The sequence below is a fragment of the Shewanella marina JCM 15074 genome, from assembly GCF_000614975.1.
Classification (GTDB): domain Bacteria; phylum Pseudomonadota; class Gammaproteobacteria; order Enterobacterales; family Shewanellaceae; genus Shewanella; species Shewanella marina.
On the sequence record NZ_BALM01000032.1, the window covers coordinates 1 to 43,897 of the forward strand.

The following is a 43,897-nucleotide window of genomic DNA, read 5'->3' on the forward strand; positions in this document are numbered from 1 at the left end:
GCCTTATCGAAAGATAAGGGCTTTTTTGTATATAAAATTTGCAGGCAGAAAGGGTTATTCAGTTGGTTACTTTTCATTAGAGATGCCGACTTGTCACGCCGGGGGCGGGTTCGGCTTATTCAAGATCATGTCCTGCGCCAATTACATCGAAGCCTCATCAGCAATGACGAGGCTTTTTTGTATGTGTGAAATATAAAGCGCGGTAGTTCAGTTGGTTATTTTTCATTATAGATGCCAGCCTGTCATTGCTGGGGGCAGTTTCGGCTTATTAGAGATCATGTCCGCTGCGCCAATTACATTGAAGCCTTGTCAGCACTGAGAGGCTTTTATGTATACGTATATTTCGTGGTGACCCTTTATTAACGTTGAAAGACTACATATATCAGAGTGATTAACTTACAGTAGATAATTAATGATTAGACTACAGTTTAGCCTCAAGGTTAAATATAGTGGGTCTTAATATGTCAGGAAAGGGTAACTTTTGCGCTGTTGGGAGTTTTGAACCATCTTATAGAACAAAACTAGCAATTAAAGAGATGAATCATGTGGTGGATATGTCTGGATATTTAGCTACGCTTATCTCAATGGTGCCCATATTCCAAGTATTTGCTGGCCACTCGACTTATGCGAGTGCAGACTTTTTAAACAAGGGATATCAAGTATCATCTCAAGATTGGAACTTGTTTTCGGATGCTTTAAAAAGTATTGGATTGGTCAAACGAGAAAAGCTAGCTCAGATTGCGAACCTTGCTGAAACGTATACAACGGGCGAAGAGTCGAAGTTTTGGAGATGTGTTTATAATGCGTTATAAATTATTAAAGGCGAATATATTAATGATAGCGGCTTGTTATTCAAGTTTTTCGCTTTCAAGTCCCTATCCTTATGATGATGAATCTTTGCTGCAAGCCGTTAAATCAGCCTACTCTAAATATGAAACTAAAACTGGTTTTTGCCGAGAGATGAGAAAACGGGATGTTTCTGAAGTTAATAGCAAGTGGCTAGCAGAACAACCTATAAAAATACAAAAACTCGCATTAGTGATTGTGGGACGTATTGTATTTGACCGTTGTGTTACCCCTGAGAAGCAAAACTATTTACTTGTTGTTATGGATTATACATCTCAAACTGGGGATATGACGTATATGAATGAAAGCCTGACATTAAATAAGTCATTTTATTTCCCCCAAACAACAGATGATCTAAAAAATATCCCTGAACATGAAATTAAAGTGCTTACCGAATTACCTGAGTTGTATTACCCATTTGATCACTTTCAAGTGGTCGATATTGTTACGAAGGATCCTTCCGTTAAATAAATTCAATTCCCCTGATATGTATAGACTTCCCATCAACTTGAACGACTTTATCTCAGAGGCACATATCATCATGGTTAAGTTAACTGGTATGCAGGACGATAAGGCCATTAACTAGCTTAACCATCGGAGCAGATTAAGCTGGCTAGGTAGGTGAGTTATGTACGGCGCCGCATGCAGGATGGGCTAGCTGATTATATGTGATTACCACTCAATGTTTATTTTTGTGCCTACTTTAACTCGCTCCATGAACTCATCCATTTCTGAATTTGTTAAAGCTATACACCCATCTGTCCAGTTAAAATTCTGCATTATTGGTCCCAACCATCCTAACCAATTTCTTTGACCGTGAATCATTATGAAACCTCCCGGCGATACACCTTTTTTCCTTGCATTTTCTTTATCTATCTCGTTAGGGTAATTTACATGTATAGACCTGTAGAATGATGAATCCTCTTTTTTATAATCTAACGTGTATGTACCCTCAGGTGTTTTTTCATCACCTTCTTGTTGTTTATGACCTTTTGGATTAGCACCAAATACAACATGATACTCTTTTACGATTTTATCACCGTCGTACAAATACATTTTATTTTTAGATTTGTCGACTTTAACTAAATCGACTTCAGCATGAGAAAAGCTGCTAAACAAGATAATAAATAGTGCTATATATTTCATGGTTTCCTTTTGCATGTAATATTTATTGTGCGCATTTACCTCATTAGAGCTGTAAACGCGCATAGTTAACTGATTGGATTAGATAGAACCTATCAGCTTTATTTCTAATTTTCCAACTGGGAAATGGTGCATGTAGTCGGGGCACAGATTAAGTGGCAAGGCCAATAACCAGCTTAACCATACAATCAAATTAGGCTGACTAGGTGTAATCCTAAAGATGGCAGGCGATGATGAGCTGCATGCAGAGTGATGCGGGGATGGGGCTAGAAGCCTCTGGCTAGCAGATTAAGCATTAATTCTGCGTCCATTTTTTAATTCCACTTCATCTGGAGCCTCAAATCTTGGTTCCATAAAGTTAAACATCATGTCAGTCACTTCAAAAGCGTAGACTGCTGGATCTTTTTCTTTATTTCGTTTCTCTACACGCTGTTTACGAGTAACGGTAGGAGCGTCCAAATAATGAATTTCTGCTTCTAGACCAAGTTTTCGAGCTCGATTAGCGAAAATATCCCTTTGCTCTTTAGTCGTGAAACCAAGATCCAATATCACGTTTCCATTAATAGCCAAAATTTGATCACTAACTTGCCAAATTTGTTCTGAGCACCTATTAACTCTTTCCATCATCCACTCGAAATCTAGGGTGGTCATGTCTTTTGAAAATAGTGTTTGCATCCATGGGTCAATAGAAAATTTTATTGCATCTATTTCTTTAGCTAGTGATATCGAATAAGTAGTTTTACCAACGCCTGTAGGGCCACAAATCAAAATTAATCTTGCCATATAATTCTCAACCTCTAAATAAAACATAGCAGTGCAGTAGCGTGAACTGGCTTTATAACAACTTAGCAACAACGGGGTGAGGTGGCAAGGCCAATAACCAGTTAAACCATGGATTCAGATTACGATGATATAAAAAGAAAAGGCACAGATTATTCTTTCGAGGAAATAAATAGAATACATGTCAATGAGAATAATTACATTGAAGCCTTGTCAGCAATGATGGTTTTAGTTTCTAAAGTATATAAAACTCAAGAGTTATTAAATTAGTTACAGATTACTGAATACCAGGTTCATCAATCAAAGCTATGTATGTAAATGAGTCATAAATATAGTTCTGTATATTTACGACTATTAATTATCAATCAATAAATTAAATATTTGTATTTTAAATATAAGTATAATTTGTTTATTTAATGTAATGATCAAGTTGTGATAGGTTTCATAGAATGGTTAATTAACGATAGTAATCATTATTAAACATGACATATTAAATTTAGGAATTTAATTAATAAGGAATTTATATGTCTGATTATGAACATACAAGTGTGCCTGAAAATGAACGAAGAAGTTTATGGTCAGTCACATCTGTTTGGGTTGGCTATGTTTTTCTATTAGCCAGTATGATTGCTGGTGCAGGGTTAGCGGCAAAAATGCCCTTGTCGACGGTGATATTAGTCACGCTTGTTGCGAATACTTTTCTTGCTATTTTAGCTTCAATTATGTCGATGATTTCTTATAAAACGGGTTATACCTTCGCTTTATTAAGCCGTTTTAGTTTTGGTTTATATGGATCGAAAATTCCGAGTATTTTATATGCATTAATTCAAATGGGGTGGTATACCATTCAAAGTGCTTTATATGGTCATTTAATCGCGGTAGCTTTTGATTTAGACCCCATGGGCGAAGGCATTGCGATGTTTAGTTCTGCAATTATTATGGGCATTTTCGGCATCGTAGGAATCAAAGCGTTAGAAATATTAAGTTTTGTTTCTATTCCTGCAATGGTATTTATCTGTATTGGAACGGTAATGAGATCTGCCGACGATGCTGGTGGTTGGAGTGTATTATTTAATATGGTACCTGAATCATCGATCGGTTTTTTCCCCGCCGTTTCTATTGTCATTGGCACTTGGGTTTTTGGCGCTGCTACCACGGTATCTGACTTTAATCGTTATGCCAGTTCTCGTGGTGACGCGATTAAAGGCTCTATTCTCGGCTTACTTGTGGTTAATACATTTGTGGTTTTGTGTGGTGCGGTTGTAGGTACTGCTGCAGGCGATCCAGATATGGTTAATGTGCTGATGGGAATGGGATTAATTGTACCTGCATTTGTGCTATTAACGACCAATTTATGGACGACCAATGGTGCTAATATTTATTCAGTTGGATTGACATTATCAAATGTATTTAACTCTGTAAGTAGAAAAAAGATAATGATTGTTATTGTAGCGATTACCGCATTCTTTACTTTATTTAAACCTTATGAGTTAGGCGCTATTTTTGGCATATTAATTACGGCTGGGATTATTGTACCGCCATTAGCAGGCATAATTATTAGCGATTACTATATTATTCATCATGGTAACTACCCAGATATTAATAAGTATCAATTTAAAAATATAAATTATAACGCGATTATCTCTTGGGTTTGTGCGTCTGTGACTGTCTATGTTATCGATTGGGGAATACAAGCACTTAATGCGCTGGTGGTTTCATTTTTGGTGTATACCTTCTTAATGAAAATTTCTCGATATCAAGTTATTACTACGGTTGAGGAACATGTATGAGTACGGTGAATTATAAGTATCTTGCAAATACGGGCATGGTATTCATGGCTGTCGGATCGCTAATGGCATGTTTGGCACAACAACCTATTAGTCTTATTGGTGATGGTATATTGATTATTGGTTTGATTATCTCAACGTGGGGATTTTCTGGCTGGCGGCCGTAAATAAGTATCACAACAACTCAGTGATTGATATCAAACATAAAGCCCTACTGACGCCAGCAGGGCTTTAACTCTTTAAGATGGTTCTATAATTGCCAGTTTAAACCAACAAATACTTGACGACCCACTTGTGGCATAAAGTCACTTTGGTAATAAAGCTCATCAAATAAATTGGTTGCACGGACGTATAGCTCTAGGTTCTCGTGCCAAACTTGTTGGTTAAGGCTAAAGTCTACAAGCGAATAATTGTTCATTTTGACGCCTTTGCCATTCACTTGATCGATCACGCGTTCAGCATTTAAACGTGTGGTTAAACCAAATGAAAAATCGTAACTGGCTTGTAAGCGTAACTTATGCGCAGGACGATATTGTAAGCGCTTATCTGTTAGGCGGTCTTCGGTATCAACATAACTATAATTGAAGATAAGGTTTAAATTATCAAAGTAATTATTTTGTAGTTGAAGATCTACCCCCATAAAGCGGTAATCACCAATGTTCTGCTCTTGGCCATTATCATCTTTGGCAATGTAATCATCAGCATCAGTGACATAACCACTGATGTCTAATTGAGTTGCCAATGGTAGGTCTTGGTTTAATCCCAACTCGAATTGATGCGCAACTTCAGCTTTTAATTGTAAGTTACCTGCGTTCGCTGCATATAAATCACTGATTGATGGGTAGCGAACTTTTTGAGCAATGCCGGTATGAATACGGCTACCTTCAGCGAGTTGATAGAAAGCAGTCGCTTGTCCTGAAAAGTCTGTTTCGCTATTTTGGCTACGGTCAAAATTATGCACAGCAACACCTAGGCTGTAACCATAAATACCATCAGCTTGATATTGATACTCTGCTGCACCGGTGTACACCATAATGCTTTCATCAATATCACCCGAACCACCTTGCCGCCGCCAGAACCTGTACCACCACCTGAACCTTTAATTGAACGCATCTTTTGGGTATGAGAGAACCAATCTTGTTGTTCAATAATCACAGAGGTCGTTAAAATGGCGCCATAATCAAATTCACTAATAAACTGTAGGTTGGTGCCGGTCACTTTAGAGGTGCTTTCTACAATACTATTCAAGTTATTCATCTTGTGATTATAGAAGTTTTCTGTCATATCCGTTTGATTGTAATAGACAAAACCACGTAGTGCATATTGTTCGTTTAGCTCGTGAGCTGCACCGAATTGGATACTCTGTTCGTTATAATCTTCAACGCGAGAAGGGGCTTTTTTACGATCAACGGTTGGTGACTTGCCCCAATGCCCATCACGTTGGCTATAGTTAGCCATTAATTTTGTTGAGTCATTAACAAAATAACTGCCTTGAGCATAATAGTTTGTTAATTCTCTATCTGAATTGAAGCGTACATCGCCAATTTGATTGCGGGTATCTTCAAAGTCTGCAGGCATAGGTGTGCCATCAGTTTTTTGATGAGTCACACTCATTATACCTTGCCAATTATCGCCAGAACCTGCTGCGCTAATATCTGCATTTAATGTGCTATTGGGTGCTGATTCAATTTTACCTGACAGTAATGAGGCTGCATCACCTTGTTTAGTAATGATATTAATCACACCAGCACTACCACCAGGCCCATATAATACTGAGCTTGGGCCAACAGAAACTTCTACTTGAGCAATTTGATTTGTAGGAATAACACTTGGGTCAAACTGACCATCTTCAGTGCTGCTTGCAGGTACACCGTTAATGAGGAAGGTAATATGACGAGTTTTTAAGCCTCGAATATCGACTCTAGGTGTTGAATCTGCGCCAACTCGAACATAAACACCCGGTACATTTTCAATGACTTGATCAAAGGTTTGCGCACCAGATGCTGCAATTTCTTCTGCATCAATGACCCACTTAGTGGTCGACATATCGTTAACTTGAGGATGATCGCCTTTGACCACAATAACCTCAGCAATATTGAACAATTTATCTCGTTCAATTTCGTTTGCGGACACGGAAGTCACAAGTCCCATTGCAAGCGTTAAACTACTTAATGCAAATATTTTGCGCTGTATATTCATTAGCGTTCACTCAATTAGGTTGTTGTTTTTTATATGATATTTTGTGGCGATTATTAACATCATCCTAATTTTGGTCAAGCTGATGTTATGAATATGGGATCTAAGTGGCCTATTGTGGTGTTAGGTTGCGTTATGTCACGGTAAATTGGTGTGTATGGGGTGTTATAGGTGATCTGCTGGCATTTATTTTAATTAAGTGGTTGCTTAATGAGCTTGTATTAATAAGGGAGTGTCGAGCTTGTGTTGTTTTTATGAGTCAAAAAGTCACATCATTTGATGGGGTGTAACATTGTGTCTACCTATAGTAGTAAAACAACAGATAATAATTTAAAAATTTGATGTTTCTCTGTTTCTTCATTTAATTCGCTTGTGATGTGGGGCAGAGATAAACAAAATGCCGATTAATTCGTTTTAATCCATCATTCTCATGTCGGTGTTACTCACTTCTTTTCTATGCTTATTGAATTACATAATGTTGACATTGGTTACGATGATAATTATTTACTTCGTAACGTTAATTTACAAATAGAGACTGGGCATTGCCATTGTATTTCGGGAGCTACTGGCTGTGGTAAATCGAGTTTATTACAGTTACTTGCTGGCACATTCGAACATAGTTACCAAGGTCAAGTTAAGGTTAAACCCAATTGTATCGTGGGCCTTGTTTGCCAAGATCCTAATGTCCAAATTATCAGACAAACCATTGGCGCAGAAGTCGCATTTGCCTTAGAAAACCTTGCCGTTCCATTAGTCGAAATGCAGCAACAAGTACGTCATTCTTTGCAGCTGGTGGGATTAGATTTAGCGCTCAACACCCCAATTAGCCATTTATCATTAGGACAAAAATATCGATTGATGATTGCAGCTCAATTGGTGTGTCATCCCAGTGTATTATTACTTGATGAACCTTGGGCACAATTGGATGACCAAGGTGTGACTGAATTACTCGGGTTACTTTCGGGTTTACTGCAACGCAATATTGCTGTTGTTATTGTTGAACATAATTATCAAGCATTCTCATCTCTTATAACCCATGCGTGGCATATTGATCAGGCTCAATTGTTTTGTGGCGATTACCTCGTCAAGCAAAGCAAAGGTGTGGCTCGACAACGACCTTGCTATCAAGATAGCGCTGCCATTTATATAGAAACGGCAGCATTTGAGCTTGGATTTGAATCAAGCATATTATTTGCTTGTCAGCAGCCTTTAACATTACAAGCAGGTCAAGTTATTGCCGTTGTTGGGAGTAATGGCTGCGGTAAAACCAGTTTACTCAAGTTATTAGCAGGATTTGATCCTCAAGTAAAAAAGTTATCGGTACAAGTATTACAAAAACTGCCAGAGCTGGGCGTGTATGGCGCCAATCTAGGTTTTTTAACGCAACGCCCGAGCCGACAATTGTTTGAAACCACAGTGTTAAAAGAACTGCAATTTAGTTTAAGTCGATTCGATTTACCTTTGAGCTATGCAAGTAATATTTTGATAGAGCTTGATTTAGTCGCATTAAGTGAACTTTCACCTCATAAATTATCTTACGGACAACAACATCTTATTGCGTTGGCATGTTTGGCTTGTATTAACCCCAAAGTGCTTTTACTTGATGATCCCTTTGCTGGATTAGATGATTATTATTCAAATAAAGTCATTAAATTAATCGAACGGCTGGTGCAACAAGGGTGTGGGGTTATTTTCAGTAGTCATAGAGATGATGATATGAATTTGGCTGATACGGTTTGGCGAATAGAACAAGGGTTGTTAACGGTTGAATCGCAATCTTTTACATCTGCAAATGATTGGGATCATGGTTATGATGACATTGCATAAAAAATTAAAACATCACTATAAAAATCTTCTTATTGCTTTGGCATTAGTGTTCGTGACCGTGCTTTCTGGCTTGGCTTTTATGGCCGCAGATGATTCATTGATGTGTTTAGCGATTATTAATTTGTTGTTGATCGTTCATGGCATATTGAATCAGGGTTCTATTTCAGGGCTATTAAAATTCTTTAGTGTGCAATTAGTACTCACATTAGTACTTTATTGGTTAATCCATGGCGAAGCTAAACTACTCGATGGTGCCTTGGTGGTATTTAGAATTATGCTGGCGGTTATCCCCGGCTGGTGGCTAACTCTAGTATGCGAGCCGCAACGCATTGGTGAGGTACTCGCTTGGATAATGCCCCATAAATGGGCCTTTGTAGTCAGTGCCTCAATCAGTTTATTACCGTTTATGGGGCGTGAAGTCAAAGAAATCTATCAAATACAAATTATGCGCGGTGCGCGTATTACGCCGAAACACTTACGCAATCCTAAAAATTGGTCAGAATTAATTTATTGCGTGTTATTACCGACCTTAATTCAGCTGCTAAAACTTTCACAGCAAATGGCAACTTCAGCAACCAACCGACATTTCTCTCAACGAACAAAGCCTGTTTACTGGCGAAACCCTTAGGTTTTAATAATGAAAATATTTGAAAGCTTTAATCTTAAAGATGCCTTGTTTATAGGTTTTTGTGCCACTTTACTGGTTGTGATTAAGGGCTCATTACGTTTAAAACTGGGGATTTCTGGCCACTCCATGTTTTTAATGACCTTCTTTTATATTATTTGTTTTGGTGTCGTCGGTCGTGTTGGGGCGATTACCGCTTGCGGCATGATTGCGGGTGTAATGGCAATGATCTTAGGTATTGGTAAAGGTGGCCCGTTGATATTACTAAAATTCCTTATGCCAGCGGTTGCGATGGATATTGGCGTACTTCTTTTTGCGGCATTGACACCACTACACTGGCGTTTTGTCGCTATTGCACTTTGCGGGTGTATCGCGTGGGCTGTTAAAGGTTTGATTGGTGATCTATTGCTAGGCATGAGCTTAGAGGTGGGGTTAACTAAATTTTTAATGAGTTTACTGACAGGTGGCATATTTACGGTGATGGGGGCATGGCTTGTTGTGCCCGTTATTCATCGCTTAAAAGCCCATGACCTGATCTCTGTAAAAATTAAATAATAACAAGTATATCAAAGAGGCTATATGACACAGTGGTTAATATGTATTGATGATACGGATGACATTGGTACTAAGGGGACTGGTGAGATCGCGCAAGAAATCGGACAGCTTTTGATGGATTATTGTCAGCAACATGGCATTGTTTCAAGTGTGTCTGCCGTTACTCGTCATCAGCTTTTTGTGCATCCTGACATTCCTTATACTTCACACAATAGTGCAATGTGTTTTGAGCTGGTGGCTGATATTGAGCAAGCAATTATTTATGAGTTGGCTGTAGCGCATCTTATTACTGAGTCAGCAGCTAAGGCTGATCCTGGTATTGCGATTTTAAACTTATCGACTCCATTTGATCAGCAAGCATTAATCGACTTTGGGTTGAGCGCAAAACAACAAGTGAAAACCAAGCAACAAGCCTATGAGTTAGCTCAATCTCAACAGCTAAGCTTGACCGAGCATGGTGGTACTGGGCAAGGTGTGATTGGTGCGATTGCTGGGATAGGTTTGCGTTTGTTCGGCAACGATGGTCGTGTTAAAGGCCAGGTTCACTTTGCTGGATTAGATAAAAAATCAGATAAACAATTAACCGTCGCCGATATTATTGCTAAATCTATGGTTGATAAAGTGATGGATTTGGAAGGAGCAATATTAACTGATGATCAGGTAATTGATTTAAGCGGCAAGGTTAAAGCTGTTTATCATCAGCATCAATATACCTTGTTAGTTTATCGTGATGAGCAAAAAACTTGGTGCAATGCATTAAAGCAACATCTAAAACAGTATTAGTAGAGAGTAATGTTATGACTTGGTTTACCTTAATTGACGACAAAAAATTATTTAATTTTGGTATAGATGATTATCCCCAAGCGCGTGATGCTGCACAATCTTGCCTATATTTCATTGAAGATGATGAAGATGAGCAAATTGATAATGTAGTACGCTCTTGTTATAACTGCGCTTATCGCCGTTGGCTCATCAATAGCTTTGAATGTAAGCATCAAGCTTAATCTTATCTTGCCAAAAAGCCGATATTTATCATAAATATCGGCTTTTTTGTTTTATAAATAGCCAATTTAAGGCTTTTAGTTAATATCTTACGAGTCACTGTGTTTTTATACAGTGCTATGTGTTTTGCCCATAAATAAGTATAAATCGATTGATTTTAAAACAGTTTGCCGTAGGTTTAGGGAGATTGATTCATCTCTTTGTTGCTGAAAAGGGAGATGAATGACGGTTTACCACAAAATCAATACTAAAAACTCATTCGTATAATAAGGATAAGCGATATGGCAATGTTAATCGCAGGCATACTACTCTGGTCTTTGGTACATTTTATTCCTTCTGTGACACCTCATCTGAAGACTCGTTGGCTCGATTTATGTGGTAGTAAAGGTTATTGGGCAACATTTTCTATCATCGTACTATTATCACTCGTGATGATTGTGTTTGGTTGGCGCCATACCATGCCCAGCAGCGTTTATATGCCTCTCCCTGCATTAAAACATTTAGCCATGCTCCTAATGGTCATTGCCATTATGTTATTTGGCGCGGCTAAACATCAGACTCGCATTAAGCGTTTTGTAAGGCATCCACAATTAGCGAGTGTAGTTGTGTGGGGAATTGCCCATTTAATGCTGAACGGCGATATTCGGTCAGTGATTCTATTTAGCAGTATGACGATTTGGGCATTGCTTGAAATCTATTTTATAAACCGTCGCGAGGGGGAATGGATTAAACCGCAAGCACCATCTTGGTTGCAAGAACTAAAAGGATTAGCCATTAGTGCCGTTATCTTGATTGTGGTGGTGTTATTACATACCTACATTGCTGGTGTTGCCATTCATTAGATAACTAACTTAAGTGAATCATTTAGGTAAATCATGTCGACGAATATTAAACAGATTGATTTTAATTCTGATGAAGCATTTGAAATTGATATTATTGATCTCGCTGAATTACAGCAACGGACGGCGGGTTTATCGCATGATCCCACTCAGCCGCATCGGGTCAGCTTTAATTTATTAATTTATATTGAGCAGGGACAAGGTCATCACTTTATTGATTTTGAATATTATCCATTTAACGCGGGTAGTTTTATCTTTGTTCATAAAGATCAAGTGCATGCTTTTGACTTTAAACAAACAATAACGGGTAAAGCTATTTTGTTTACGGCCGCTTTTATTGATGCCATTCAAGCCAATATCAATCTAACGGGCTTTTTATATGACTACTTAACCCAGCGATATCAACCTGTAGTGATCCCTAATGCCATGTTGTTATCATCAACAACTCAATTACTGACAGAGATGCTTGTTGAATCCGTAAGAGAAGACAGGTCCAGCGTGGTATTGATGTTATTGTTTTCATCGCTCTATTTGATGCTTGAGCGGGAACGGCCACAACAAGTCTCGGCGCTAACGGCGACACAGTCGACTATATTAACTCGATTCATCATGCTGCTCACTGAAAATCCCAAATCGATAACTGATGCCACAGATTATGCTTTGCAACTACATACAACCTATAAAACGCTAAATCAAATCTGTAAACGTGCATCATCGATGACGGCAAAACAATTTATTGATGCTTATAGAATGGTTGAGATTAAACGCTCGCTTATTCTTGAAAGCAAACAGGTTCAGCAGGTTGCCTATGATTTTGGTTTTGATGATACCAGTAATTTTGTTAAGTATTTTAAGACTCAGGCACAAATGACACCGTTACAATTTATAAAAAAGAATAGAGGTTAGATATTTACCATTTTTAGGGCGGAAATGACCTATAAGCAAAGCCAAGTTACAGTTAACTTGTTATAACAATCCCTATTAAGGTTATAACAATGATGAAAATATCCTCACTCCGTTTTTCTGTGCTAGCTAGCCTAATACTTTCAAGCAGTGTTGTTTCTACGGCCACCTTGGCAAATGATGCTGTTCAACCTGTCTCTAATCAAGCGAAAGCGATAGCATTACTCAATAGTATTGAAACTGGCGATCAAACTGCAGTTGCCTATGTGAACCCTACTCAATATACACAACATAATTTAGCCGTTGCAGATGGTTTAGCTGGTTTTGGTGAGGTTTTACAAGCTCTCCCTAAAGGCAGCGCTAAAGTTGATGTAAAACGCAGCTTTACTGACGGTGATTATGTCGTAACTCATACTGCTTATAACTTTTTTGGCCCTAAGGTTGGCTTTGATCTATTTCGTTTTGAAAATGGCTTAATAGTCGAGCATTGGGATAATTTAACCGTAACGGCGAGTACTCCTAATCCAAGCGGGCATACTCAGTTAGATGGGGTGACCCAAATAACGGATCTTGACCAGACAAAGGCGAATAAACAGCTTGTTAAAGATTTTGTCGTAACGATATTAGTCAATGGTCAAATGGATAAGATAGGGCAATTTATTGATGCTGATAATTATATTCAACATAACCCTAATATTGCCGATGGCCTAGCTGGTCTAAGTGAGGCTTTTGCTGCCATGGCTAAGCAAGGGATTAAAATGGTCTATGATAAAAATCATAAGATAGTTGGGCAGGGTAATTTCGTACTCAGTATTAGCGAGGGGTCATTAGCGGGTCAACCTACTTCATTTTATGACTTATTCAGAGTGGCTGACGGTAAAATTGTTGAACATTGGGACACCATTGAGACGATTCCAGCAAAATCAGAGTGGAAAAACCAAAATGGTAAGTTCGGTGGTTTATAACTTATCGACATAGCAGCTAATGGCCATTCACTGGACCGTAAATGAGATCATGCTCGTTTACGGTCTTTTTATTTAGAATTCGCCACCATTATCAATAGTTCTAAGCTCATCAGACACTTATTTAAGTGTATATTGCTTGATGATTGGTATACTAACGATTATTGGTTTAAGCGCTTGACCTCGAGCTTACTCCATACTTTATTATTTTAAGACTGGGTATTGTTGTCTTTATTTGTTTAATAGAAGGAAAACCATAGATGGGCGCTAAACTTGAGTTACGTATCCCGCCACCAATCGTGACGTTATTGGTCATGCTGCTGATGTATCTTATTTCACGCTATACGATGCGTTACTATTTACCCTATGGTTTAGATATTATTTTAGCGATTATTATTGCTGGTGGCGCGATTGCATTAGCAATGAATGCGGTTATTGCGTTTAAGAAAGAACAAACGACGGTTAATCCTCTGCAACCAGAATCTACCAGTACCTTAGTGACTCGTGGTATTTTCCGTTATAGCCGCAATCCAATGTATCTATCATTAGCATTTTTATTGATTGCTTGGATGTTATGGCTTTCAGCTCCTTTAAGCATTGTGGGGGTGGTTATCTTCGTTTGTTATATGACGCAGTTTCAAATTAAGCCGGAAGAACGAGCGCTGTTTGAACTTTTTGGCCAGCAGTTTAGTGATTATTGTCAGCATACACGCCGTTGGATTTAAACTTGTAGCTTCTTAGTGTCCAATTGCTGCGATTAAACCAAGTTGTAAAGACTTGGTTTTTTTATGTCTATTTAAAAAAATTCATAGCGACTAACCCCTAAATTTAGGGTGATATTTTGTAATCATGTTTATTTTCTACTTATCTCAATCAAATATTTTCACTTCAATATATAGCATCTTGTTATTTGATAGTCATAAGCCGTCTTTGTCGTATGTTAACTCTGCTCGATAATAGTCGTAATGCGATTGAGAGTGAGGGTATTATGCGAAAAGTGATGATTATGCTGCTGGTGGTATTCATGATAGTGGTTTCAATGCTACTGACTGGGCTATGGCGTGCCTCACTTGAACTTGGATTGTTTATCCTGTTATTGGCTCTCTTCTGGCGTTTGGATGCTCAGGCGAATACACAGACGAGTAATCAACAGGGGAGTAAACAAAAAAAAGCACCAACTAACGTCAGTGCTAAGCAAAATCAAACCGATTGGCTTTAATGGAGAATATAGAATAACGATGCTGTCGCGATAAATACCCAAAGTATAATGGCAAGTATCATAGGTTTAGGGCCGGTTGCTTCATTTTGGCAATGGTAATGCCGCCGCCAATAAAGAATAAGCAAAGTACTAAGGTGCGTTTCGCAAATTCAAATATACCATGATAGATAGGCTCACCTTGTGGTACAAAATGTGCAAATACAATGGCTAAACAATAGAACACAATAAAAAATGGGATTGTTATTTTCTTCTTATTGCCGCCAAAGGCAATCGCACTGATTAATGCAACCGGTACAATCCATAAGGCTCTAGCGAGTTTGATTGTGGTTGCGGTAACTAAGGCCTCGCTACCATATGCCGAAGATGCGCCTACCACTGAAGAGGTATCATGAATGGCTATTGCGCACCATACACCAAAGTCATGCTGGCTCATGTTGAGTAAGTGACCTAAGGTTGGGAATAAAAATAACGCAATTGAGTTTAAAACAAAGATACTTGCAAGTGCGATAGCGATTTGATCGTTCTTGGCATTGATTGCTGGGGCGACTGCTGCAATGGCACTGCCACCACAAATGGATGTACCCGCTGAGATAAGATGACCAGTCTTAGTATCAAGCTTTAATGCTCTGGTGATGATATAGCCTAAGATGAGAGTACTAAAGATAGAACCGACAATTAATGGTAAGCCCTGTTTGGTGGCATTGATTGCCACGTCTAAATGAATACCAAATCCTAATCCTATAATTGAATAGGCTAAGAGTTTTTTAGTGATGTCGCCCAAATTAATTTGACTCGGGATTAACCCTAAGTTGGCTAAAATAAAGCTAGAATTAGGGCGATAGGCGAAGATATGTAGGGCGTTAAACAAAGTAAACCAAGGCCGATAAAGATAGCCATCTTGGCCGAATTTGAAATGTTGAGGTTCATAAGCGATACGAATAGACAAATAGACGAAAATTATAGGCGGCTTAGGCACTAAAAACATCTTAAAATTGACATTTTTACCCGAGTTATCAAGATTATTTCATTTAAATCTGCCTTTGTTAGACAGCTTATCTTTAATCTTGATGTATATTTTTTATTAGCAATAAGTGTTGTGCTTGTAATGATCTTCGATAAATTTCATTTTTTCGGCGTTAAAATACAATTTTGGGATCCGTTACTGTCATTTTTTAGGTAGAATACGCCGCAAATTAAAGGAGAGTTTTTATGCCTGTATATGTTGTGGGTCACAAGATCCCAGATTCTGATTCTATCTGCGGTGCTATTGCCGTTGCTCATTTAAAAAACCAAATTGGTGAAGCTGCTGTTGCAACTCGCTTAGGTGATATTTCTCCAGAAACGGCTTTCATTTTAGAGCGTTTTGGCGTTGAAGCACCAGAACTGAAGCTTAGCTATGCTGGTGAAGAAGTTTATATTGTTGATCACTCTGAATTAACTCAAGCTCCAGATGATATTGAACAAGCAACGATTGTTGGTATTGTTGATCATCACAAGCTAGGTGACTTAACAACGGCTACGCCATTAGAAGCGTGGATCCGTCCAGTAGGTTGTTCAAATACTATCATTAAGATGATGTATGATTTCTACAATGTAGAAATTCCACCTGCAATTGCTGGCATCATGCTATGTGCGATTTTAAGTGATACGGTTATTTTCAAATCACCAACTTGCACCACTGCAGATCGTCGTTGTGTTGAAGCACTGGCTAAGATCGCTAATGTTGATGATGTTAAAGCACTTGGCATGGAAATGTTCCATGTTAAATCTGCGGTAGCGAATACTTCAGCACGTGAACTTGTTATGCGTGACTTTAAAGATTTCAACATGTCAGGTAACAAGATTGGCGTAGGTCAGCTTGAAGTTGTTGATATTGCTGTATTCGATCAAATTAAAGCAGATTTAGAAGCAGATCTTGCTGCGCTAAAGACTGAAGGCGATCGTCATACTGTTATGCTATTACTGACTGATATCATGCAAGAAGCGTCAGAGTTGCTTGTACTATCTGATGACGATGAGCTGGTGGAACGTGCATTTGGTGTTACACCTACTGAAGGTCGTGCATGGTTAGATGGCGTATTAAGCCGTAAGAAACAAATTATTCCTCATTTAGAAAAAGCATTGTCTTAATCTATAGAGTTAATAAAAACGCCACTTAATGTGGCGTTTTTTATGTCGATGAATAAGTTTAATGGTCTAAATAGAGATAATTTTGCCAACTTTTCATTCGAATAAGCACTTTTCTCATAATAGAGACATGAGTAAATTTATCGGAATATACCGCGACTTCAACGGCCGTTCCCAATGGCAAGTGGTACTCTGTTAAATCATCCGTTATTTTGAGTGTCACAAATACCCGTCCGCTTGTACGTAATGCATCTGTGCCTAACAATGATCCCCTTGCTTGAAATTGGCTTTCTGCTATTGCAGGCAATACATCTATCACTTCACCTTTAAAGACTTTGCCGGGTAGAGCACGAAATAAAAATTCAGCTTCATAGCCTGTTTGCAAACGTTGTAATGAGTTTTGCCTAAATGCGGCGGTATAAATTGTTTGTTCTGTGTGTATAAAGGTCATTACGGGGGCTAATGGTAGTGGTACAGCCATAACACCAGGACGTAAGGCTACCTGAGTTGCTAAGCCATCGGTCGGAGCGCGTACTACGGTTTGTGCTAAGTCGAATTCTGCTTTACGTAATTCAGCTAATAATCTTGCCACACTTGTGTTTTCTCCACCTATTTGTGAATTTAATGACAATTCTGCTTGTTTTACATTGGCTTTAGCTGAATCAAGCGCGGCTTGTGCGGCTTTGAATGTTTGGCGGCGAGTATCTAATTGTTGCTCTGAGAATGCGCCTTTTTCAAATCCACGACTATAACGTGTAAATTCGCGCTGTGCTTTATCTCGTTCTGCAATCGCTTTAATTTCTGCGGCATTGGCGGCTTGTAGTTTTGATTCAAGTCCTAATGCGTCTTGATCGGCCGCCTTAATTTGTGCTTCTAATTTTGAGATTTCCGCTTCATAAGGAATGGGATCAATCCGAAACAGAATATCTCCTTTACTTAGCGGTGTATTAGCTTCAACAGGCACTTCAATCACTTTGCCACGTACCCCAGAGACGATAGGCGTAGAAGCGAATGTTTGATTACCTATTTGAGTGAATGGATGATTGTAGTTCATTAATAAAATGAGGGTGCCAATCAATATCACGCCACCAAGCACTGCGGTGGGTACTGTCCATTTGTTTAATGGAATTTTAAATATTTTGAAGATAGCGATACAGAGTGCGGTGTATGTCAGAATCAGTAATAAATCCATTATTTTTGCTCCTTTTCATGCACGGTCGCCGATGCGGCATTTGCTGGTTCTGCTTGTGCTTTTAATTGAGCAATTTCTTGTTCTAATCGAGAGACTTGATCGATGAGTGTATCAACCCGATGATGGATATCATGTTGCTCTTCTTCAAGCTTTTGGAATCCCCAGCCGCGCTCCTTACGCCACAAGGTGCTCCATATCCACAGAAACGGCCAAATAGCATGTAGTGTAAATAAGCTGACCCAGCCAGCATAGTGAATGGCATCTTGATGAGGGTGTTCGCGTTCTTTTGCTATTTCATACGGAATATCATGGATAACGATAATGCCGTAGAAGATAACTAGCGCAACAAAGATTAATAGAACTAATGCAAAGTAATCTAAAAACATAACAACGTCCTTGTGATAAGTTTCTCAAGGTTAAGGTTACGGTGCTTTGTTTATAAAGTATAGAGATTAAATGATGAATTAAATTAAATGCTTATATGGAGAATCTTGCTTCCTCAAGCAGTTAGCTATAGTGCAGATTAATCAGGTGAGTTTTATGTGCCATTACATCAACAAATACTGTATATATATACAGCTGGTGGATCGTATAAGTCATTTTAGTACCGTTAGGCAGGGCGGATTGGTGAATATATTCCAGTAACCATATGATAAATATAGATTATATTTTTCTCTTAAAATTTAATTACAGCGTAAATATAATGCACTATAATACTGTATAAATAAACAGTATCTATATATTATGAAAGTTATTCCAATTTCTGCCAGTGCAGGTATTTGTGGCTTTGAATCACCGGCGGCTGATTATATTGAGTTGCCATTGAGCTTAGATCAACTCTTGATTGAGCATCCGTGTGCGACATTTATTGGCCGTGCGGCAGGTGATTCAATGCAAGGGGTGGGGATCTTTGATGGTGATATCTTGATTATTGATCGCCATTTACAGGCCAAACATCTTGATATTATTGTCGCTAATTTTAATGGCGAGTTCGTATGTAAAATCCTAGATTTAGAACAACGTCAGTTATGTTCAGCCAACGAACAATATCAAGCTGTGGATATTCACCAGTATGATGATTTCTGTATTGAAGGCGTAGTCAGCCGTTCAATACGTTGCCATCGTCCCAGTTATTTACTACATACAGTCTAAATTATGTTCGCTTTAGTAGATGCAAACTCATTTTATTGTAGTGCCGAACAAGTGTATCGACCGCAGTGGCGTAAAAAGCCTGTTATCGTTTTAAGTAATAACGATGGCTGTATTGTGTCGGCCAACCGATTGGCAATTCAAGCCGGTATTAAAAAGTTTGTGCCTTATTTTCAAATGAAAGAGCTGTGCCGTCAAAAGGGTGTGATTGTCTGTTCTTCAAATTATGAGCTGTACGCAGATTTATCGGCCAAAATGATGCAACTTATTGGTCAGTTTGCGAGTCAGCAAAGAGTATATTCAATTGACGAAAGCTTTTTACATTTTGCAGATGGGGATAGCCGGTTAAGCCTCAGCCATATTCAGCAACGGATGTTATTACTGCGCCGAACGATTTGGAAAGAGTTACGCTTGCCAGTGAGTGTCGGCGTTGCAAATACGCTAACATTGGCAAAAGCGGCTAACCATATAGCGAAACAAAGCATAGATTATCAAGGTGTCTGCTGCTTAGGCCTTGATAATGATCCCATCACATTATTAAGCCACATGGATGTCGGCAGTGTATGGGGAATTGGCCGTAAAACGGCGGCTAAATTAAAACAGATAAAAATATTTACTGCCTTGCAACTTGCACAATTCCCCCCTAAAGAAGCACGTAAACGTTTCAGCATTGATGTTGAGCGAACCATAAGGGAATTAAATGGAGAACGATGCATCGAGTGGCAACAAGTGCGGGCGCCTAAACAACAAATATGTTCTAGCCGTAGTATGGGCGAACGAATTACTGACTTTCATTCGTTACAACAAGCATTATGTAAACATGCCGGCATTGCGGCGGCAAAAGCGCGGGCAGATGGCTTAAATTGTGCAGTAGTAATGGCTTTTGCCAGTAACTCGCCACATGATATTAGACCGCAGCGTTATCGTATGCAGCATCAGTTTGTGGTGCCAACCAATGATACAGCCATTATTACCAAAGCCGTTTATGATGGTTGTAAGCAATTATATAAACCAGGTGTAGGTTATTACAAACTAGGGATCGGATTATTGGGTTTAGAGCCAGTGTTACATCAACAGTTTGATCTGTTTGCGAAAGACAAAAGTAACTCTAAATTAATGGGAGCTTATGATGCCATTAACCATAAGTATGGTACTGATACGGTATTTATGGCTGCGCAAGGGATTAACCCAAAGTGGGGCATGCGTCGTGACTTTTTAACGCCTAAGTACACCACCAAATGGCAAGATATACCTAAAATACGCTGTTAAAAAAAGGGCGCTTAATTGAGCGCCCTTATCATAATTATTGGGTTAAGCCATGGCTGTTTCAGCGTGTTGAGGATCTTTTTTGCCTTTAATCAAACCACGTAAAGTAGGTAAAATTAATGCCAAGATAATACCAACAGCAATTGATGCAATGCCTAATTCGCTAAAGATAGATGAATACCCTGCATTGGTTGTCATCGCTGCACCATCTTGTGGCATCAGTTCAGAGAAATAAGCTGCAATAATAGAAGCAACACCCGTTACCATCATCCAGCTACCCATCATTAGACCTTGATAATGGCGAGGTGCAAGTTTACCAACCATTGCATAACCGATTGGTGAGATAAGCAGCTCGCCAATGCTTTGCAATACGTAGCTACCAATTATCCAATTGATATTAACCATACCGTTAGCGCCGCTGAAGTGAATACCAGCAGGCAGTAATAGGAAACCAAGACCGATAAAGATAAGCGATACAGTAAACTGTAGTGGAATATCAATGTTAAAGCCTTTATTACGTAGACGAGTGAATAAGTGGCTCATTAATGGACCGCCAAATACAATCACTATGGTATTAATGTTTTGGATCCACTGTGGTGCGATATCAAAACTGCCCACATGTAAATTGACGTTACGGTCAATAAATAGCTGTAATCCCATTGGGGCAAGTGAATAAAGTGACCAAAATACCAATGAACCCACAGATAAAATAAGGTACGCCTTCATTTTACGCTGTTCGTTTTTATGTTTGTGGATCCAAGTAAATACGATAAGTAATAACACCACAGCTGCAGCAATCGCTAGCATGATTTGGCTAGCAAGACTGGTCAATGTGAGTAAGAACTTAATGAGTGGGACTAACGCGATAATGATCGCGAAACCTAAAGCAAGGCGAGTAATATATTGTGAACGAGTCGCTTTAAGTAAAGGAGTCGTTAGGTCCTTTAAATAACGCCAGTTAATTAAAATTGCAATAATCGCAATTAAATTACCAAGTGACGCATATAGAAATAATTGGTGGTAGTTACCGGTAGTTTGAAAGTAACCTGCGACAGTGAAACCGATAAAGAAACCTAAATTCATACCAGAGTAATTCCAGATGAACGCCGATTCACGTTTAGGATCATCAGGTGAGAATCGTTGGGTAAGCATCATATTAATGCAAGTCACATTCAGGCCGCTACCGGTTAAGAACATGGCTAAGCCCCAATACAGACCAGTTGTTGCATAGGTCGCAATAGCATAACAGCCGAAGATCTGTAAAATCATACCCACTAGGAATAAAGCACGGTTACTTAATAACCTGCCACCTAAAACACCGCCAAAAAGATGTAAACCATAGTTAAATGCACCAAATACGCCCATTATCGCTGTTGCTTGAGCATCGGTAAAACCCAATGCTTTAGTTGCATACAAAACTAACGTCGAATAAAGAACTGCAAAACCTAATGTCGAGAATGTTTGAATTATTGTGAGCGCCAATGTGCCTTTAGCAACATGGCTTGGTGGTGCAATAGTAGTGGATTCAACAGCGTTCAATGTGGGATTACCTAAATTAAAATGATAAATGACTTCCAAATGCTGATTGCTGAACTGTAACAGCATGTAACAGATGCATGAATTTGCATTTTGCATAGAAAGCGAAAACAAAATACTGCGCTAGATCACATTTTTTTGCTCTTGTTTAGTAAATTTTGTTGCAGCATATGCTTATTTAGGTCTTGAATGGGGTGGTATGTAGCTGGTTGGGGTGTAATTGATTTATTAAGTGATAAATAAAATAAATTACGTCTGAATATATCTAAATTGCATTCGCAACTACGCCTATATATGAATGAAATAGGATTAACGATGCAAACGACAGGTGTCACCAAGTAAATAGTTAAATTGAACAAATCTTTTTATATAAGCGACTAAGCTTATGCGTTATCAGGTATCAGTTGAAATATAAGATTTTTTTGTTAAATGTAATTGAATGTAAACTCCATGAGGTATAGATGTAAAGTGACCCTATGCTTACTATATGACGGCTTTACATTCAAATTAGATGTAGGATAATGGCCGATTAAATTTTTAGGTAGCATTCTTATGGTAATGGTGTTAGGAACAGGGCTCATATGATTCAAGCTATGGTTAGTAAAATGCAACACCATAAAATGTGGACTGCGGTAATTGCATTACTTATCAGTGTTATTATTTCGATTGTATGGGCATTTCTGTCATTAGAATTACAAATTGCATTTAATAATAGTAAAGCTGTAAATGAGTTAAACAGTAAACTTAATGAAATAAAAACCAAAACTATTTCAATATCAAGAATGAGTGATGATTCTGTCTATATCGAGGATGCATTTACTCAGTTTGTGTTAGCCTCAAGAACCATTCAAGAAATTGCATATATTTCAAATAAACAATATATCTATACAGACAGAAGTCAAAAAATCAATATTCCAATTAAAGAGAATTTAAAGCAATATTTAGAGCAATATCCCAATGGTTTTTTAATTCGCACCAACACTAGTCTTAACGATGTCGTCACCATCTCTTATGTCTTTCCTGCTGGAAATGGTTTTTTTCAATTATTTTTGAATAAAAATTACCTATCACAATGGCTTGGTACCTATATTGTAATGGGTTCATTGAAGAGTGAGTTACTTAACCAAGCAGAGGTGAGGCTCATCAGTACTAAGAGTGAACAGCTTATTCATGAAGAGAGAGAATATTCACCCGATGGTATATTTTCGATTCAAAGCGGATACGATTGGGCTATCTATTTTAATTTTGTTATTTATCGATTCTCGATTGTTGTTGTGTTAATGCTATTTGTGGCATCAGTTTTCTCATTTGCTTATATGTTAGCGTATAAATATCACTTGTCCTTTGAAAGTGATGTGCTTAGAGGATTGAAAAATAACGAAATTATCCCATATTATCAAGCGATTGTGTCTAACAAAACTAAACAACGCGTTGGCGCAGAGTTACTGTGTCGGTGGTATTACCGCCGCCAAAAAATAATGGACCCAAGTACATTCATCAATAAATTAGAAAATAATGGTCAAATTAAAGAGGTCACATTACATCTGTTAAGACAGTTAGCCAAAGATAAACCCCATTTAGCGGACGGTAATGACAGTTTTTATGTCTCAGTTAATGTCACTATTGATATGCTAACCGATGAAGCATACTTAGATGAAATTAAGACCCTTATCAGCTCAAACAAAAGCTTGCAGACAGGATTAGTATTCGAACTGACAGAGCGACAAGCTGTATCAGATAAGATCAATCAAATTGTTAAATCAATGGCAAGTTTGAGAAAATATGGTATTCGCTGGGCACTAGATGATTTTGGAACGGGTTACGCGGGACTTTCAACGTTGAAAACCCTGAACTTCGATATCATAAAAATAGACAAGACATTTGTAGAGTCGTCAGTAACCGATTCAGTGACTCATTCAATACTATTCAAAATGGTTGAATTAGCACATGATTTGCAATGCACCATGGTAGCCGAAGGGGTAGAGAACGAAATTCAAGCCAAAAAAGTGACCGATTTAGGGGTTGAATATACCCAAGGTTATCTTTACGCCAAACCTGTTGCTAAAGATCAGTTTTGCCGTTTGTATGACAAATAACAGCATCAGTAATTGTTACATTACAATGTAATGTATAAACCTATTGCGCTAAGCCAGCCTTTATATCGCATATACCAAGCAGTTTCAGGTCATTTGGGTGTCGGTATAAAATGATTAGCGCATTTTACAGTATGATAATAATATCGGTTTGTTGAATCTGCAGGATATTTAAATACAGAATGTAAATGTCAAACGCTAAATTAGTTATTATATTTTAAACACTTTATAATAAATTATATTTAGCACATCATAAATTAGATAAGCGTTAGTAATAAACATAACTTCAATTTATGTATTGATCAAATTAAGCATGATATACTCATAAAATATATAAATGTTAAGTTTGAATGTAATATAACAATATATTAACTTTTATTTGTTTTGATAATTGATTAATTAAAAGTCTAATGAGTTACATTCAATTTATCGACAACTACTTAATATAAACCGCAACCGATAAGCATTTTCATCATCTAAATGCCAAACTTAACGCATTGTAGGCATGGCTTATCATAGGGTTTATAACAATAGAGGCTTTTAATGGTAAATATCATTATAGATGGTAAGTCGTTTTTGGTTGATCCTTGTCAAACACTCCTTAGCGCCGCGGCAACATGTGGTATCGAAATCCCTTCATTATGTAGCATTGATAGCTTTTATAATGGTTGTGGATTATGCCAAGTTGAGATCGCAGGCAAGGGCATTGTTAAAGCTTGTAAAACTTATCCGACAGAAGGCATGGCAGTCGTCACCATTTCGAACCGTTTAACCAGTATTAGAAAGCACCAGCTAGAAATGTTGTTGTCTCAATCGAGCATTAATTGTAGTGTGCCACCATGCCAAGCCGCTTGTCCTGCTAATGTCGATATTCAATCCTACCTCTATTTTATCGCCAACAATGAATTGACCAAGGCGATAGAAGTGATCAAAAAGACATTACCAATGCCACTTTCAATTGGTCGTGTTTGTCCCGCATTTTGTGAAGCTAAATGTCAACGCAAGTTAGTTGATGAACCATTGGCTATTCGACACCTAAAGCGATACGCCGCCGATTTAGATCTAAAAGCGTTAAATCATTACACGCCAACTAAAAAAACAAGCAAAGGCAAAAGCATTGCCATTGTGGGCGCTGGCCCTGGCGGTTTAAGCTGCGGCTATTATCTTTCAAATGAAGGTTATGACGTCACAGTATTTGAAGCAATGCCAAAAGCCGGTGGTTGGTTACGATATGGCATTCCAGAATACCGTTTGCCTAAAGATGTTCTCGATCAAGAAATTGAGATCATGTGCCGTAACGGAATGCAAATTAATACCAATCAAACCCTAGGTCGAGACTTCACCTTAACCGCACTAAGCGAGCAATATGACTCAGTCTGCCTTGCTATTGGCGCATCACAAGCCAGCGAAATGGAATATTTAGGCAGTGATTTAGCCGGCTGTTATCTTGGCGTTGATTATTTGAAAGATCAGGCAATGGACAACCAGTATGCGATTGGCAAAAAAGTCGCAGTAATTGGTGGCGGCAATACCGCTATCGATTGCGCCCGCAGCGCACTGCGAAGTGGTGCAGATACCAGCTTAATCTATCGTCGTACCCGAGATGAAATGCCAGCCGAAACCTACGAAATTGAAGAAGCAGAAAAAGAGGGCGTTAAGTTCTATTTTCTGACTAATCCAGTAGAAAACATCGCCGATGCGCAAGGTCGAGTTTGCCAAGTTAAACTCGAAAAAATGGCATTAGGTGCGCCCGATGCATCAGCCGTTGCGCGCCAAAGGCGACTGGCGAATATATTATTGAAGCATTCGATACCGTGATTGCGGCAGTATCACAAAAAACCGATACCCGTTTTTTAGAAAACGAAGATATTGAGCTTTCATTCAGCCGCTGGAATACCATCAATGTCGATGATGCGACCATGCATTCGGGTGTGCATAACATTTTTGCTATTGGCGATTTCCGCCGCGGCCCTGCAACTGCGATTGAAGCTATTGCCGATGGCCGTGTTGCCGCACAAGCTATCGATACCTATTTTGGTGGTGATATGGAAAAAATCTATACTCAATCATTCCGTTCGCGCAATGTTGAACGTGGCCACCTGATCCGTGCGCAGCATGCAGATAAATTGCGCTCTACAATTTACTCATTAATGCCAACCAGTAAGCCAGAGCAAGTTGAGCAATATTTAAATCAAGCACTGGGTAAAATCTTTCGCGCTAAAATGCCAGAGTTGAGTATTGCAGCTCGAGACTTAAACTTTAATGAAGTCGAAACCGGGCTGAGTCAGCAAGCCGCAATCGATGAAGCGAAGCGTTGTCTCAGCTGTGGCTGTGATGAGGGCAATGATTGTAAGCTGCGTCATTATGCCACCGACTATCATGTTGATCGCAATATGATACGAACCAATAAGACGCCAGAGCCAGCTTAGATAAAAGGGCTGAGTCTTAATTTAAAGACAACTGCACGAGAACATAAGGCCTATCACATGATAGGTCTTTTTTTTACGGTGGTTATAGTGGTGCATTAGATCTAGGTCTAGATTTAGACAGAATAGAGGTAAGGGGGCTTGTACCAATCTTTGCCTAACCCAGCGGCCGAGTACAGGCATTAAATCAAGAGCTGATAAAACCACAGTCGTAAATGCGCTCTTAGTGCGTTGCGGCCGCATGAATCGCGCTAATGACCGCAAATACATGGCGCAAGAGCTTGATATTTATGTGAGTCAGATAAGCAAGTTTAAGTCATTGGATTATGTTGAAAAAGATACAATTTCTCAATCTATCAAATTCGGTCGAATATAGCTTTTATACTTCATATAAAGAAAGTATATTTATTGCTTCTGAACAATACTTAGAGTAAGTAGTGCCTGAACGATAATTAATTGGGCCACTAAAATAGTAATGTATACTATCATTATATTCTTTGTAATTTTCATTATCTACTGAAAGCGTAAATGATTGTACTGGTGTTAATGATGAAAGATTTAGCCAGTAGCAAATGTATCTACATAATCTTTCATCGTTTAATTTCTCATAATATTCATCATATTTATTTTCATCATTAGTGTAGCTTATATCCATAGTTACACCTAGAATTTTAGAAATAGCATTAATATCTATATCATTCATTGATATTTTTTTTGCTTCTGAGTGATATAGTGAAAATATTATAATCCCCAACATTGAAAGAATATTTCTTCCTCGTGTATATTCATTAGTACTTATAAAGTTATTAGGGTTTAATAATATATATATTCCTAATGATCTAACTATTTTCTCAATATCTCTTAATGATAAGTTATTTACGGTTATTATTTGCCTTAGCATTTTAATTATTTCATTATCTCTTAGAGCAATACATTCTGAGAACTCATTTTTGTATATTAAACTCCTATAGTATTCTAGAGATGCATTAATTTTACTTCTATTCGATGTGTTAATTGTTTTAGGCAATGAAATTGAATACTTTATGAATTTATCTAAATATCTTTGAGTTCCTATAGGGTTTCCATAGAATTTAGCTATTGAATGTTTAAGTTGTTCTGTATTAGTAATGAATACAAACTTTACACCTTTAACATCAAACGTATGCTTAATAACTTCAAGCATATTTATAGCAAAGTCAGGCCTACATCGATCTAACTCATCAATAAATAAAATTAATGGTTTTTCTTCTCCAATTCTTTCAAGTGCTGTTTGTAAACCTTTAAGACTTTTTTCAGCTTCAATATGGTCATTTAGAAGGCTTTCCACTGATGAGTCAATTATTTTATCAGTTACTTTTGATATATCTTTATCAAAATCATTAGCTACATCCATATAATCTTGTCTGAGGATATGAGCTACAGCTGCTTTACCTAATGTTTTAATTCCAAAGCGTGCGGCTGGAATAGCTTTACGTATAAAACTATCTTTTTCATCGTTTGGTATAAGATTTATAACTTCTGCTAGTATGGTAAGTAATGGCTCATTAGTATGATCAGCTTTAAAAGCATCTATGTAAATCACACCGTACCGATCATTGTTTCTAATTAACTTTATTAGCTTATGACAGAATTCTGTTTTGCCAGTTCCCCAATCTCCATCAATTATCATTGGAGAAATATCTATATTAGATTCTAATATGAAGCATATTTTTTGGCCAAGTGGCGCTCTGTTAAACTCATCTCTATATGAAAACTCTAAATCTTTAGTCATATCCTTAAATACTTCCGATTATTTTTATTTATCATAAAGATGAATAATTACCTATGCTTTTAAATATTTATTTGACATTGTTCACGTTATTGTAAATGTTTGTTTTTTTATTCTTATTTTTTGAAGTAACTTATCAATTTTTAACAATAATAATCAAATGAATAATGATTTTTTAATGTCTGTTAGATCATGTCTATACGAAAGAGTTTCTAGTCCATTATTTGGAACTTTTGTTATGTCGTGGTGCTTTTTTAACCATAAGCTTATTTTGCTTGTATTATCCTCAGAAAAATATAGTGATAAGATAAAAATAATGAACTCTGAATTGTACCCATCGGAGTCAATATATTGTTTATTTTTATTTGTATTGCCCTTTATGGCTGCATGTGTTTTTATTTACTTGTATCCTATCGCAGCTAACTTTGCCTATGCTTATTCTGAGAAAAAGAACGCTGAATTAAGAAATATCAAATTAAAATATGATGATACCGTTCCTTTAAGTCTTGAAGCATCAATCAAATTAAAGAGGTTATGCTTTGACAATGAGGCAATGTTACAAGAAAAAATTGATGATTTAAATAATAAGCTTGAACAAACTAAAATAGCAGTTAATGAAAAAGCTAATGAAGTCAATAAACTTGAGGTTTTTGTTGTTGAGTTAGAAAATAAGATACTTAGTCTTAATGATAGAAATGAACAAAATATAAAATCATTGAAGTTGAAGAATGAAGGTTTACATCAAGAGTTAGATATAATTAAATCTGAACGAGATGATATGAAAATAAGCTATGATAGATTGAGAGATATTGTAGATAATAGATTTTCTCAAGTGAAAATTAAAAATAATCCTGATGAAGTTTATACAAATAACGAAAAAGTTATTTTGAATAATGTAGTAAATCTAGATAGTTTAACTGATGATGATATATTTAAATTGATAGGGGCGAAAAATAAAACGCAAATCATTAAAGGAAAAAAAATAATAGAGGATTTATTAGAAAAAAAATTAATTAGTAGGAATTTTGACGGCAGTGGTTACTATTATGTAGCTACACCGAAAGGTGAAAGTGCCTATTTAGAACTAAATGATAGTATAAATTAAAATTAAAGTACCCGTTAACGGGTACGCTTTTTTTTAGCGCTAAATCCCCGTATATCTATAGCCCACTTTTTATAACGGAGTAGAGCAGGTCACGCTGTGAGGCGTTATCGTTTAACTACATTGAGAGGTGTTAACTGTCCAAGGGGAAAATCATGCTTAAAAATATTGGATTATTGTGGTAATAGCTGCACTTACAACTTAAATTGATTAAGAGTCGCATCTAACCATGTTTGTGAAGTTAGCCGTTATATCGGTTAATAAGGGTGGGGAACATGGCACGTTCATTTGTAAAACTTCCATTATGTTCTGATGTCTGCACAGATCATGAGGGGAGATAATATGTATTATTTCATTGCAAATAATAGGGCATCAATCAGGTTCTAATGACCAACATATGCCATCTTAGACGAATAGCCAAAACGAATAGGGGATTGATAGCATTATTCAAACGACAGTAGTTAAAAGAAACAGGTTATAGCTCAGGGTTGTAGGGGATCACAGTTTTATTGAAATGGATATTTGAGTGAGTGGTAGATAAATTCTGCATAAACAGAATAACCAAATCAATAGGGCATTGATGTCAGTCATTATCTAAGTCTGTAATAATCAGTATCAGCATAACTTAAACACAGGGGTTAACGTTAGGCCATGATAATTTACAGTTAGACATAATGACCGTTAGTGAATTAAGTAATTGATATTAACTAACTACTGCTTTTTAAAGGGCATTAATATAATTCACTAAATTAAGCTTACAAATAAATGTCCATGCTAAAAATAGCAATAAATCATCAGCTTAAGCATACAATAAAACTTACATATCAAATGCCGATAACGTCAATTATCGGCATTTGCTCAAAGCAGGTGTATTATCCATCTCTAAATACCAATCAGTACAGATTATTGATGTGAAAAATTTAATCTAACAATCAGTCATATCAAATATGCTGATGTTCGCAAAGTCATCCAAGCAAAGTTAATAACAATTCATATCACCGTAACGCCATTTCAATAGCTATATTAGCGTTATCAGTTTGAATTCATGGCAAATCATGCATATTTTTGCTGTAATTATCTAAATCATTGCTAGTAAAAACCACTAAATTAACGCGATAAGATGCAGTTCAGTTCAGTATCTTGTGATTGAGTTCGCATTGAATAATCACTGTGGTTATCACTATGGTGCTAATTAAAAGTCATCAATCTCAGTGAGAACCTAAATCTGTACAACGTGATGATTTCGAGCATGGGCATTTACGGCATTAAATTTCTAACTTATTGCTTTTTAATATAAAATAGTCATTTTGAAATCCGCTTCAGATTAAAATCTGCAGTAGATAGGCCCATGAATAATCTCAGATTTCAATCTCGTGCGCCAAACTCAGGCACTTATAAATGTCTCTATATCTCTATAATAGTGGCTTTGGGCTTTGATGTTTAAGCCGGTTTGAACTGCGAGTATTCAGAATATCTCTAGTCATTAGTAAACCATAAGCTCCAAATCAAAACATTCGTTAGATTGGCACTTGGTCATTGTGAACATCGCTATAGCCAAAGTTTAATGGATTCAAGTTCCAATGAGCTTTCATCACAATTCAATCTGCTGCGAGTTAACGAGAAAAGTCAGCAATAATGGAGCAACAGATCCATTTAAACCAAATCAGAAATATCATAAGTACAACTAGCGCCAATTGCATACAAAACAATAGAGATTCACACGCTAACTATTAAGATAATTCCTTGATAATGAAGCTGACCAACTCAGTAATCATTGGCATTGATGACATCAGCATTCAATCAACTGACAGAAATCACTACTGCTATACACAATATATAAAGATGCGCACAATGTATAAATTGTACATTATGTAGCTTAAAAATATTTCTTAAATATCAATCGTTTACCTGAAATTTTAAATCGAACAAAATTCATAACTACATGATTAATAAGGTTATTCTAGTAACTGTGGATCGCAAGTATGTAATATATCGAGAATGTTCTGTAATTTATCCCGCGCAACTAGGTCTGTTTCCCTCCAAATTGCTGAATGTAAATACAAAACTCCAAAATGAATATCTAATACTTCGGCAAAAACCTTTAAAACCTCAGTGCTAGGAAAAGAACGATTACAACGCCAATGTGATACCCCAGTCTGTGAAAATCCAAATTGTTTCATCACTTTGTAATCAGTATCTATGCTGTATGCGGCTTTCACGAGGTCAAGTAAATCAGAGGGTTGCATTTTTTACCTAAATTTTCGAGTTGTGAATAAAACATAGCTTCGCCTGTAATCCGTTTCAAGTACAGCCCAAGCTCTATTGTAATTTAGTTTTCCTAAATGTAGTTTCTTAATCGTCCTTGTGAGGGGGCAACAAATTATGCGCAAATATTTGTTGCTCCCACATTCACAGGACATGGAATAAAACATAAGGACTGCGAAAAATGAGCAATATATCAATACCTAACACAACTATTGAATTACCTTACTATTGGCAAAATGCCGATGTAATTGCTAAACCTCATTGCCCTAAATTACAAGAAAGAGGCAAAAATCTATTTAAACCACTACGCCAAAAGCACCAATTACGCAGTAAAATAACAGCAGATATTAGCGAACAAATCAACCTTATGATTGACGGTATTACCAGCAATAATGCCCGTATGAATCACGAGTTTTCAAAGCAACAAATTCAATTCTATTTAGACCTATCAAAACAACATGCCGAGCGCGGTGATATTAAAACCAGTCAGGCAATGTTTTCGGCCATGAGCTTATATCTTAAAGCGGCTGCAATCTGCGCTGATTACCTAGACAAACACTAATTTAATTAGGTGATCACATGAATATCAATCAAGTTGATACGGTTGGTTGTGAGCAAAGCACAGCCCACAATGCTGTAATTGCAGCATATAACGTGATTAATGGGCGAGTTAACAGCACTAAATACCGTAAAGCCAATCATAAAATATTTGCTGATGCGGTAGCTTGGCTACCTGAACATTTAAAACGTCATATTGCCAATGAGTTTTGTCGCCGTGTATTAGTCTCTAAAAGCGATATGCCATTAGTTCACGCAAGACGTTATCTAAAGCAGCAAACCGAGCAGTTAGCGCGGATTTGGCAAAAGTACCCGTTTAAACAGTTACCAGATAGCCTAAGCGTAATCCGTTACCGTAAATCTAAATCATTGATAGAGGCCGCAAATAAAGCGGCCAATGATGCCTTATTACAAGTTCAACAAAGTGATGATCTGTTTAGCGCCTATACCGCTGCCGAGTGGGTGTGTAAAACATGGATGATTAAAGCCCCATATCAAAACGAAGTTAAAAAACAGCAATTACAACATGCCGCCGAATGGGCGATTTTACGCATGATTTGTCCTGAATGGTGGTTACGCAAATTATCAGGCTTGCGTGATATGTGTGTTGAGCATATGGCAATATCTGCTGGGCTTGTAGGTAAACACTCGCCCTATGTAAGTCAAAACAGTCATAACGAATGGCTAACACAGCAAAAGAGCGCCTATGAGTGGTTAGAAAGCACTTATATTGAATCAGACAATGGTGATGTTTTACCGTTGATAGAGGCGGCAATGGCTGGCACTGCAAATCCTAATAACAAGTTTGTTGAACTCGTTGTTAGGGCTAGAGGCTTGCAGGAATTAGCAGAAGATAACGGCCAAGTTGGGCTGTTTATTACCATGACCGCCCCAAGTAAATTTCACGGTAACTCAGCCAAATGGCAAGAGAATAATCCAAAGCAAGCACAAGCATATTTAGTTAAGCAGTGGTCAAAAATACGAGCCAAGTTCAAGCGTGATGATATTGAAGTAACAGGCGTTCGAGTCGTTGAACCACACAAAGACGGTACGCCGCATTGGCACATGGTGTTATTTGCTTTTCCTCAGCAAGTGGGCGCAGTAAAAACAATCTTAACTAAATACGCTTTTGAAGTAGACGGCACAGAAAACGGCGCTAAAAAATACCGCTTAGATGTTAAGCCGCTAGACCCGCAAAAAGGTAGTGCCGTTGGTTATATCATCAAATACATCTCAAAAAATATTAACGGCCAATTCATCAAAGATGGTGGCGATTATGAAGCGGAAACCGATGCAGAAACAGGCGCAAAAATGGCTGCATCATGGGCTTCACGCTGGAAGTTAAGACAATTTCAATTCTTTGGTTGTTCATCAGTCACGCTATGGCGTGAAGTGCGCCGAGTAAAGGGCGCAATTGATCATGATGCAATTGCTCAAGCCCGTGAAGCGGCTGATCGTTCTTGCTGGGCAGATTTTGAAAAAACACTCAGGGTTAACCCGTTAAATTTAAGCTATGACGAAACCGAATGCGGTAATCAATACGGTGAAACCGTTCGCCGTGTTGCAGGCATTCAGGCGAATGAACATATCGCATTGACCCGTGAGCAGGCTTGGACAATTAAAAGCATGGATAAAGAGCAGGCAGAAACTTACAAGCAAGTCAGCAAACAGCGTGCTTTGTTTAAAAAACTTAATGCCGAGTTACCCGCAGAACAGCACAAAGCTCTACCAGATTGGAGCTTTTTAAAAAGCAGCGATAGCGGCGCTACTTGGACTTGTGGGAATAACTGTACTCAGGCAGTTAAACAACAACTGCGACAAATAGGAATTACCACAAACGAGGCGATTAGCCTCATTCTTTCAGGCTCAGTAGTATCGGACGGTGACGGTACTTACTGGCAAATTAAAGACGGGCAGTTAATGCAAGTCAAATATCAATAAGGAAGCTCAATAAATGGAATTAACCCAAATCAAACAACAATATCAATCATTGTCTCAATTGGTTGAAGTCATTGAAAAACGCCCGTTGTTTACTTGTGCCAATGAAGCAAAGCAAGCATTAACCCAGTCACACCAGTTAACGGGCTTACTCATTAAACAGTTAGAACAACTAAACCAAAATATTGCATCACTAAAGCAGGGAGGCTAAACGGTGGCAAGAAATCCAAAGAATCCAGATATTGGCGAAATTGTATGCCCGTTCACCAACGAAGTGGCACCAGTGCGCCGCGACCGTAACGGCAAATTATATTATTCGGGTAGTGCGGGCATGATTAAACCTAACAATCCAATGGGGCAAGAATGGATGCTTAATAATGCCAACATTTGGCCGCATGGACGTAAACCCGCTAATGATGACAATGTACCCGTTACAGATGAAAACACATCACCAGCAGCAAAACAGCCCGCAAAATTGGTCAATGTACCCGTTAACGGGAACAGTAGCCAAAAACCGCCACAATCAGCAGAATCTAAGCCTGATTTGTTTAAATGGTTAGTAGGATAATTTATGCCAGTAAATATTAGTCGAGCAGCAGCCGCACTTGGGCGGCTAGGAGGCAAAGCCACAGCAAAAAAGCGTAAAGCCAAAGCTAAACGCGCTAAAAACTTAAAACGTAAAGGCCGCCAAGCAACACAAAAAAGCCTGTTTTAACCGTTAACGAATAACACGCCGTGAGGCGTTAGGACTCATAATGTCAGATAGTATTGATCAACTCGCAGATTTACCCGTTGATGATTTAACGGGTACAGAGCAAAGTCATTTTGATGAATTTGCCCAAATTGAACAACAAGCCAATGAACTCGAACCTAGCCAAATTCCAAATTTAGCCGAAAACACACCAGCCGAGCCAACCGTAAGCGGGGCAGAATTAATTGCCCCTGTTATTGGTTTGGCTTGCAGTGTGCTAGCTCCCAATTGGCAGATTAAGCCAGAAGAACAACAAGCATTAGCGGAGAGTTACGGCGCAATTGCCGATAAGTATTTCCCTAATGGTGTTAGCGCCTTTGGTGTTGAATTAAATGCGTTATTGATTACAGCCGCCATTTTAACGCCGCGTTTAGGCCAACCACGCCATGAACCTAAAGAGCAAGACAACCAAGAGGATGAAAGCCATGCCGAAACCTCGAATTGATACCAGCCGTAAAGCTGATTTAAGGCTCGTTTGTGGCGGTACTGGGTCAGGTAAATCAAGTTATGTGAAAGCTGAAATTAAACGGCTTAAACCTAAACGCTTGTTAATTTGGGATCCTGTTGATGAATACGGTGAACTTGCCAATATTCGTATTACCAGCAAACGTGAGTTAGCCGATTTATTGAAACGTTACCCACATGGCGGGCTAAAAGTGCGCTTTGTGGCTGATGATAAACAATCATTTGAATTTTGGGCGGCTTGCGCCTTTGCTTGGTGTAATGCTTGTTTAGTGGCCGAAGAATTAGCCGATGTCACCACCGCAGGCAAAGCGCCGCCGCATTGGGGACAAGTAATCCGTAGAGGGCGGGCAAGGGGGCTTGCGCCCATCTTTGCCTTAACCCAGCGCCCAAGTGAATCAGATAAAACCACAGTCGGAAATGCTACCTTAGTGCGTTGTGGCCGCATGAATCGCGCCAATGATCGTAAATATATGGCTCAAGAGCTTGATATTGATGTGATAGAAGTAAATAAACTAAAACCTTTAATGTTTATTATGAAAAACGCATATACTAATGTAATTCAGAGAGGAACAATGGAAATATAGTGATAAACCTCACTATATTGTGAATAAAAAATATATATAGGCACTTGTGTAATATATGATTAGTTTTGTGTTTGTAATGTAATGCTTTTTGTAAATTAATTTTATTATATCTCTAATGGCAAGCACAAAACATATCCAACATACTTAAATTAGGCAGCTATTTTGGATTGGTTTTTTATTTCTAAGAGTGTTATTTAAAATGAAACAGTTTTTTATTGATTTTTTCAAAGGTCAACAGGAGAAGTTTAAAACTCCATTTTTTAGTTCTTTATTAATAGCTATCGTTATTTGTTATTGCGATGTGATTTATTATATTCTTTTTGAAGATGAGAAAGCGTCATTAAAAATAATAAGTGCAAAGGCAATGGTTGATGATAAAAATATATATTTCCCATTCTTCCTATCTGCTGTCTTTTTAATTATTCCAATTTTTGTTAACTATTTATACCAAATACTATTAGATAAATTTATTTATAAATGCAAAGAGAATAAGGCTAATTTGGAGTTGAATATAAGTGATGCTCAATATAAATTAAAGTTGAATAATGCTAAAGAAAAATATGCAGATGAAAAAGTAAAAATTGAACATGCAGAAAAGATTGAATCTATAAAACTATCGTTAAAGACTAAAGGAATAAGAATAAATGAGTTAGAGTCCAACGTGGTGGATAGGGAGTTGATTATTAGTCAAAAAGATGAGCTTATTACGGCAATTACATCAACTCTAGATAACGCAAAAAAACAGCTTGAACATACTGAAGTCCAACTTGATGAAACTCAAAAGAAACTTATTGAAATAAGAAAAAAACTTGATTTATCTATAATTGAAGGGAAAAGATTTTCTGATATGAATGCTACTCTAAGGAGAAAAATATTGAACTTTCAGATAGAATAGCTGCTTTTGAAAGAGTAAATTTGGGATTTAATGACTATCGTAAAGATAGTGCTTCTAAATTTAGATTGTTAAGTGATGAAGAAAAAGAATCGTATGGTAGCACTGAAGATATATTAAGTTATATTAATGAAATTGATGCTGAAGGTAAATCAGTCAATATAAAAGATGGTAATAAAAGAAAAGTACAATGTAAATGAAAATGGCAAGAGAATAATTAAAAGACACTGGGGTGAAGGTGAGTTAATAACTTCAGGTAAAGATAATGAATTAAATGCTGATATTGATGATAACGAATGTATATATTTAAGTAAGGATGGGCGTTACATAATTAGTGATAAAAAAAATGATGGTAGTTTGCATGCTGCAACTGGAGATAATTATAAAAAAAGCCTTGTTGCTGATTTAAGGAAAAGTAGCAAAATACCTGTAAAGAATGATAATGAGTAACATATTAAATTTTTATATACATTGCTTATGTTATATTTCACTCAAAACAATTAAAGCTTAAATACTTTAACTATAAGCGTACCCGTTAACGGGTACGCTTTTTTTTCGCGATAAATCCCCGTATATCTATACCCCTTAGACACAGGTCACGCCGCGAGGCGCTACCGTTTAACTACGCCGAGAGGCGTTAACTGTCCCAAGGGGAAAACCATGCTTAAAAAATATCTACCTATTGTGGCAATCGCCGCACTTACCGTATACGCATCAAACCGTGTTTCAGCCGTTCGCCGTTTAATCGGTTAATAAGGAGCTAGTAACATGGCACGTTCATTTGTAAAACTTCCATCATTTTCTAATGTCAGTAAGGGCAATACAGCTACGCTTGAATTGCCGTTAGGCCGTACCTACGACAAGATTTATGTTAATTACACAGGCGTTACTTTAGCCCAGCTTAAAAACATTCGTATTGAAGTTAACGGCAAAGCAATTCTTGAATTTAAAGATGGTCAGGCATTAGCGAATTACAACAAGCGTTATGGTCGTAACACTGCGGCAAATGTGCTTGATTTCCACTTTAAGCGTGATGAATTGGTAACATTAGCTGAAAAGCGTATGTTCGGTTTGGGTACTGCATCGGTGCAGGGGCATCCAACCATTGCCAATGTAACATTACGTGTTGAAATTGATGCGGCGGCAACTTCACCAAAGTTAGAAGCTCATGCAATCCAATCAAACCCGTCACCAATCGGCTATATCACTAAGGTTAAAAACTTCCCTGTAGCGTTGAACGCTGGCGTAACAGAAATTGATAAATTGCCACGCCCAGCAAGTGCGCGTATTGCTGCTATTCATGTGATCACTGACGCAACCGTTGAAAAGCTTGAAGTTGAAATTGATTCAATCAAAGTTTTTGATATGCCAAAAACCCTTGCTGAAAAAATCCAAGTTGATCACGACCGCGCCCCACAAAGCGGCCAAGTGTCTGCCGATTTCATTTTAGAAGGTGATTTAAAGCAGGCTATTCCGCTGCAAGGCTTACAAGATTTCCGTTTACGTGTTGAAACCGCAAGCAATACACCAGCCGCAACAGCCGCGACTGTTGTTGTTGAATATTTTGATGGTCTAGCGGGCATTTAATAGGGGGCTTGCATGATTGCAGCAGCAAATATGGGCGGCATTCCTGCGCCCGCAATTAACAATAGCGCCATGAGTGGCGGCTTTTGGGAAAACATGAATGATGGGCTTTCGAGCGCACTTGATGTTTATCTCAAGTATGAGCAAGTCCAAGCGGTTAAAGATTCCAGCGCGGTAGGGCAAAAGGAATTAACGACTACGGTTGAAACGCCAAACCCTAACACAGACCAAACCTATGTTAGCCCGTCACAAAAGCTTAAAGAGCAAATGGCCGAGGGCTTACAAATTGGCACTGGCACGATGTTAGTCGGCGGCGTTGCCTTGACGGCTTTGTTCTTTTTCATGTTGCGTAAATAGGGGGCGCTATGGTCAATAAGCAATTTTTAACCTCAATTGCCGCCGCCGTTATTGCGGGCTTAATTGTTAAACGCATTACAGCTAATAAGGGGTAACGCTATGACAATGCCAAACATGAGCAATTCAAGTGCGGCCAGTAGTGGTACTGGCGACCAGTCACTAGACGCAGCTTTTCAAGGTGGCTCGGTTAACTTCGGCGCAGGCAGCACAGCGAATGGGATTAGTCCCGTTATGCTGCTAGGAGCTGGCACGCTTTTACTGGCAGGCTTATGGCTGTTCAGCAAGCGCAAATAGCTTGGCAAAAATTAGCGCCCGCCTTGGGGGCAGACTTGCGCATTATTCAAAGTGAAGTCGCGCAAGGTGTGGCGCAACTCTTTGTATGGGGCGGTGAGTATTACACCGTATTACGTGCAGAAGATACCGAGCTAGTGATAGTTGCAGGCGCAGGCAAAAACGCTGCGCAATATACCGCTGAAATCCATCTACTTGCCAAGCGGCAAGGATTTAAAACCGTTCGCTTACATACTAAAAAGCCAGATGCAATGCTGCGCTTAGGGGCGAAAAAGCTCGGTTATCAAGCACAAGAAACAATTTTAAGGGCGGTTTTATAATGGGTTCAAAATCACGATCCAATTCCAGCCAAACCACAAACAACACAAGTACGACATTTGGTATTCAGGGACCAAATAACGGCGCTATCATCAATGGCAATGGTAACACTGTGATTGATGGGGGCGCATTTGACCTAGTAGGCAAGGTTGCAGGAATTTTGCCTGATGTGTTCAAAGACAGCATTTATGCCGTTAATCAGCTCAGTGATAACGGCGCAAGGCAAACCGAATCAGTGATGCGCTCTGCGGTTGATTTGTTTGGTGATACCAATCAAACCTCTGTTGATTTGGCACAATTAAACGCTGATACCATGACCGAAACAGGCGAGATACTTAGCCGAGGCTTACAAGATAGTTATAGCTTTGGTGAATCAGCTTTAAATGCTGTGACTCAGCAAACTGATAATGTATTGAATGCCAACTCACAAGTGACAATTGAGGCCATGAATAACAACACCGACCTAGCCGCATTAGTGACTGATGCGCTAGCCGATGCCAATGATAATTACGCCTCACTTTCTAGCCAAGCCATGACCACTAACAGCGATTTAGCGTTAGGGCTTTCTAATACTGCGATTGATGCCGTTGCCGAAGCGCGCCGAGATAGTACGGGCGAGTTACAGCGCGGCTTTGAATCGTTTATGGGATTTGCTGAGCAATATAGCCGTAGTGATAGTGTTGAAATGGCAAAGGCCAACAATAAAACCATGATCATGAGTTTAACTGCGGCGGCGGTTATCTCTGGTTTAGCGATTTATGCGAGGCGCAAATAATGATTATTAAACAAACCATTGTTAACGGTCTTTGTGTCATTAATAAAACGGGCGCATATTTCGGGTTAGTCAGTGCCTCTGGCATTGTTCGGGTCAAGCTGTTGAAAGCTGGCTCAGTGGTGCTTGAATCGGATATGTGGGTAGGTATGTTGTTACCTAGCGCCATTTTATTTGATGAAATCCAGTTGATGGGGCAAGACTCCGCAATTGAAGTGTGGGCAGGCGATATTGCCATGTCACAAAGCGCGGTAATGACACGCGGCGCGGCGGCACTTAGGACTAATATTATTCCCGTTCATGGTAAAAACTTGCTGACGGGGTTTGATGTTACCCGCCAATCGGTACGTATTCGCCCTAATGCCGATATTATTGTCGGTGGTGCGGGGATGGGTAAACAAGGTTGGAATGCACCCGCAAACCAAGTGACGGAATTACCTGTGGCGGGTTTGCTCTATGGCTATTTTGCTAAGCCATATATTGATTTAGCCAATACCAGTACAGGCGCATACGATGCGCAATATTGGAAAACAATGGAGCCTGCGGGCGGTGGCGTCGGTGGAATGCCAATGTCTATTGATACCCAGCCACACCAAGATATAAAAGCGGGTCAGGGTGGTTCACACTATGATGCTGTTTATGAATCACCAGACAAAACCGTTCGCTTAGTCAGTGGTTTTGATGGCACATTTATTTTAAATAACTCGGCTCAATGGGTATTGCATAACGATGTTATCCACGATTTTGATTGCATGGATAACGCATTTTTGCAGGCGGCCAACGGCGATTTATATCTAATCTACCGCATAGATAATGATTTACATCTTTATCAAAGTGCAGACTTCGGCCAAACATTCACTAAGTTAATGACCATTGCGCCGCCATTATTCGCGCCTTTGGATAATTATCGGGTTGCACCAACACAAATCGTCAATAACTTAATTACGTTCGGTTTTAATCAATACGCCGTTGTAATTGATGTTACCCAGTTAACCCATGAAAACATTGCATACAGCAGCCAACAGCAAGCGATTCGTTATCTCGCATTAACGGCTAATCGTCATTTGCGCATAGTGCCTGTTGGCAATGATTATCACCTGCAATTAAGCGTTGATGCGGGGCAAAATTGGCAAAGCCAACATGATAATGCTTTTGAATATACCGATTTTGGCGGCATAACGGCAGATAACACAGGTAAGCATGTGATGTTTACCACGGCGATTGATGAATACATGTGTTTATCCGATAACAGCGGCGATAGCTTTATTAATTCAGGGCTGACGATTGCAGGCACGAATACTTGTTACTTTGCTGCGGGCATTTATCTAGTCACTCGTCACCGTGATTTGTTTGCCATGTACATTGAAGATTCGGGCGTTGTCGAAACGCTGTTATTGCAAAATTTGCGTGATATTCGGGCGTGGAATCCCTTATTTATCAGCAGCAATGGCAAGGTGCGCTCTGTGGGTGTTGATTTAGATGCTGATGCGGGCGGGAGTCTTGCGCTGAATATCCCATTAGCGGGTAATTTGAATCCTGCCATTGTTGAGGTAATGGAGTTATTGGGCTAATGCGCAGTTATGGTCCAGTTGTAGCGCTGGCTATGTTGGGCTTGATTTGGCTTAGGCATCAATCAAGCCCACAGACTCAATTAACACCAGGGCAAAAACCAGATACCGGCACTGATGATTTTAATGAAGCGCTGGACAATTGGTCGCCTAACATAAACAGCAATAACGGAGTGAATAACATGCCGCGAGGTATCCGCAATAATAACCCGTTAAACATCGAAACTGGCGACAATTGGCAAGGGTTAATTGGCTCTGATGGGCGTTTTGCTCAGTTTGAAACGCCATTTTATGGCATTCGAGCAGCAGGCCGAACCCTTAGAACCTATCGTATTAAGTATGGTTTAACCAATATCGCGCAAATCATCAATAGATGGGCTCCGCCACATGAAAACCCAACTGATAAGTATATTGATTTTGTGGCTACTCAAGCGGGCATTAGTGCCAATCAATCATTATCAATGGCCGATTACCCGCGAGTGGTGGCCGCAATGATCCACTTTGAAAATGGAATAAATCCCTATGAGCAAAACATTATCAATTCCGCCGTTGCCGCAGGGCTGGCATAACTTAGCCTTAATAGCGGGGGTAACGTATGTCATTTATCAGCTTTCAAAAGGATTTAACCGACTTGATAACGCCGCTGATATTGCGACTAAGCCAATAGGGCAAGCGTGGTCAGATATTAGTGCATGGGCTGGCGGTTATCGGGCTGTTGAACATACGCCATTAATCATTCGTGATTTTTATTTAGATAGCCACTATCAAATCACAGATGAAGCGTGGAGGGTGCTTGTTAATGTCGAAAGTTATCGGCCATTAATGACAGAATTATTCAATGGTAGGGTGCTTAAATCACAATATCGGCATTTGATAAATAAACAAATAACTGAATTATAAGGAGTATGTAGTGTTAAGGTTTTTCAAGGAAAGATTGTCTGAATGGTCAACATGGCGGGGCATTGCCTTAATCGCTGCCGCTGTAACGGGGATTCATCCTGACGCAGCAAATGCGGTTGTCACGTTAGGGGATGCAGTTGTTAGCGGCCAAAATATTGGGGTTGCCGCCGTAGGAGTGGTTGGTGCTTGGGAGGCATTTCGCCAAGAACGCCAGCAAGATCATAGCAAGGTTTGGAGGGCGCACTAATGGAAGCAAAATCTGTTGAGCTTGCCAAAGCTTCGGGCTTTGGTAGCTTAGGCGTGATAGCGATTACATTGTTATGGAATATCCAAGCAACAATGACCGAGCAAAAAGAAGATCTTAGCCGTTTAATTCACAGTATTGATAAACGAGTTGCGGTGCTTGAATTTCAGCGTCAAAAATAACGAATATAGCAAATGCCGATAACGTCAATTATCGGCATTTGATTATAAAGGGGGTCTTATTCCATTAAGTGGTATGACAATCAATCATTGCTTAATAGAATGTTTAACCATTTAATTAGTAAATCACTTATTCGGCTGTAACTTACCGTTATTTAACTGATTTATTAGGGCTGTTGTTGGTTAATTGATGGTTGTTATCTGGTGCTGTTTCATATTGGCTTTGACGGCTAACTGATTTACTAAAGCCTGTGCTATGTGCCAGTATGGGCGAGTCTTTCAGCTTTGTGATTGTAGAGCTGATCATATCCAGTTCTTCACGGATTGCTTGCAGTTCATCATTATCACGTAGCTTGCCCAAACGTTGCCTTAATTGCTTATTTTCTTGTTCAGCTAATTGGTGAAATTGCCTTATTTGAAAAACGCTTAAAACTTCGTGCGCTTCAAGCTGGAGATTATCGTAAGGCGTATGCAATTTATTATCGCTGCCAAAATAAAAACCTCGCCACGTTTTATTCTTAGGAATTGCGCGCCGCGCTAAGTCACAATGTTTGTTGACCCATTGAGGACAGCCATAACGCCACCAGTTATAAATGGTGCGTGTTGTAACGTCAAAATACTGAGCAGCTTTATCACGATCAAGTTTGCCGCAAAGTTCGGGATGTGGGAAATTAGACAAAAAAAAGAATCTTGTATCTGTGGTCATTTCTTTAAAATCCATTTTGTTGTTAGAACGATTTTTCATAAAACGCCACCTTAGATATAACTAGTAGTTATCAGTAACGACTTTATTAGTCATTGCTAAAACTGCTAGTTTTCGGTGCTTCATATGATAGCAAACACCAAGTTAATGAAAACCCACCTTTACCAAAATGGAAATACTTTCCT

General features: G+C 38.6%; 50 protein-coding genes and 2 pseudogenes. 41 read left to right on the forward strand and 11 right to left on the reverse strand.

Annotation, left to right across the window (positions count from 1 at the left end; all coding sequences use genetic code 11):
* The 3 genes from JCM15074_RS25080 to JCM15074_RS17530 all read left to right on the forward strand — a co-directional run.
* The coding region (locus JCM15074_RS25080) for a hypothetical protein (protein WP_037469944.1) at window positions 1-189 on the forward strand (189 nt) is incomplete at its 5' end.
* A gap of 272 nt (window positions 190-461) precedes the next feature.
* Complete coding sequence (locus JCM15074_RS17525) at window positions 462-812, forward strand: hypothetical protein (RefSeq protein ID WP_037469947.1); 351 nt, start codon at window positions 462-464, stop codon at window positions 810-812.
* Window positions 802-1,317 carry a hypothetical protein gene (locus JCM15074_RS17530; RefSeq protein ID WP_025822901.1) on the forward strand — a complete coding sequence of 172 codons (516 nt, stop codon included), beginning with the start codon at window positions 802-804 and terminating at the stop codon, window positions 1,315-1,317. Before JCM15074_RS17525 ends, JCM15074_RS17530 begins: the two co-directional genes overlap by 11 nt.
* 201 nt (window positions 1,318-1,518) lie before the next feature.
* Here JCM15074_RS17530 and JCM15074_RS17535 read toward each other — a convergent pair whose 3' ends face one another.
* Entirely contained in the window at window positions 1,519-1,992 is a 474-nt protein-coding gene (locus JCM15074_RS17535; RefSeq protein WP_025822903.1) for a L,D-transpeptidase family protein, read from the reverse strand.
* Window positions 1,993-2,277: 285 nt separating this feature from the next.
* Window positions 2,278-2,772 carry a P-loop nucleotide/nucleoside kinase family protein gene (locus JCM15074_RS17540; RefSeq protein WP_025822905.1) on the reverse strand — a complete coding sequence of 165 codons (495 nt, stop codon included), beginning with the start codon at window positions 2,770-2,772 and terminating at the stop codon, window positions 2,278-2,280.
* Window positions 2,773-3,293: 521 nt separating this feature from the next.
* On the opposite strand from JCM15074_RS17540, the gene JCM15074_RS17550 reads away from it, so the two are divergent.
* Complete coding sequence (locus JCM15074_RS17550) at window positions 3,294-4,559, forward strand: cytosine permease (protein ID WP_025822907.1); 1,266 nt, start codon at window positions 3,294-3,296, stop codon at window positions 4,557-4,559.
* A complete protein-coding gene (locus JCM15074_RS24425) occupies window positions 4,556-4,723 on the forward strand; it encodes a hypothetical protein (RefSeq protein ID WP_159105311.1) in 168 nt (55 codons plus the stop codon). The genes JCM15074_RS17550 and JCM15074_RS24425 overlap by 4 nt, the downstream gene beginning before the upstream one ends.
* Before the next feature lie 83 nt (window positions 4,724-4,806).
* Here the strand turns inward: JCM15074_RS24425 and JCM15074_RS25695 are convergent, their stop codons facing one another.
* Both JCM15074_RS25695 and JCM15074_RS25700 read right to left on the reverse strand, forming a co-directional pair.
* On the reverse strand, window positions 4,807-5,589 hold the full coding sequence (locus JCM15074_RS25695) for a TonB-dependent receptor domain-containing protein (RefSeq protein ID WP_373278921.1): 783 nt from the start codon (window positions 5,587-5,589) through the stop codon (window positions 4,807-4,809).
* The gene (locus JCM15074_RS25700) at window positions 5,526-6,755 is read right to left on the reverse strand and encodes a TonB-dependent receptor plug domain-containing protein (RefSeq protein WP_373278922.1); all 1,230 of its coding nucleotides are present in this window, start codon (window positions 6,753-6,755) and stop codon (window positions 5,526-5,528) included. Before JCM15074_RS25700 ends, JCM15074_RS25695 begins: the two co-directional genes overlap by 64 nt.
* A gap of 453 nt (window positions 6,756-7,208) precedes the next feature.
* Between JCM15074_RS25700 and JCM15074_RS17565 the strand changes: the two genes are divergently transcribed.
* From JCM15074_RS17565 to JCM15074_RS17610, 10 genes are all read left to right on the forward strand, one after another.
* Window positions 7,209-8,579, forward strand: coding sequence for an ATP-binding cassette domain-containing protein (locus tag JCM15074_RS17565; RefSeq protein ID WP_025822909.1), 1,371 nt, complete (start codon window positions 7,209-7,211; stop codon window positions 8,577-8,579).
* Complete coding sequence (locus JCM15074_RS17570; RefSeq protein ID WP_025822911.1) at window positions 8,563-9,207, forward strand: energy-coupling factor transporter transmembrane component T; 645 nt, start codon at window positions 8,563-8,565, stop codon at window positions 9,205-9,207. Before JCM15074_RS17565 ends, JCM15074_RS17570 begins: the two co-directional genes overlap by 17 nt.
* Window positions 9,208-9,216: 9 nt before the next feature.
* Window positions 9,217-9,759, forward strand: coding sequence for a hypothetical protein (locus tag JCM15074_RS17575; RefSeq protein ID WP_025822913.1), 543 nt, complete (start codon window positions 9,217-9,219; stop codon window positions 9,757-9,759).
* 24 nt (window positions 9,760-9,783) lie between these two features.
* Window positions 9,784-10,542, forward strand: a complete 759-nt coding sequence (locus JCM15074_RS17580; protein WP_025822915.1) for a DNA-binding protein — start codon at window positions 9,784-9,786, stop codon at window positions 10,540-10,542.
* Window positions 10,543-10,556: 14 nt separating this feature from the next.
* Entirely contained in the window at window positions 10,557-10,763 is a 207-nt protein-coding gene (locus JCM15074_RS17585) for a hypothetical protein (RefSeq protein WP_025822917.1), read from the forward strand.
* A 279-nt stretch (window positions 10,764-11,042) separates the two neighbouring features.
* Window positions 11,043-11,603: an NnrU family protein gene (locus JCM15074_RS17590; protein ID WP_025822919.1), complete on the forward strand. Its 561-nt coding sequence runs from the start codon at window positions 11,043-11,045 to the stop codon at window positions 11,601-11,603.
* 33 nt (window positions 11,604-11,636) lie between these two features.
* A complete protein-coding gene (locus tag JCM15074_RS17595; protein ID WP_025822921.1) occupies window positions 11,637-12,506 on the forward strand; it encodes an AraC family transcriptional regulator in 870 nt (289 codons plus the stop codon).
* 89 nt (window positions 12,507-12,595) lie between these two features.
* A complete protein-coding gene (locus tag JCM15074_RS17600; protein ID WP_025822923.1) occupies window positions 12,596-13,468 on the forward strand; it encodes a nuclear transport factor 2 family protein in 873 nt (290 codons plus the stop codon).
* Between the two features lie 257 nt (window positions 13,469-13,725).
* The gene (locus JCM15074_RS17605) at window positions 13,726-14,190 is read left to right on the forward strand and encodes a methyltransferase family protein (protein ID WP_025822924.1); all 465 of its coding nucleotides are present in this window, start codon (window positions 13,726-13,728) and stop codon (window positions 14,188-14,190) included.
* A gap of 212 nt (window positions 14,191-14,402) precedes the next feature.
* Window positions 14,403-14,684 carry a hypothetical protein gene (locus JCM15074_RS17610; RefSeq protein ID WP_025822926.1) on the forward strand — a complete coding sequence of 94 codons (282 nt, stop codon included), beginning with the start codon at window positions 14,403-14,405 and terminating at the stop codon, window positions 14,682-14,684.
* On the opposite strand, the pseudogene JCM15074_RS22880 reads toward JCM15074_RS17610, so the two are convergent.
* A pseudogene (locus JCM15074_RS22880) lies at window positions 14,681-15,611 on the reverse strand (YeiH family protein). The gene JCM15074_RS17610 and the pseudogene JCM15074_RS22880 overlap by 4 nt on opposite strands.
* Window positions 15,612-15,893: 282 nt before the next feature.
* Here JCM15074_RS22880 and JCM15074_RS17620 point away from each other — a divergent pair.
* On the forward strand, window positions 15,894-16,814 hold the full coding sequence (locus tag JCM15074_RS17620; RefSeq protein ID WP_025822928.1) for a manganese-dependent inorganic pyrophosphatase: 921 nt from the start codon (window positions 15,894-15,896) through the stop codon (window positions 16,812-16,814).
* 58 nt (window positions 16,815-16,872) lie between these two features.
* Here JCM15074_RS17620 and JCM15074_RS17625 read toward each other — a convergent pair whose 3' ends face one another.
* On the reverse strand, window positions 16,873-18,003 hold the full coding sequence (locus tag JCM15074_RS17625) for an HlyD family secretion protein (protein ID WP_025822930.1): 1,131 nt from the start codon (window positions 18,001-18,003) through the stop codon (window positions 16,873-16,875).
* Window positions 18,003-18,389 carry a DUF3302 domain-containing protein gene (locus JCM15074_RS17630; protein ID WP_025822932.1) on the reverse strand — a complete coding sequence of 129 codons (387 nt, stop codon included), beginning with the start codon at window positions 18,387-18,389 and terminating at the stop codon, window positions 18,003-18,005. The genes JCM15074_RS17625 and JCM15074_RS17630 overlap by 1 nt, the downstream gene beginning before the upstream one ends.
* Before the next feature lie 358 nt (window positions 18,390-18,747).
* Between JCM15074_RS17630 and umuD the strand changes: the two genes are divergently transcribed.
* Window positions 18,748-19,155, forward strand: coding sequence for a translesion error-prone DNA polymerase V autoproteolytic subunit (gene umuD, locus JCM15074_RS17635; RefSeq protein ID WP_025822934.1), 408 nt, complete (start codon window positions 18,748-18,750; stop codon window positions 19,153-19,155).
* 3 nt (window positions 19,156-19,158) lie between these two features.
* A complete protein-coding gene (locus JCM15074_RS17640; protein WP_025822936.1) occupies window positions 19,159-20,421 on the forward strand; it encodes a Y-family DNA polymerase in 1,263 nt (420 codons plus the stop codon).
* A gap of 42 nt (window positions 20,422-20,463) precedes the next feature.
* On the opposite strand, the gene JCM15074_RS17645 is transcribed toward JCM15074_RS17640, so the two are convergent.
* Window positions 20,464-22,023 (reverse strand): peptide MFS transporter, encoded by a 1,560-nt coding sequence (locus JCM15074_RS17645; RefSeq protein WP_084267060.1) that lies wholly within the window; start codon window positions 22,021-22,023, stop codon window positions 20,464-20,466.
* A gap of 536 nt (window positions 22,024-22,559) precedes the next feature.
* Between JCM15074_RS17645 and JCM15074_RS17650 the strand changes: the two genes are divergently transcribed.
* On the forward strand, window positions 22,560-24,050 hold the full coding sequence (locus JCM15074_RS17650; protein WP_159105312.1) for an EAL domain-containing protein: 1,491 nt from the start codon (window positions 22,560-22,562) through the stop codon (window positions 24,048-24,050).
* A 540-nt stretch (window positions 24,051-24,590) separates the two neighbouring features.
* A pseudogene (locus tag JCM15074_RS22885) lies at window positions 24,591-26,074 on the forward strand (FAD-dependent oxidoreductase); the annotation flags it as partial.
* A gap of 778 nt (window positions 26,075-26,852) precedes the next feature.
* On the opposite strand, the gene JCM15074_RS17660 reads toward JCM15074_RS22885, so the two are convergent.
* Window positions 26,853-28,244: a KAP family P-loop NTPase fold protein gene (locus tag JCM15074_RS17660; RefSeq protein ID WP_025822943.1), complete on the reverse strand. Its 1,392-nt coding sequence runs from the start codon at window positions 28,242-28,244 to the stop codon at window positions 26,853-26,855.
* A 175-nt stretch (window positions 28,245-28,419) separates the two neighbouring features.
* Between JCM15074_RS17660 and JCM15074_RS17665 the strand changes: the two genes are divergently transcribed.
* Window positions 28,420-29,346: a hypothetical protein gene (locus tag JCM15074_RS17665; protein WP_148300837.1), complete on the forward strand. Its 927-nt coding sequence runs from the start codon at window positions 28,420-28,422 to the stop codon at window positions 29,344-29,346.
* Between the two features lie 1,952 nt (window positions 29,347-31,298).
* Here JCM15074_RS17665 and JCM15074_RS17670 read toward each other — a convergent pair.
* Window positions 31,299-31,589: a hypothetical protein gene (locus JCM15074_RS17670; protein WP_025822947.1), complete on the reverse strand. Its 291-nt coding sequence runs from the start codon at window positions 31,587-31,589 to the stop codon at window positions 31,299-31,301.
* A 200-nt stretch (window positions 31,590-31,789) separates the two neighbouring features.
* Between JCM15074_RS17670 and JCM15074_RS17675 the strand changes: the two genes are divergently transcribed.
* From JCM15074_RS17675 to JCM15074_RS17775, 20 genes are all read left to right on the forward strand, one after another.
* Window positions 31,790-32,170: a hypothetical protein gene (locus JCM15074_RS17675; RefSeq protein WP_025822950.1), complete on the forward strand. Its 381-nt coding sequence runs from the start codon at window positions 31,790-31,792 to the stop codon at window positions 32,168-32,170.
* A gap of 17 nt (window positions 32,171-32,187) precedes the next feature.
* On the forward strand, window positions 32,188-34,107 hold the full coding sequence (locus JCM15074_RS17680) for a replication endonuclease (protein ID WP_025822951.1): 1,920 nt from the start codon (window positions 32,188-32,190) through the stop codon (window positions 34,105-34,107).
* Between the two features lie 13 nt (window positions 34,108-34,120).
* Window positions 34,121-34,315: a hypothetical protein gene (locus JCM15074_RS17685; protein ID WP_025822952.1), complete on the forward strand. Its 195-nt coding sequence runs from the start codon at window positions 34,121-34,123 to the stop codon at window positions 34,313-34,315.
* Between the two features lie 3 nt (window positions 34,316-34,318).
* Window positions 34,319-34,672: a hypothetical protein gene (locus JCM15074_RS17690; RefSeq protein WP_025822954.1), complete on the forward strand. Its 354-nt coding sequence runs from the start codon at window positions 34,319-34,321 to the stop codon at window positions 34,670-34,672.
* 3 nt (window positions 34,673-34,675) lie between these two features.
* A complete protein-coding gene (locus JCM15074_RS24430) occupies window positions 34,676-34,819 on the forward strand; it encodes a hypothetical protein (protein ID WP_159105313.1) in 144 nt (47 codons plus the stop codon).
* A 40-nt stretch (window positions 34,820-34,859) separates the two neighbouring features.
* Window positions 34,860-35,300, forward strand: a complete 441-nt coding sequence (locus JCM15074_RS17700; RefSeq protein WP_025822955.1) for a hypothetical protein — start codon at window positions 34,860-34,862, stop codon at window positions 35,298-35,300.
* Window positions 35,281-35,904, forward strand: a complete 624-nt coding sequence (locus tag JCM15074_RS17705) for a P-loop NTPase family protein (RefSeq protein WP_025822956.1) — start codon at window positions 35,281-35,283, stop codon at window positions 35,902-35,904. The genes JCM15074_RS17700 and JCM15074_RS17705 overlap by 20 nt, the downstream gene beginning before the upstream one ends.
* Before the next feature lie 199 nt (window positions 35,905-36,103).
* Complete coding sequence (locus tag JCM15074_RS17710) at window positions 36,104-36,799, forward strand: hypothetical protein (RefSeq protein ID WP_025822957.1); 696 nt, start codon at window positions 36,104-36,106, stop codon at window positions 36,797-36,799.
* Window positions 36,800-36,819: 20 nt separating this feature from the next.
* Entirely contained in the window at window positions 36,820-36,996 is a 177-nt protein-coding gene (locus JCM15074_RS24435; RefSeq protein ID WP_159105314.1) for a hypothetical protein, read from the forward strand.
* A complete protein-coding gene (locus JCM15074_RS17720) occupies window positions 36,965-37,246 on the forward strand; it encodes a hypothetical protein (RefSeq protein ID WP_025822958.1) in 282 nt (93 codons plus the stop codon). Before JCM15074_RS24435 ends, JCM15074_RS17720 begins: the two co-directional genes overlap by 32 nt.
* Window positions 37,247-37,564: 318 nt before the next feature.
* Window positions 37,565-38,383 (forward strand): major capsid protein P2, encoded by an 819-nt coding sequence (locus tag JCM15074_RS17725; RefSeq protein ID WP_025822960.1) that lies wholly within the window; start codon window positions 37,565-37,567, stop codon window positions 38,381-38,383.
* Between the two features lie 12 nt (window positions 38,384-38,395).
* Window positions 38,396-38,737 carry a hypothetical protein gene (locus JCM15074_RS17730; protein ID WP_025822963.1) on the forward strand — a complete coding sequence of 114 codons (342 nt, stop codon included), beginning with the start codon at window positions 38,396-38,398 and terminating at the stop codon, window positions 38,735-38,737.
* 99 nt (window positions 38,738-38,836) lie between these two features.
* Window positions 38,837-39,031 (forward strand): hypothetical protein, encoded by a 195-nt coding sequence (locus tag JCM15074_RS17740; RefSeq protein WP_025822965.1) that lies wholly within the window; start codon window positions 38,837-38,839, stop codon window positions 39,029-39,031.
* Entirely contained in the window at window positions 39,007-39,348 is a 342-nt protein-coding gene (locus JCM15074_RS17745; protein ID WP_025822966.1) for a hypothetical protein, read from the forward strand. Before JCM15074_RS17740 ends, JCM15074_RS17745 begins: the two co-directional genes overlap by 25 nt.
* The gene (locus JCM15074_RS17750) at window positions 39,348-40,121 is read left to right on the forward strand and encodes a hypothetical protein (RefSeq protein ID WP_025822968.1); all 774 of its coding nucleotides are present in this window, start codon (window positions 39,348-39,350) and stop codon (window positions 40,119-40,121) included. The genes JCM15074_RS17745 and JCM15074_RS17750 overlap by 1 nt, the downstream gene beginning before the upstream one ends.
* A complete protein-coding gene (locus tag JCM15074_RS17755) occupies window positions 40,121-41,689 on the forward strand; it encodes a hypothetical protein (RefSeq protein WP_025822970.1) in 1,569 nt (522 codons plus the stop codon). Before JCM15074_RS17750 ends, JCM15074_RS17755 begins: the two co-directional genes overlap by 1 nt.
* Window positions 41,689-42,255, forward strand: a complete 567-nt coding sequence (locus tag JCM15074_RS17760; RefSeq protein WP_199899828.1) for a hypothetical protein — start codon at window positions 41,689-41,691, stop codon at window positions 42,253-42,255. The genes JCM15074_RS17755 and JCM15074_RS17760 overlap by 1 nt, the downstream gene beginning before the upstream one ends.
* Window positions 42,209-42,586 (forward strand): hypothetical protein, encoded by a 378-nt coding sequence (locus tag JCM15074_RS17765; RefSeq protein WP_025822975.1) that lies wholly within the window; start codon window positions 42,209-42,211, stop codon window positions 42,584-42,586. Before JCM15074_RS17760 ends, JCM15074_RS17765 begins: the two co-directional genes overlap by 47 nt.
* Before the next feature lie 10 nt (window positions 42,587-42,596).
* Window positions 42,597-42,833: a hypothetical protein gene (locus JCM15074_RS17770; protein WP_025822977.1), complete on the forward strand. Its 237-nt coding sequence runs from the start codon at window positions 42,597-42,599 to the stop codon at window positions 42,831-42,833.
* Window positions 42,833-43,012 (forward strand): hypothetical protein, encoded by a 180-nt coding sequence (locus JCM15074_RS17775; protein WP_025822978.1) that lies wholly within the window; start codon window positions 42,833-42,835, stop codon window positions 43,010-43,012. Before JCM15074_RS17770 ends, JCM15074_RS17775 begins: the two co-directional genes overlap by 1 nt.
* 148 nt (window positions 43,013-43,160) lie before the next feature.
* On the opposite strand, the gene JCM15074_RS22890 is transcribed toward JCM15074_RS17775, so the two are convergent.
* Window positions 43,161-43,730 (reverse strand): hypothetical protein, encoded by a 570-nt coding sequence (locus JCM15074_RS22890; RefSeq protein WP_148300839.1) that lies wholly within the window; start codon window positions 43,728-43,730, stop codon window positions 43,161-43,163.
* Window positions 43,731-43,897 lie beyond the last annotated feature (167 nt).

Excerpts from the sequence above, each read along its gene's own strand:
- JCM15074_RS17570 (WP_025822911.1), top strand. The coding sequence starts at position 8,563 with ATGATGACATTGCATAAAAAATTAAAACATCACTATAAAAATCTTCTT.
- umuD (WP_025822934.1), top strand. The coding sequence starts at position 18,748 with ATGAAAGTTATTCCAATTTCTGCCAGTGCAGGTATTTGTGGCTTTGAA.
- JCM15074_RS17665 (WP_148300837.1), top strand. The coding sequence starts at position 28,420 with ATGTCTGTTAGATCATGTCTATACGAAAGAGTTTCTAGTCCATTATTT.
- JCM15074_RS17540 (WP_025822905.1), bottom strand. The coding sequence starts at position 2,772 with ATGGCAAGATTAATTTTGATTTGTGGCCCTACAGGCGTTGGTAAAACT.
- JCM15074_RS17705 (WP_025822956.1), top strand. The coding sequence starts at position 35,281 with ATGCCGAAACCTCGAATTGATACCAGCCGTAAAGCTGATTTAAGGCTC.
- JCM15074_RS17640 (WP_025822936.1), top strand. The coding sequence starts at position 19,159 with ATGTTCGCTTTAGTAGATGCAAACTCATTTTATTGTAGTGCCGAACAA.
- JCM15074_RS17685 (WP_025822952.1), top strand. The coding sequence starts at position 34,121 with ATGGAATTAACCCAAATCAAACAACAATATCAATCATTGTCTCAATTG.
- JCM15074_RS17595 (WP_025822921.1), top strand. The coding sequence starts at position 11,637 with ATGTCGACGAATATTAAACAGATTGATTTTAATTCTGATGAAGCATTT.
- JCM15074_RS17740 (WP_025822965.1), top strand. The coding sequence starts at position 38,837 with ATGACAATGCCAAACATGAGCAATTCAAGTGCGGCCAGTAGTGGTACT.
- JCM15074_RS17610 (WP_025822926.1), top strand. The coding sequence starts at position 14,403 with ATGTTAACTCTGCTCGATAATAGTCGTAATGCGATTGAGAGTGAGGGT.
- JCM15074_RS17765 (WP_025822975.1), top strand. The coding sequence starts at position 42,209 with ATGAGCAAAACATTATCAATTCCGCCGTTGCCGCAGGGCTGGCATAAC.
- JCM15074_RS24425 (WP_159105311.1), top strand. The coding sequence starts at position 4,556 with ATGAGTACGGTGAATTATAAGTATCTTGCAAATACGGGCATGGTATTC.
- JCM15074_RS25695 (WP_373278921.1), bottom strand. The coding sequence starts at position 5,589 with ATGGTGTACACCGGTGCAGCAGAGTATCAATATCAAGCTGATGGTATT.
- JCM15074_RS17755 (WP_025822970.1), top strand. The coding sequence starts at position 40,121 with ATGATTATTAAACAAACCATTGTTAACGGTCTTTGTGTCATTAATAAA.
- JCM15074_RS17730 (WP_025822963.1), top strand. The coding sequence starts at position 38,396 with ATGATTGCAGCAGCAAATATGGGCGGCATTCCTGCGCCCGCAATTAAC.
- JCM15074_RS17775 (WP_025822978.1), top strand. The coding sequence starts at position 42,833 with ATGGAAGCAAAATCTGTTGAGCTTGCCAAAGCTTCGGGCTTTGGTAGC.
- JCM15074_RS17720 (WP_025822958.1), top strand. The coding sequence starts at position 36,965 with ATGGTAATAAAAGAAAAGTACAATGTAAATGAAAATGGCAAGAGAATA.
- JCM15074_RS17725 (WP_025822960.1), top strand. The coding sequence starts at position 37,565 with ATGGCACGTTCATTTGTAAAACTTCCATCATTTTCTAATGTCAGTAAG.
- JCM15074_RS25700 (WP_373278922.1), bottom strand. The coding sequence starts at position 6,755 with ATGAATATACAGCGCAAAATATTTGCATTAAGTAGTTTAACGCTTGCA.
- JCM15074_RS17745 (WP_025822966.1), top strand. The coding sequence starts at position 39,007 with ATGGCTGTTCAGCAAGCGCAAATAGCTTGGCAAAAATTAGCGCCCGCC.
- JCM15074_RS17585 (WP_025822917.1), top strand. The coding sequence starts at position 10,557 with ATGACTTGGTTTACCTTAATTGACGACAAAAAATTATTTAATTTTGGT.
- JCM15074_RS17550 (WP_025822907.1), top strand. The coding sequence starts at position 3,294 with ATGTCTGATTATGAACATACAAGTGTGCCTGAAAATGAACGAAGAAGT.
- JCM15074_RS22890 (WP_148300839.1), bottom strand. The coding sequence starts at position 43,730 with ATGGATTTTAAAGAAATGACCACAGATACAAGATTCTTTTTTTTGTCT.
- JCM15074_RS17675 (WP_025822950.1), top strand. The coding sequence starts at position 31,790 with ATGAGCAATATATCAATACCTAACACAACTATTGAATTACCTTACTAT.
- JCM15074_RS17660 (WP_025822943.1), bottom strand. The coding sequence starts at position 28,244 with ATGACTAAAGATTTAGAGTTTTCATATAGAGATGAGTTTAACAGAGCG.
- JCM15074_RS17680 (WP_025822951.1), top strand. The coding sequence starts at position 32,188 with ATGAATATCAATCAAGTTGATACGGTTGGTTGTGAGCAAAGCACAGCC.
- JCM15074_RS24430 (WP_159105313.1), top strand. The coding sequence starts at position 34,676 with ATGCCAGTAAATATTAGTCGAGCAGCAGCCGCACTTGGGCGGCTAGGA.
- JCM15074_RS17700 (WP_025822955.1), top strand. The coding sequence starts at position 34,860 with ATGTCAGATAGTATTGATCAACTCGCAGATTTACCCGTTGATGATTTA.
- JCM15074_RS17620 (WP_025822928.1), top strand. The coding sequence starts at position 15,894 with ATGCCTGTATATGTTGTGGGTCACAAGATCCCAGATTCTGATTCTATC.
- JCM15074_RS17605 (WP_025822924.1), top strand. The coding sequence starts at position 13,726 with ATGGGCGCTAAACTTGAGTTACGTATCCCGCCACCAATCGTGACGTTA.
- JCM15074_RS17530 (WP_025822901.1), top strand. The coding sequence starts at position 802 with ATGCGTTATAAATTATTAAAGGCGAATATATTAATGATAGCGGCTTGT.
- JCM15074_RS17575 (WP_025822913.1), top strand. The coding sequence starts at position 9,217 with ATGAAAATATTTGAAAGCTTTAATCTTAAAGATGCCTTGTTTATAGGT.
- JCM15074_RS17565 (WP_025822909.1), top strand. The coding sequence starts at position 7,209 with ATGCTTATTGAATTACATAATGTTGACATTGGTTACGATGATAATTAT.
- JCM15074_RS17750 (WP_025822968.1), top strand. The coding sequence starts at position 39,348 with ATGGGTTCAAAATCACGATCCAATTCCAGCCAAACCACAAACAACACA.
- JCM15074_RS17580 (WP_025822915.1), top strand. The coding sequence starts at position 9,784 with ATGACACAGTGGTTAATATGTATTGATGATACGGATGACATTGGTACT.
- JCM15074_RS17600 (WP_025822923.1), top strand. The coding sequence starts at position 12,596 with ATGATGAAAATATCCTCACTCCGTTTTTCTGTGCTAGCTAGCCTAATA.
- JCM15074_RS17525 (WP_037469947.1), top strand. The coding sequence starts at position 462 with ATGTCAGGAAAGGGTAACTTTTGCGCTGTTGGGAGTTTTGAACCATCT.
- JCM15074_RS17645 (WP_084267060.1), bottom strand. The coding sequence starts at position 22,023 with ATGCTGTTACAGTTCAGCAATCAGCATTTGGAAGTCATTTATCATTTT.
- JCM15074_RS17650 (WP_159105312.1), top strand. The coding sequence starts at position 22,560 with ATGCAACACCATAAAATGTGGACTGCGGTAATTGCATTACTTATCAGT.
- JCM15074_RS17710 (WP_025822957.1), top strand. The coding sequence starts at position 36,104 with ATGAAACAGTTTTTTATTGATTTTTTCAAAGGTCAACAGGAGAAGTTT.
- JCM15074_RS17760 (WP_199899828.1), top strand. The coding sequence starts at position 41,689 with ATGCGCAGTTATGGTCCAGTTGTAGCGCTGGCTATGTTGGGCTTGATT.
- JCM15074_RS17590 (WP_025822919.1), top strand. The coding sequence starts at position 11,043 with ATGGCAATGTTAATCGCAGGCATACTACTCTGGTCTTTGGTACATTTT.
- JCM15074_RS17670 (WP_025822947.1), bottom strand. The coding sequence starts at position 31,589 with ATGCAACCCTCTGATTTACTTGACCTCGTGAAAGCCGCATACAGCATA.
- JCM15074_RS17535 (WP_025822903.1), bottom strand. The coding sequence starts at position 1,992 with ATGAAATATATAGCACTATTTATTATCTTGTTTAGCAGCTTTTCTCAT.
- JCM15074_RS17625 (WP_025822930.1), bottom strand. The coding sequence starts at position 18,003 with ATGGATTTATTACTGATTCTGACATACACCGCACTCTGTATCGCTATC.
- JCM15074_RS17630 (WP_025822932.1), bottom strand. The coding sequence starts at position 18,389 with ATGTTTTTAGATTACTTTGCATTAGTTCTATTAATCTTTGTTGCGCTA.